The sequence below is a fragment of the Synechococcus sp. BIOS-E4-1 genome (genome assembly GCF_014279995.1).
Lineage (GTDB): Bacteria > Cyanobacteriota > Cyanobacteriia > PCC-6307 > Cyanobiaceae > Synechococcus_C.
This window is the reverse complement of record NZ_CP047935.1, coordinates 2,408,963-2,461,719: the sequence shown is the minus strand read 5'-3', so window position 1 is coordinate 2,461,719 and position 52,757 is coordinate 2,408,963. Positions and strand designations below refer to the sequence as shown.

General features: G+C 59.1%; 64 protein-coding genes and 3 tRNA genes (2 of these 67 running past the window's edge). 32 read left to right on the top strand and 35 right to left on the bottom strand.

All coding sequences use genetic code 11. The features are described from left to right. Positions 1-340: the start of an NAD(P)H-quinone oxidoreductase subunit N gene (locus SynBIOSE41_RS13400; protein ID WP_186541228.1), read on the bottom strand. Its footprint begins 1,232 nt before the window's first position; only the first 340 of its 1,572 coding nucleotides appear in the window; it begins with the start codon at positions 338-340; its stop codon lies beyond the left edge, outside the window. A 127-nt stretch (positions 341-467) separates the two neighbouring features. Between SynBIOSE41_RS13400 and topA the strand changes: the two genes are divergently transcribed. Genes topA through SynBIOSE41_RS13375 form a run of 5 tightly spaced genes read left to right on the top strand, consistent with a single transcriptional unit; the run spans position 468 to position 6,514 of the window. Then, positions 468-3,170: a type I DNA topoisomerase gene (gene topA / locus SynBIOSE41_RS13395; RefSeq protein WP_186538255.1), complete on the top strand. Its 2,703-nt coding sequence runs from the start codon at positions 468-470 to the stop codon at positions 3,168-3,170. A gap of 47 nt (positions 3,171-3,217) precedes the next feature. Then, positions 3,218-3,676, top strand: coding sequence for a hypothetical protein (locus SynBIOSE41_RS13390; protein WP_255476058.1), 459 nt, complete (start codon positions 3,218-3,220; stop codon positions 3,674-3,676). Then, positions 3,676-4,320, top strand: a complete 645-nt coding sequence (locus tag SynBIOSE41_RS13385) for a DUF2232 domain-containing protein (RefSeq protein WP_066905978.1) — start codon at positions 3,676-3,678, stop codon at positions 4,318-4,320. The genes SynBIOSE41_RS13390 and SynBIOSE41_RS13385 overlap by 1 nt, the downstream gene beginning before the upstream one ends. Then, positions 4,292-5,494, top strand: coding sequence for a nicotinate-nucleotide--dimethylbenzimidazole phosphoribosyltransferase (locus SynBIOSE41_RS13380; protein WP_186538253.1), 1,203 nt, complete (start codon positions 4,292-4,294; stop codon positions 5,492-5,494). Before SynBIOSE41_RS13385 ends, SynBIOSE41_RS13380 begins: the two co-directional genes overlap by 29 nt. Positions 5,495-5,503: 9 nt before the next feature. Then, positions 5,504-6,514 carry a twin-arginine translocation signal domain-containing protein gene (locus SynBIOSE41_RS13375; RefSeq protein ID WP_186538252.1) on the top strand — a complete coding sequence of 337 codons (1,011 nt, stop codon included), beginning with the start codon at positions 5,504-5,506 and terminating at the stop codon, positions 6,512-6,514. Here SynBIOSE41_RS13375 and SynBIOSE41_RS13370 read toward each other — a convergent pair. Then, on the bottom strand, positions 6,503-7,636 hold the full coding sequence (locus SynBIOSE41_RS13370) for an aldo/keto reductase (RefSeq protein ID WP_370594240.1): 1,134 nt from the start codon (positions 7,634-7,636) through the stop codon (positions 6,503-6,505). The two genes, SynBIOSE41_RS13375 and SynBIOSE41_RS13370, sit on opposite strands and share 12 nt — an antisense overlap. Positions 7,637-7,656: 20 nt before the next feature. Next, positions 7,657-8,250 (bottom strand): bifunctional nuclease family protein, encoded by a 594-nt coding sequence (locus SynBIOSE41_RS13365; protein ID WP_186541224.1) that lies wholly within the window; start codon positions 8,248-8,250, stop codon positions 7,657-7,659. 56 nt (positions 8,251-8,306) lie between these two features. Here SynBIOSE41_RS13365 and SynBIOSE41_RS13360 point away from each other — a divergent pair, with 56 nt between their 5' ends. After that, positions 8,307-8,954 (top strand): riboflavin synthase, encoded by a 648-nt coding sequence (locus tag SynBIOSE41_RS13360; RefSeq protein WP_186538251.1) that lies wholly within the window; start codon positions 8,307-8,309, stop codon positions 8,952-8,954. 73 nt (positions 8,955-9,027) lie between these two features. Then, the gene (locus SynBIOSE41_RS13355; protein ID WP_066906171.1) at positions 9,028-9,618 is read left to right on the top strand and encodes an HdeD family acid-resistance protein; all 591 of its coding nucleotides are present in this window, start codon (positions 9,028-9,030) and stop codon (positions 9,616-9,618) included. Between the two features lie 92 nt (positions 9,619-9,710). Here the strand turns inward: SynBIOSE41_RS13355 and SynBIOSE41_RS13350 are convergent, their stop codons facing one another. From SynBIOSE41_RS13350 to SynBIOSE41_RS13335, 4 genes are all read right to left on the bottom strand, one after another. Next, entirely contained in the window at positions 9,711-10,067 is a 357-nt protein-coding gene (locus tag SynBIOSE41_RS13350; protein WP_067325866.1) for an AbrB family transcriptional regulator, read from the bottom strand. Positions 10,068-10,162: 95 nt separating this feature from the next. Beyond that, positions 10,163-10,777 carry a cytochrome c oxidase subunit 3 gene (locus tag SynBIOSE41_RS13345; protein ID WP_186538250.1) on the bottom strand — a complete coding sequence of 205 codons (615 nt, stop codon included), beginning with the start codon at positions 10,775-10,777 and terminating at the stop codon, positions 10,163-10,165. Continuing rightward, positions 10,774-12,444: a cytochrome c oxidase subunit I gene (gene ctaD, locus SynBIOSE41_RS13340; RefSeq protein ID WP_186538249.1), complete on the bottom strand. Its 1,671-nt coding sequence runs from the start codon at positions 12,442-12,444 to the stop codon at positions 10,774-10,776. The genes SynBIOSE41_RS13345 and ctaD overlap by 4 nt, the downstream gene beginning before the upstream one ends. Next, positions 12,441-13,265 carry a cytochrome c oxidase subunit II gene (locus SynBIOSE41_RS13335; protein ID WP_066905960.1) on the bottom strand — a complete coding sequence of 275 codons (825 nt, stop codon included), beginning with the start codon at positions 13,263-13,265 and terminating at the stop codon, positions 12,441-12,443. Before SynBIOSE41_RS13335 ends, ctaD begins: the two co-directional genes overlap by 4 nt. 231 nt (positions 13,266-13,496) lie before the next feature. On the opposite strand from SynBIOSE41_RS13335, the gene SynBIOSE41_RS13330 reads away from it, so the two are divergent. Genes SynBIOSE41_RS13330 through SynBIOSE41_RS13300 form a run of 7 tightly spaced genes read left to right on the top strand, consistent with a single transcriptional unit; the run spans position 13,497 to position 18,772 of the window. After that, a complete protein-coding gene (locus SynBIOSE41_RS13330) occupies positions 13,497-14,426 on the top strand; it encodes a heme A synthase (RefSeq protein WP_186538248.1) in 930 nt (309 codons plus the stop codon). Next, a complete protein-coding gene (locus SynBIOSE41_RS13325; protein ID WP_186538247.1) occupies positions 14,419-15,426 on the top strand; it encodes a heme o synthase in 1,008 nt (335 codons plus the stop codon). Before SynBIOSE41_RS13330 ends, SynBIOSE41_RS13325 begins: the two co-directional genes overlap by 8 nt. Before the next feature lie 28 nt (positions 15,427-15,454). Beyond that, a complete protein-coding gene (locus tag SynBIOSE41_RS13320; protein ID WP_186538246.1) occupies positions 15,455-16,468 on the top strand; it encodes an ATP-binding cassette domain-containing protein in 1,014 nt (337 codons plus the stop codon). A gap of 37 nt (positions 16,469-16,505) precedes the next feature. Next, positions 16,506-17,363 carry an ABC transporter permease gene (locus SynBIOSE41_RS13315; protein WP_186538245.1) on the top strand — a complete coding sequence of 286 codons (858 nt, stop codon included), beginning with the start codon at positions 16,506-16,508 and terminating at the stop codon, positions 17,361-17,363. Positions 17,364-17,367: 4 nt separating this feature from the next. Then, on the top strand, positions 17,368-17,847 hold the full coding sequence (locus SynBIOSE41_RS13310) for a hypothetical protein (RefSeq protein ID WP_186538244.1): 480 nt from the start codon (positions 17,368-17,370) through the stop codon (positions 17,845-17,847). A gap of 30 nt (positions 17,848-17,877) precedes the next feature. Next, entirely contained in the window at positions 17,878-18,570 is a 693-nt protein-coding gene (locus SynBIOSE41_RS13305; protein ID WP_370594128.1) for an N-acetylmannosamine-6-phosphate 2-epimerase, read from the top strand. Positions 18,571-18,589: 19 nt separating this feature from the next. Beyond that, on the top strand, positions 18,590-18,772 hold the full coding sequence (locus tag SynBIOSE41_RS13300; RefSeq protein ID WP_066905948.1) for a hypothetical protein: 183 nt from the start codon (positions 18,590-18,592) through the stop codon (positions 18,770-18,772). Positions 18,773-18,797: 25 nt separating this feature from the next. Here the strand turns inward: SynBIOSE41_RS13300 and groL are convergent, their stop codons facing one another. Beyond that, the gene (groL, locus tag SynBIOSE41_RS13295; RefSeq protein ID WP_186538242.1) at positions 18,798-20,468 is read right to left on the bottom strand and encodes a chaperonin GroEL; all 1,671 of its coding nucleotides are present in this window, start codon (positions 20,466-20,468) and stop codon (positions 18,798-18,800) included. A gap of 129 nt (positions 20,469-20,597) precedes the next feature. On the opposite strand from groL, the gene SynBIOSE41_RS13290 reads away from it, so the two are divergent. Beyond that, entirely contained in the window at positions 20,598-20,774 is a 177-nt protein-coding gene (locus tag SynBIOSE41_RS13290; RefSeq protein ID WP_170953727.1) for a hypothetical protein, read from the top strand. Positions 20,775-20,799: 25 nt separating this feature from the next. Here the strand turns inward: SynBIOSE41_RS13290 and fabG are convergent, their stop codons facing one another. Genes fabG through SynBIOSE41_RS13275 form a run of 3 tightly spaced genes read right to left on the bottom strand, consistent with a single transcriptional unit; the run spans position 20,800 to position 23,530 of the window. Continuing rightward, positions 20,800-21,552 carry a 3-oxoacyl-[acyl-carrier-protein] reductase gene (gene fabG, locus SynBIOSE41_RS13285; protein ID WP_186538241.1) on the bottom strand — a complete coding sequence of 251 codons (753 nt, stop codon included), beginning with the start codon at positions 21,550-21,552 and terminating at the stop codon, positions 20,800-20,802. Between the two features lie 47 nt (positions 21,553-21,599). Further along, complete coding sequence (locus tag SynBIOSE41_RS13280) at positions 21,600-22,700, bottom strand: TrkA family potassium uptake protein (protein ID WP_186538240.1); 1,101 nt, start codon at positions 22,698-22,700, stop codon at positions 21,600-21,602. Next, positions 22,700-23,530, bottom strand: coding sequence for a glycosyltransferase family 9 protein (locus SynBIOSE41_RS13275; protein WP_066905942.1), 831 nt, complete (start codon positions 23,528-23,530; stop codon positions 22,700-22,702). The genes SynBIOSE41_RS13280 and SynBIOSE41_RS13275 overlap by 1 nt, the downstream gene beginning before the upstream one ends. Positions 23,531-23,602: 72 nt before the next feature. On the opposite strand from SynBIOSE41_RS13275, the gene ispD reads away from it, so the two are divergent. Next, positions 23,603-24,274, top strand: a complete 672-nt coding sequence (gene ispD / locus SynBIOSE41_RS13270) for a 2-C-methyl-D-erythritol 4-phosphate cytidylyltransferase (RefSeq protein ID WP_066906167.1) — start codon at positions 23,603-23,605, stop codon at positions 24,272-24,274. On the opposite strand, the gene SynBIOSE41_RS13265 is transcribed toward ispD, so the two are convergent. Together SynBIOSE41_RS13265 and SynBIOSE41_RS13260 are read right to left on the bottom strand one after the other, a co-directional pair. Next, positions 24,265-25,182: an LD-carboxypeptidase gene (locus SynBIOSE41_RS13265; RefSeq protein WP_186538239.1), complete on the bottom strand. Its 918-nt coding sequence runs from the start codon at positions 25,180-25,182 to the stop codon at positions 24,265-24,267. The two genes, ispD and SynBIOSE41_RS13265, sit on opposite strands and share 10 nt — an antisense overlap. Beyond that, entirely contained in the window at positions 25,182-26,075 is an 894-nt protein-coding gene (locus SynBIOSE41_RS13260) for a 4-hydroxybenzoate polyprenyltransferase (RefSeq protein ID WP_186538238.1), read from the bottom strand. Before SynBIOSE41_RS13260 ends, SynBIOSE41_RS13265 begins: the two co-directional genes overlap by 1 nt. A gap of 101 nt (positions 26,076-26,176) precedes the next feature. Between SynBIOSE41_RS13260 and SynBIOSE41_RS13255 the strand changes: the two genes are divergently transcribed. Beyond that, positions 26,177-27,838: a Ppx/GppA phosphatase family protein gene (locus SynBIOSE41_RS13255; protein ID WP_186538237.1), complete on the top strand. Its 1,662-nt coding sequence runs from the start codon at positions 26,177-26,179 to the stop codon at positions 27,836-27,838. Here the strand turns inward: SynBIOSE41_RS13255 and SynBIOSE41_RS13250 are convergent. Continuing rightward, positions 27,822-28,628 (bottom strand): helix-turn-helix domain-containing protein, encoded by an 807-nt coding sequence (locus SynBIOSE41_RS13250; protein WP_255475767.1) that lies wholly within the window; start codon positions 28,626-28,628, stop codon positions 27,822-27,824. The genes SynBIOSE41_RS13255 and SynBIOSE41_RS13250 overlap by 17 nt on opposite strands. A gap of 203 nt (positions 28,629-28,831) precedes the next feature. Here SynBIOSE41_RS13250 and SynBIOSE41_RS13245 point away from each other — a divergent pair, with 203 nt between their 5' ends. Then, positions 28,832-29,206, top strand: coding sequence for a hypothetical protein (locus tag SynBIOSE41_RS13245; protein ID WP_186538236.1), 375 nt, complete (start codon positions 28,832-28,834; stop codon positions 29,204-29,206). Positions 29,207-29,341: 135 nt separating this feature from the next. Here the strand turns inward: SynBIOSE41_RS13245 and SynBIOSE41_RS13240 are convergent, their stop codons facing one another. From SynBIOSE41_RS13240 to petC, 7 genes are all read right to left on the bottom strand, one after another. Then, complete coding sequence (locus SynBIOSE41_RS13240; protein WP_066906165.1) at positions 29,342-29,533, bottom strand: hypothetical protein; 192 nt, start codon at positions 29,531-29,533, stop codon at positions 29,342-29,344. A gap of 220 nt (positions 29,534-29,753) precedes the next feature. Continuing rightward, complete coding sequence (locus SynBIOSE41_RS13235) at positions 29,754-30,047, bottom strand: DUF1330 domain-containing protein (RefSeq protein ID WP_186538235.1); 294 nt, start codon at positions 30,045-30,047, stop codon at positions 29,754-29,756. Positions 30,048-30,351: 304 nt separating this feature from the next. Then, positions 30,352-30,423 (bottom strand) — tRNA-Val (locus tag SynBIOSE41_RS13230). Between the two features lie 37 nt (positions 30,424-30,460). Next, positions 30,461-31,216: a precorrin-4 C(11)-methyltransferase gene (gene cobM / locus SynBIOSE41_RS13225; protein ID WP_186538234.1), complete on the bottom strand. Its 756-nt coding sequence runs from the start codon at positions 31,214-31,216 to the stop codon at positions 30,461-30,463. Then, on the bottom strand, positions 31,213-32,064 hold the full coding sequence (gene lgt, locus SynBIOSE41_RS13220; protein WP_186541222.1) for a prolipoprotein diacylglyceryl transferase: 852 nt from the start codon (positions 32,062-32,064) through the stop codon (positions 31,213-31,215). Before lgt ends, cobM begins: the two co-directional genes overlap by 4 nt. 20 nt (positions 32,065-32,084) lie before the next feature. Next, positions 32,085-33,017 carry a cytochrome f gene (petA, locus tag SynBIOSE41_RS13215; RefSeq protein ID WP_186538233.1) on the bottom strand — a complete coding sequence of 311 codons (933 nt, stop codon included), beginning with the start codon at positions 33,015-33,017 and terminating at the stop codon, positions 32,085-32,087. A 41-nt stretch (positions 33,018-33,058) separates the two neighbouring features. After that, complete coding sequence (petC, locus tag SynBIOSE41_RS13210) at positions 33,059-33,595, bottom strand: cytochrome b6-f complex iron-sulfur subunit (protein ID WP_066905926.1); 537 nt, start codon at positions 33,593-33,595, stop codon at positions 33,059-33,061. Between the two features lie 104 nt (positions 33,596-33,699). On the opposite strand from petC, the gene SynBIOSE41_RS13205 reads away from it, so the two are divergent. Continuing rightward, complete coding sequence (locus tag SynBIOSE41_RS13205) at positions 33,700-34,047, top strand: DUF3067 family protein (RefSeq protein WP_066905923.1); 348 nt, start codon at positions 33,700-33,702, stop codon at positions 34,045-34,047. On the opposite strand, the gene tatC is transcribed toward SynBIOSE41_RS13205, so the two are convergent. Together tatC and SynBIOSE41_RS13195 are read right to left on the bottom strand one after the other, a co-directional pair. Continuing rightward, positions 33,998-34,732, bottom strand: a complete 735-nt coding sequence (gene tatC, locus SynBIOSE41_RS13200) for a twin-arginine translocase subunit TatC (protein WP_066906159.1) — start codon at positions 34,730-34,732, stop codon at positions 33,998-34,000. The genes SynBIOSE41_RS13205 and tatC overlap by 50 nt on opposite strands. Positions 34,733-34,849: 117 nt before the next feature. Beyond that, positions 34,850-36,568: an NFACT family protein gene (locus SynBIOSE41_RS13195; RefSeq protein WP_186538232.1), complete on the bottom strand. Its 1,719-nt coding sequence runs from the start codon at positions 36,566-36,568 to the stop codon at positions 34,850-34,852. 63 nt (positions 36,569-36,631) lie between these two features. Here SynBIOSE41_RS13195 and gmk point away from each other — a divergent pair, with 63 nt between their 5' ends. Then, positions 36,632-37,204 (top strand): guanylate kinase, encoded by a 573-nt coding sequence (gmk, locus tag SynBIOSE41_RS13190; RefSeq protein WP_186538231.1) that lies wholly within the window; start codon positions 36,632-36,634, stop codon positions 37,202-37,204. Positions 37,205-37,208: 4 nt separating this feature from the next. Here gmk and psaJ read toward each other — a convergent pair whose 3' ends face one another. Both psaJ and SynBIOSE41_RS13180 read right to left on the bottom strand, forming a co-directional pair. Next, positions 37,209-37,325, bottom strand: a complete 117-nt coding sequence (psaJ, locus tag SynBIOSE41_RS13185; protein WP_066905917.1) for a photosystem I reaction center subunit IX — start codon at positions 37,323-37,325, stop codon at positions 37,209-37,211. 32 nt (positions 37,326-37,357) lie between these two features. Then, positions 37,358-37,837 carry a Photosystem I reaction center subunit III gene (locus SynBIOSE41_RS13180; RefSeq protein ID WP_067092821.1) on the bottom strand — a complete coding sequence of 160 codons (480 nt, stop codon included), beginning with the start codon at positions 37,835-37,837 and terminating at the stop codon, positions 37,358-37,360. A 76-nt stretch (positions 37,838-37,913) separates the two neighbouring features. Between SynBIOSE41_RS13180 and tsaD the strand changes: the two genes are divergently transcribed. Beyond that, positions 37,914-38,984 (top strand): tRNA (adenosine(37)-N6)-threonylcarbamoyltransferase complex transferase subunit TsaD, encoded by a 1,071-nt coding sequence (tsaD, locus tag SynBIOSE41_RS13175; RefSeq protein ID WP_186538230.1) that lies wholly within the window; start codon positions 37,914-37,916, stop codon positions 38,982-38,984. Between the two features lie 38 nt (positions 38,985-39,022). Next, positions 39,023-39,217 carry a hypothetical protein gene (locus tag SynBIOSE41_RS13170; RefSeq protein ID WP_066906153.1) on the top strand — a complete coding sequence of 65 codons (195 nt, stop codon included), beginning with the start codon at positions 39,023-39,025 and terminating at the stop codon, positions 39,215-39,217. Positions 39,218-39,234: 17 nt separating this feature from the next. Here SynBIOSE41_RS13170 and SynBIOSE41_RS13165 read toward each other — a convergent pair whose 3' ends face one another. Next, positions 39,235-40,395 (bottom strand): type IV pilus twitching motility protein PilT, encoded by a 1,161-nt coding sequence (locus tag SynBIOSE41_RS13165; protein WP_186538229.1) that lies wholly within the window; start codon positions 40,393-40,395, stop codon positions 39,235-39,237. Between the two features lie 112 nt (positions 40,396-40,507). Between SynBIOSE41_RS13165 and wecB the strand changes: the two genes are divergently transcribed. From wecB to SynBIOSE41_RS13150, 4 genes are read left to right on the top strand one after another with little or no spacing between them, the layout of a single operon-like run. Further along, on the top strand, positions 40,508-41,620 hold the full coding sequence (wecB, locus tag SynBIOSE41_RS13160) for a non-hydrolyzing UDP-N-acetylglucosamine 2-epimerase (protein WP_186538228.1): 1,113 nt from the start codon (positions 40,508-40,510) through the stop codon (positions 41,618-41,620). After that, entirely contained in the window at positions 41,601-42,146 is a 546-nt protein-coding gene (locus SynBIOSE41_RS13155; RefSeq protein WP_255475766.1) for a DUF1643 domain-containing protein, read from the top strand. The genes wecB and SynBIOSE41_RS13155 overlap by 20 nt, the downstream gene beginning before the upstream one ends. Then, positions 42,146-42,391 (top strand): hypothetical protein, encoded by a 246-nt coding sequence (locus SynBIOSE41_RS18160; RefSeq protein ID WP_066905907.1) that lies wholly within the window; start codon positions 42,146-42,148, stop codon positions 42,389-42,391. The genes SynBIOSE41_RS13155 and SynBIOSE41_RS18160 overlap by 1 nt, the downstream gene beginning before the upstream one ends. Continuing rightward, positions 42,381-43,640: a sodium:proton antiporter gene (locus SynBIOSE41_RS13150; protein ID WP_186538227.1), complete on the top strand. Its 1,260-nt coding sequence runs from the start codon at positions 42,381-42,383 to the stop codon at positions 43,638-43,640. Before SynBIOSE41_RS18160 ends, SynBIOSE41_RS13150 begins: the two co-directional genes overlap by 11 nt. Here the strand turns inward: SynBIOSE41_RS13150 and gltX are convergent. The 6 genes from gltX to SynBIOSE41_RS13120 form a co-directional block, all read right to left on the bottom strand. Then, complete coding sequence (gene gltX / locus SynBIOSE41_RS13145) at positions 43,584-45,017, bottom strand: glutamate--tRNA ligase (protein WP_186538226.1); 1,434 nt, start codon at positions 45,015-45,017, stop codon at positions 43,584-43,586. The two genes, SynBIOSE41_RS13150 and gltX, sit on opposite strands and share 57 nt — an antisense overlap. A gap of 21 nt (positions 45,018-45,038) precedes the next feature. After that, positions 45,039-45,112: transfer RNA gene (locus SynBIOSE41_RS13140), tRNA-Asp, on the bottom strand. Between the two features lie 426 nt (positions 45,113-45,538). Further along, entirely contained in the window at positions 45,539-45,727 is a 189-nt protein-coding gene (locus SynBIOSE41_RS13135; RefSeq protein WP_006043540.1) for a hyperconserved protein Hcp, read from the bottom strand. Between the two features lie 36 nt (positions 45,728-45,763). Then, positions 45,764-45,836 (bottom strand) — tRNA-Trp (locus tag SynBIOSE41_RS13130). 62 nt (positions 45,837-45,898) lie between these two features. Beyond that, complete coding sequence (rplS, locus tag SynBIOSE41_RS13125) at positions 45,899-46,360, bottom strand: 50S ribosomal protein L19 (RefSeq protein ID WP_186538225.1); 462 nt, start codon at positions 46,358-46,360, stop codon at positions 45,899-45,901. A gap of 33 nt (positions 46,361-46,393) precedes the next feature. Continuing rightward, positions 46,394-46,717: a PepSY domain-containing protein gene (locus SynBIOSE41_RS13120; protein WP_186538224.1), complete on the bottom strand. Its 324-nt coding sequence runs from the start codon at positions 46,715-46,717 to the stop codon at positions 46,394-46,396. Between the two features lie 60 nt (positions 46,718-46,777). Here SynBIOSE41_RS13120 and map point away from each other — a divergent pair, with 60 nt between their 5' ends. Then, complete coding sequence (map, locus tag SynBIOSE41_RS13115; protein WP_186538223.1) at positions 46,778-47,617, top strand: type I methionyl aminopeptidase; 840 nt, start codon at positions 46,778-46,780, stop codon at positions 47,615-47,617. Here map and SynBIOSE41_RS13110 read toward each other — a convergent pair. Further along, the gene (locus SynBIOSE41_RS13110) at positions 47,598-48,386 is read right to left on the bottom strand and encodes an SDR family oxidoreductase (protein WP_186538222.1); all 789 of its coding nucleotides are present in this window, start codon (positions 48,384-48,386) and stop codon (positions 47,598-47,600) included. The genes map and SynBIOSE41_RS13110 overlap by 20 nt on opposite strands. Before the next feature lie 2 nt (positions 48,387-48,388). Here SynBIOSE41_RS13110 and ebsA point away from each other — a divergent pair, with 2 nt between their 5' ends. From ebsA to SynBIOSE41_RS13095, 3 genes are all read left to right on the top strand, one after another. After that, complete coding sequence (gene ebsA, locus SynBIOSE41_RS13105) at positions 48,389-48,784, top strand: type IV pilus biogenesis protein EbsA (RefSeq protein ID WP_255475764.1); 396 nt, start codon at positions 48,389-48,391, stop codon at positions 48,782-48,784. A 29-nt stretch (positions 48,785-48,813) separates the two neighbouring features. After that, positions 48,814-49,923, top strand: coding sequence for a phosphotransacetylase family protein (locus tag SynBIOSE41_RS13100; RefSeq protein WP_186538221.1), 1,110 nt, complete (start codon positions 48,814-48,816; stop codon positions 49,921-49,923). A gap of 81 nt (positions 49,924-50,004) precedes the next feature. Then, positions 50,005-50,490 (top strand): DNA-protecting protein DprA, encoded by a 486-nt coding sequence (locus tag SynBIOSE41_RS13095; protein WP_231884138.1) that lies wholly within the window; start codon positions 50,005-50,007, stop codon positions 50,488-50,490. 3 nt (positions 50,491-50,493) lie between these two features. Here SynBIOSE41_RS13095 and SynBIOSE41_RS13090 read toward each other — a convergent pair whose 3' ends face one another. After that, positions 50,494-50,937, bottom strand: a complete 444-nt coding sequence (locus SynBIOSE41_RS13090) for an NfeD family protein (protein WP_186538220.1) — start codon at positions 50,935-50,937, stop codon at positions 50,494-50,496. 59 nt (positions 50,938-50,996) lie between these two features. On the opposite strand from SynBIOSE41_RS13090, the gene SynBIOSE41_RS13085 reads away from it, so the two are divergent. Beyond that, the gene (locus SynBIOSE41_RS13085; protein ID WP_186538219.1) at positions 50,997-51,911 is read left to right on the top strand and encodes an SPFH domain-containing protein; all 915 of its coding nucleotides are present in this window, start codon (positions 50,997-50,999) and stop codon (positions 51,909-51,911) included. Here the strand turns inward: SynBIOSE41_RS13085 and SynBIOSE41_RS13080 are convergent. Further along, positions 51,908-52,360, bottom strand: a complete 453-nt coding sequence (locus SynBIOSE41_RS13080; protein ID WP_186538218.1) for an MAPEG family protein — start codon at positions 52,358-52,360, stop codon at positions 51,908-51,910. The genes SynBIOSE41_RS13085 and SynBIOSE41_RS13080 overlap by 4 nt on opposite strands. Positions 52,361-52,591: 231 nt before the next feature. Between SynBIOSE41_RS13080 and SynBIOSE41_RS13075 the strand changes: the two genes are divergently transcribed. Further along, positions 52,592-52,757 carry the start of a YajQ family cyclic di-GMP-binding protein gene (locus tag SynBIOSE41_RS13075; protein ID WP_067325844.1) on the top strand. The gene runs 329 nt beyond the window's last position, so 166 of the gene's 495 nt are visible here — the first part of the coding sequence; it begins with the start codon at positions 52,592-52,594; its stop codon lies beyond the right edge, outside the window.

The following is a 52,757-nucleotide window of genomic DNA, read 5'->3' as shown; positions in this document are numbered from 1 at the left end:
AGCTAATCAGCAAAGACAGCAGCGTTGAGCAAGCCACAACGGCCCGGAAGGCAATTGCCAGGTGATCAGAGAGGAATGCGCCAAGGAAGGAGGGCTCAAGCGGGGCGTTCCACTGCAGTGCAAGCAGCACCAGAGCCGTACCCAGACCTGCGTAGCAAATGGGTGGAACCCAGCGCACGGATACTTTTTCGCCGGCCAGATCCACCAGCAGGGTGGCCAGCATCGCCAGCAGGACTGCACCTTCCGGGGCAATAGCACCGGCGTTCAGCGCAAGGTTGAGCAAATCACCCGGCGCTGCCAATGGCTGGGTATCGAGAAGCAAGGCACCCATCTCGGGCATGGCGCGCGCAGGGCAAAGCGGTTCGGGCGATTGTAGCTGCGCTTCCGTTCTTCCTTGAGGCATCACGTGTATTCGCTGCAACTGGAGCGGCGGTGCGATAAAGAAGGGAACGGTTATCTGCCCTCCTTTGGCGCACACCCTGGTCATCGTTGAGAGCCCCACCAAGGCCCGCACCATCCGTGGATTCCTCCCCAAGGACTTCCGGGTGGAAGCCTCCATGGGGCATGTACGCGATCTCCCGAACAACGCCAGTGAGATTCCAGCGGCTCAGAAGGGCCAGAAGTGGGCCAATCTCGGCGTCAACACCGAGTCCGATTTCGAGCCCCTTTATGTGGTGCCGAAGGACAAGAAAAAAACGGTCAAGGAGCTAAAGGACGCCCTCAAAGGTGCTGATCAGCTTTTGCTGGCGACGGATGAAGACCGGGAAGGCGAAAGCATCAGCTGGCATCTGTTGCAGCTGCTTGCGCCGAAGGTTCCGGTGAAACGAATGGTGTTTCACGAGATCACCAAGGAGGCGATTGGGCGGGCTCTTGACCAGACCCGTGAGCTGGACATGGAGCTGGTGCATGCCCAGGAAACCAGACGAATTCTTGACCGTCTGGTGGGATACACGCTGTCGCCGCTGTTGTGGAAGAAGGTGGCTTGGGGTCTGTCCGCGGGACGCGTGCAGTCCGTTGCTGTGCGTCTGCTGGTGCAACGGGAACGCGCACGTCGGGCATTCCGCAGCGGCAGCTACTGGGACCTCAAGGCCGGTCTCGAGCAGACCGGCAGTCGTTTTGACGCCAAACTCACCCACCTCGAGGGGCAGCGCATTGCCACCGGCAATGATTTTGATGAAAACACCGGTGAGCTCAAGGCCGGGAGCAAGGTCCGCCTTCTCAGTGAAAGCGATGCCCTGACCCTCTCCGAAACGGTGAAGTCGGTGGCATGGAGCGTCACGTCCGTGGAGGAAAAACCCACGGTGCGACGCCCCGTTCCACCGTTCACGACCAGCACCTTGCAGCAGGAGTCGAACCGCAAGCTCCGGCTTTCTGCCAGGGAAACCATGCGTTGCGCTCAGGGTCTCTATGAGCGTGGTTTCATCACTTACATGCGCACCGATTCGGTGCATCTCTCTGATCAGGCGATCAGCGCTGCCCGCAGCTGTGTTGAATCGCGGTATGGCAACGACTATCTGAGCAAGGGGCCCAGGCAGTTCAGCACCAAGGCCCGCAACGCACAGGAGGCCCACGAAGCGATTCGCCCTGCTGGCGAGAGTTTTCGTGCTCCACAGGAGACAGGTCTAGATGGCAGGGACCTAGCCCTCTATGAACTGATCTGGAAGCGCACCGTTGCCAGCCAGATGGCTGAGGCCCGCCTCACCATGCTGTCTGTTGATCTGAGTGCCGCTGATGCTGTGTTCCGAGCCAGCGGCAAGCGCATTGATTTCCCTGGTTTCTTCCGTGCCTATGTGGAGGGCAGTGATGACCCCGACGCTGCCCTGGAAGGCCAGGAAGTGTTGCTGCCAGCGCTCAAGCAGGGGGATTCTCCCAACCTCAAAGACGTTGAGGCGCTTGGCCACCAGACCCAGCCTCCGGCCCGTTTCTCGGAAGCTTCCCTGGTCAAGATGCTCGAGAAGGAAGGGATCGGCAGGCCCTCCACCTATGCCTCGATCATCGGAACGATCGTGGATCGGGGCTACGCCGCGCTTCAGAACAATTCACTCACGCCCAGCTTCACAGCCTTTGCGGTGACGGCGCTGCTCGAGGAGCACTTCCCCGACCTGGTTGACACCTCCTTCACCGCCAGGATGGAGAACACCCTCGATGAGATCTCTCATGGAAAGGTGCAGTGGCTTCCATACTTGGAAAGCTTCTACAAGGGCAATGAAGGGCTGGAGTCCCAGGTTCACCTGCGGGAGGGCGATATCGACCCCGGTGCCTCGCGCACGATCGACCTCGAGGGACTCCCCTGTGTGGTCAGGATCGGTCGCTTTGGGGCCTATCTCGAAGCCAAACGTGTCGGTGACGACGGAGAGGAGGAGCTGATCAAGGCCACCCTGCCTCATGAGATCACCCCCGCCGATCTCGATCACGATCAGGCCGAACTGATCCTCAAGCAGAAAGCCGATGGGCCTGAGGCCTTGGGGGAAGATCCGGAAACCGGAGATTTTATCTATCTGCTGTTCGGTCAATACGGGCCCTACGTGCAGCGCGGGCAGGTCAGTGATGAGAACCCCAAGCCCAAGCGTGCCTCGCTGCCCAAGGGAGTGAAGCCCGAAGACCTCAGCCTCGATGATGCTCTGGGACTGCTGCGACTGCCCAGGCTGCTGGGAGAGCACCCTGATGGTGGCAGGGTTCAGGCCGGACTTGGTCGTTTTGGCCCCTATGTGGTCTGGGACAAGGGCAAAAGTGAGAAGGACTACCGCTCCTTGAAGGGCGACGACGATGTGCTCGCCGTGGGACTCACCCGTGCTCTTGAACTGTTGGCGATGCCCAAACGTGGTCGAGGCGGCCGAACCGCGCTCAAGGATCTCGGTAAGCCCGAGGGCAGTGATGAGTCGGTGCAGGTGTATGACGGCCCCTACGGTCTCTATGTGAAGCAGGGCAAGGTCAATGCTTCTCTTCCGGAAGGGAAGGGGGCTGATGACATCACTCTTGAGCAGGCGGTGGAGCTGCTGGAGGCGAAGGCCGCCAGTAAGAAGGGAGGCCGAAAGGCTTCCACCAACAAGAAACCTGCAGCTAAAAAAGCTGCAGCCAAGAAGCCAGCAGCCAAGAAGCCTCCTGCCACGACGAAGTCAGGTCGTCTGCGTGCCAGTGCCGTGCGCGTGATTCGCCCCGCCGACTCCTGATGGGCATCAGGATCAGACTGTTTGCTCGGTCGTTGCTGCCCTTGCTCATGCTGCTGCAGGCCTGTGATGGCACACCATTCGGCCAGCGGCTGTCAGAAAGCTTCGACTCTCAGGCAGGCGAAGTCAGTCCAGAAGTCACCCAGGCGGATCCAGTCGACAACGATCCAGACGACAACATCGTAGATTCCCGCGTTGTTACTGACAAGAACGAAGATCAGGCCAAGGTCAACGACAACGACAACGACAACGACAACAAACAGCCCAAAGCCAGAGTCAGCGAAGCTGAGGACTCGACTGAAAAACCCGAGGCGAAACCCACTCCGGAGCGAACCCTGCCGTATCGCATCATGATCCGCCTCTCAGCAGCGGATCCAGCGGCTCCCGCGGAGGGGGTCACCGAGGCTCTCAGGCGTGCTGGCATTGGCTTCGAGGTGGAGACCATCGAAAAGGTGCCCGTCAGCGATCTGAATCAGCCTTCCCAGCTTCAGCCGAAGCCTGCTTCCTGATGCGACCAGTTCTCAGCCATCGCCAGGCTCTGCGAATGATGGAATCCTCCTATCTGGCGGCCGCGGCTGCCTTGATCTGGCTGGCTCTCTACTACCTCCCGGTCGGCGGAGCTCTGTTCCGTCTTGCCCTGCCTCTGCCACTCGCCTTGCTGGCTGTGCGTCGGGGTGGCCGTGCCGGGGTCGAAGGCCTGGCGGTGGCGATTCTTCTGCTGATCGCCTTGATGGGGCCTGTCCGCGGACCCTTGATGCTGTTCCCCTATGGCTTGTTGTCTGTATGGCTCGGCTGGTGCTGGTTGCATCGCTGCAGCTGGTGGCTGAGCTGGGGGATCGGCCTGCTGATCGGTGCTGCTGGTTTTCTCGTCCGCGTTGTTGCTCTTTCGCTGTTGGTGGGTGAAAACCTCTGGGTGATCATCACCCGTGCCGGTGCAGGCCTGCTGGACAGGTTGCTGGAACTGCTGCAGTTGCCACTCGCGCCTGATCTGCTGCTGGTTCAGCTGATGGCGCTTGCTCTTGTGCTCATCCAGCAGCTGGTTTACGTGCTTGCTCTCCACGCACTGGCTTACTGGATTTTCCCCCGATTGCAGGCCCCCGTCCCGGACCCTCCCCCGCTGCTTCATGGACTGGTCGCCCTCGACCCCCTCTGATCCTCCATTCGGGGTTTGTCGACTGACCGGTTCGCCGGCCACGGCAGATGCAACACGCTTTGCAGGCATCTGGTCTGATCCTGTCCAACCACTTCCGGATCTGTTGCTGGTGCTCGCCTCCACAAGGACCGCTGAACAGCAGGGAATCTCTGCGGCGGGCTGTACACCAGCTGCACGCCGCACCACGGCTCTTGCTGATGCGGAACTGCTGCTCAAGGGGCCATCCGTTCCTCCGCTCTGGTCCCTGCCACCTTTGCCGGCGGGGGTTTCACCAGCCTTGATCAGCTGGGTTGTGTGCGATCAACTCGGCCTCGACCCGCAGGTTGCCGCTCTCGGCTTGACGGTGCCACCGCACTTTCCCCATCTCCGCTTTGAGGACCCACGCTGCGGGCCGGGGCAATGCGTCTCCAGCGGCGCTGCAATGTCCCCCGACAGGGTGCTCCAGTTGCTGCAGCGCGGTCGGCGTCTTGGGCGACAACTGCGTCGGCCGCTGGTGCTGGCGGAATGTGTTCCCGGTGGCACCACAACAGCCTTGGCAGTGCTGACGGGGCTGGGATTGCCTGTGCAGGCACTGGTGAGTGGCAGTGCTCTGCATCCCCCCATGGCGCTCAAGCAGCAGCTGGTCAGCGAAGGGCTGTCTCACTTGCCTGGCCACTCAAAAATCGATGCTCAGGCCTTGCTGGCGGCCGTGGGTGATCCTTTTCAGGCCCTTGCCACAGGGCTGTTGATCGGGGTGCTTGATACGGATCAGTCCATACTGCTCGCCGGTGGCAGTCAGATGGCTGCGGTGCTTGCCCTTGCACTGCACGCGGTTTCAGCAGACCGTCGTCAGCAGCTCTGCGATCGGGTTGTGATCGGAACCACCGCTTGGCTGGCCGCGGAGCGTCTGCAGGCTGCAACGCCTGCGTCTTCCCTGGTGACGCTGCTCAGCAACCTCGAGCAGCACTATGCCGTTTCACTGCAGGCCTATGCCTCTGGTCTGCGTTTCTCGGCAAGCCGCCACTCCCGCCTCCGCGATTTCGAGCTGGGCCATGTAAAAGAAGGAGTCGGTGCTGGTGGCCTGGCCCTTCTGGCTCAGTGGAGAGGTGTTTCCACTGACACTCTGCTGCAGTGCTGCGATCGGGCGGTCGATCAGCTGCTCGCGGCAGGCCATGCGAACACTGTCGCCCCGTAGGTTCGGACCATGAAGCCTGTTGCCGTTCCGGCGCTATTATTGAACCGTCGTCGGTTTCTCCAGTTCGCCGCTGTGACAGCGGCGGCGGGGCTCAGCGGCTGCGGTCGTGTAGGAGCGGTTCCCACCCTGCGTGCAACCCCGGACTGTCTGCCCTCTCTCTGGCGTCGTGATCTGCCAGCACCCTGGCGTTTCGATGCTTTGTCAGGGGCGACACCGCTCGAGAGTCCCTGGCCGCTGCCAACCGACCTTCTTGCTCTCACTGACGGCTGGTTGTCGGTGATCAGCCCCGAGCGTCTGCAGGCGATAGCTGCTGATGCTCTTCTTTCGAGGATGGGGCCTTCTGGACAACGCTTCCTCAGCGAGGCTCCCCTCGCTTGGAGGGGCCTGATGTTGCCGGTGGCTTTTAGTCCATGGGTGATGGTGATCCGGCGGGATGGGACCAATGCACCTGCGCCGGATGCTGGCTGGAACGCTCTGCTCGACCCGGCAGCCAAGGGCAAGCTGCTGCTGCCATCCAGTCCGAGGCTGCTGATCTCACTCGCAGAGAGAATGCAAGAGGGCGATGCCCTGCGTCGTCTGCGTGCGGCGACCCTCAGTTTTGATGACCGTTTCGGCATGAACTGGCTGCTGCAGGGTGATGCCAGGGTTGCCGTGCTGCCTCTGCAGCGCTGCATGGCTGCCCTCCAGCGTGATCCCAGACTCACCGCTGTGTTGCCTGAGCAGGGCGCACCACTCCACTGGACGCTGCTGGTTCGGCCTTCCCAGACGGCTGAACCCATTCCGCAGGACTGGGTGCTGAAAGCCTGGAACCAACCTTTGCTGTCTCGATTGTTGGCTCAGGGTTGGATCCCGCCGTTGCCCAGAGATGAGCTTTTCGAGGCGGAGGCTCGGATTCCGCTCAGACTGCGTCCTCTCGTGCTTCCTCAGGAATCGGTCTGGACACAGAGCTGGATGTTGTTGCCACCCGATGCTGCAGAAGCGCAACGTTTGCAGCAGCTCTGGGAAGCATCAGCCCCATAACCGCCGCCGCGGTGCCGCTGCCAGCAGTCGATGGGTCTCCGCCAGTAAGTCGGGGATCGGCAGCTGGTGCGGGCAGCGCGGCAGGCAGTCTCCGCAGCTGTCGCATTGGCTCGCATCGACCGTTTCCCACCAGTGCCCGGCCCGGCCGATCAGGTTGTAGCGCTCCCCGGCGAATTCCATCAGGTCATGGCCGTGGGCAAGATTGCGCAACCTCAGCAGCTCGGGGATCGGGACGTCGTTGGGGCATGGAAGGCAGGCACGGCACTGGCCGCAAAGCTCATGCCCCAGTCGACTCTCACGCTGTTGCTCAAGGTGAGTAAGAGCTCGCTGCTCCTCCAGATCCAATGGGCCCTCGCTAGCTGCGAGCGATCGAGCCAGTTTGAGGTCTGCGGCGCTCCGGGCTCCCACGGTCAGTGTGCTGATGCCGGCCGCCAGCAGAAAGCGATAAGCCAGCTGCAAGGGCTGGAAGGGGCTGCAGTCAACTTTCAGCTGTTCACTTGGTGCCTGAAGGCGACCACCCTTGTCAGCCGGTGAAATCGCAAGAACGCCCATGGATCGCTCTAAAGCCTGCTGTGCCAGCGGCATGCGCGTGGGGTCCAGCAGATGCAGATGCAGGCAACAGAACCTGAAGCGGTCACTGGCGATGGCACGCTCGATCAGGGCATTGGACCCGTGGCTGCTGAAACCCACCTGTCGGACCTTGCCGCTCGCCAGGGCCCAGTCGATCAGCCGGGCTCCCTCGCCGGAGAGCACCCATTCGAGATGGCTGTCCAGGTTCAGGCCATGAATGGCCAGATTGTCCAGTCTGTTGATCCCCAGTCTGCTGAGGCTGGACTCCAGAGCCTCACGCCCAGAGAGAAAACTCTGCCCTGGAAGCAGTTTGCTGGTGATCACCCAGCCACCGTCGGCCGGGGCGACGCCCTCCTTGCTCAGCTGAGCAAGCGCCTTGCCAAGAAAGGCTTCAGCTGGTCCATAGGCCGGTGCGGTCTCAAGATGGTTGATGCCAGCCTCAAGAGCGGCGCGTAACACCTGCAGCATCTGCTCCGGAGACTGGAGAGCGCGCATGGTGCCAAGAGTGAACAGGCTCACGTCGGCCCCGTCACCGAATGAGCGGCGCAGCACAGCCCGGGGGAGTGTGCTGCTCAAGGGTCCTGGGTGTCGCCCTGGGTATCTCTAGGATCCCTAGACTGGCGGGATTTCAGGTGTCGTCCCAGGGCAGCGGGACTGATCCCATCGAGGAAGCGACGGAATTCATCACGATCCTCCGCATCCGCTTCGGCATCGACGGCAATCGAGGCTTCCGCAACCACCTCTTCAAGCATCCAGATGCTGCTGCCGGTGCGGATGGCCAGTGCGATCGCATCACTGGGGCGTGCATCGATCTCAAGCAGGTTGTCGTCCTCATCGACAGCCGCCTCAAGCTCACTCTCTCCGGAAGCCACGGAGTCGTGGTCGCTCCCGCCTAGGCGCAATACGGCTCTGAAGGTGCTGTCTTCGATCGCATGAATGATCACGCGCTCCAGCTGCAATCCCCCTGCCTCCAGCAATGCCGCCATCAGGTCATGGCTGAGGGGCCTGGGCTGAGGCGTATCACTGAGGCCGGCCATGATGTTATGCGCCTGAGCCTGATCAATCCAGATCGGCACCTGACGGCTTCGGGATGGGTCCCGCAGCAGCACGATCGGACTGCGGCTGCTGGCATCCAGGGCGATTCCCGCCACGCTCATCTCGATCAAGTACGGCTCCGCCGCTCTCTCGATTATGACCAGTGCAGAGGAGATGGAGATGGGCAATGTTCACCGGGTTGGTCCAGGCGGTGGGTCAGGTCGAACGACGTGGCCGCGCTCTGCTCGTCGAAGGCTGCAGTGCTTTCGCTCCACTGCAGCTTGGTGACAGCGTCGCTGTGGACGGTGTCTGCCTCACGGTCGCTTCACTGGTGGGTGATGGCTTTCTGGCGGATGTGAGTGAAGAGACGCTTCAGCGCACCACTCTCGGGGCGAAGGCTGCAGGGGGAGGGTCTGTGAACCTCGAGCCCGCTCTTCGTCTGTCAGACCGTTTGGGAGGCCATCTTGTGAGCGGACATGTGGACGGCATCGGTGAGGTGGTCGCCGTGGAGTCTTTGCCCCAGTCATGGCATCTAGAACTGCGCTGGCGGGATGCGGACTTCGGTCGCTACATCTGCGATAAGGCCAGTGTTGCGGTGAATGGCATCAGCCTCACCGTGGCGGGTTGTGCTGATGCCGGGTCAAGGTTCTGGTTGGCGGTGATTCCGCACACCTGGTCGGTTACAGCCCTTCGTGATCTGCAGGTGGGTGATGAGGTGAACCTCGAGATTGATCTGCTGGCTCGCTATACGGAACGGCTCATCAGTGCCAGTGGCTCTCAGGAAGAAACTCCCCCGATCAGCGCCGCCTGGCTTGCAGAGCATGGCTGGGGCTGACCGCTAACCACAAACCATGGCGGGATTTGTGAGGTCTCAATACCTTTCGGATGTTATTCATTCTGAACTGTTCATGAATTCCGAGGACCGCTCCGAATCCCTGGGCACCTTCAAAGCCTTCTCGATTGCAGAGGGCATTCTTCTCATCGTTCTGGGCGTCCTGGCCCTGATCTTCCCAGTCATTGCTTCGTTCTGGACCACAGGCGTGATTGCTGTGCTGTTTCTGGTCGGCGGTGTGGTCGGCTGGATCAGCAACCTTGCCCGTTCCGGCAGGATGGGCCGCTGGATCTGCTTCTGGCGTTTGGTGGTGTCCACCCTGTTCATCGTTGCCGGTGGCTCGATGATCAGTAACTTTCGGGATCCCGGTGAAGCCGCAGAGCAGGTTGCTGCGTTCGCCTTGGCCATCGGCATCGTCTTTCTTGTGGAGGGCGTCGTGGCCTTCTTCAATGGACTGGCCAACAGCGGTCAACCCGGCGCTGGATGGGCCATCGCCAATGGCGTGATCACCTTCATCCTGGGTCTGTTGATTGTCACTCTCAAGTTCTGGGGTCTGCTGTGGGTGCTCGGAACGCTGGTGGGCATCAGCTTCCTGTTCAGTGGAATCGAGCTAATCGCGTTCAGCTCCAGCATCGATGACAATCAGGATCCTCCTGCCATCGCCTAAGACGACATCCTGAACACAACTAACCCAAGGAGCAGCACACAGTTGTCTCCTTGGGCGAACACGAGTAATAATCCGTGCTCTGAAGTGTTGATTCAGGTGGATTCAGCGAGCGGCAGCAGCGTGATCGTGCCGGAATCCTTGTTCAGTTCAATCTTGAATTCCTGGCCTGGAACAAGATCAAGGCGTTTGGTATAGGCATGGCCGATCAGAAGATTGCCATTGCCATGAACGCGTGTGCGGAATTCGGCCTGACGTCCTCTGCTGCCTCCGCCTGAACCACCGTTGCTGGAAGGAAGTTTGTACCCCTTGGCTTCCACCAGGGCTCTGTAAAAACTTTTGCGCATCAGACGGCCACTGGGACCGACGTAACCGCAGCCCCGGGCGATTTCATCTTCAGGACGGTTGCTGAGAGCTCGCGCCTTGTTCAGTAATTCCTCTCCAACCAGCATGTCTATCGGAAAAGACACATCAATTCTGACCCCAGACTGCAACCCGGGCAAGGAGTTCGTCGAAGTTCTGTCAATTGAACCGATCTCGATGCTCGTTAGATCAGGTAGAGAATCACAAACAGAATGACCCAGATTCCGTCCACGAAATGCCAGTAGAGCTCGGCTGCCTCGAGCGGAAAATGATTGCTGGCACTGATACGACCTGAAGGTGTGCGGCATTGCCACCACACAATCAGGATCATCAGTGTCCCGAGAGTCACGTGCAGCCCGTGGAACCCCGTGAGGGCATAAAAGGTGCTGGCGTAGAGATTGTCGGCGAGGCCGAAGGGCAGGGTGAAGTACTCCACCATCTGGCTGGCGAGAAAGCCCAGACCGAGAATGGCGGTCAGCATCAGCCATTTGCGGCAGCGTTCGTTGTGCTGTCTGCGCAGGTTCACGCCAGCGCGGTGAAAGGTTGCGCTGCTCACCAACAGCAGAATGGTGTTGAGCGTTGGCAGTGGCAGTTCAAGCTCATAAATCGCACCTGGCATTAACGGATTGACTGCCTTGAAGGTGAGATAAGCAGCGAAGAACCCGGCGAATGTCATGGCGTCAGCCACCAGGAAGGTGGCCAGGCCAAACATGCGGTGATCCGGATGTTCAGCCCCGTGTTCAGCCCCGTGATCATCCATGTGATCAAGCTGAGCGTTTTGAGGAGTGAGGGATGTCATTGACCGCTTCTCCAAAGATCACTGCCGCTGGCAGAGTTCAGGTCGATCTCGTCGGCCGGGGTGCCATAGCCGTATGGATGGGTCACCAGCGGTGGATCTCCTTTCCAGTTCTCAACCGGTGGTGGCGATGACGTCAGCCATTCAGGAGTGAGTGCTCTCCATGGGTTGTCGCCTGCGATGGCACCGTGAAATGCGCTGGCAATCACATTCCAGAGAAAGGGGAGGGTGCTGATGGCCATCAGCAGCGCTCCTGCACTGCTGATCTGATTGACCAGCTGAAACTGGGGGTCGTATTCGGCAACCCGGCGTGGCATGCCGTTGAGGCCAAGCCAGTGCTGCGGAGCAAAGCAGAGGTTGAAGCCAACGAAGGTCAGCAGGAAATGCAAGCGTCCGAGATGTTCATCGAGCATGCGTCCGGTGATCTTGGGGTACCAGTGATAGATCGAAGCGAAAATCACAAACACCGACCCCCCGTAGACGATGTAGTGGAAGTGGGCAACAACGAAGTAGGTGTCGTGAACATGAACATCAAACGGAACCTGGGCGAGGGCGACACCAGTGATTCCTCCGAGCACGAAGTTCACAATGAAGCCACAGGAAAACAACACGGCACTGTTCAGACTGATTCGACCTCCCCAGAGCGTTGCCAGCCAATTGAAGAATTTAATTCCGGTAGGAACCGCAATGAAGGCTGTCGCAATGGTGAAGAACAGACGCATCCAGGGCGGAGTTCCACTGGTGAACATATGGTGAGCCCAAACCACGAGTCCAAGAACAACGATGGCCATAATTGAATACACCATGGTTGTGTATCCGAAAAGAGGTTTGCGGCAATGAACCGGAAGAATTTCGCTGACTAAGCCAAAGGCGGGCAGCACCATGATGTAAACCGCTGGATGAGAATAGAACCAGAAAAGATGTTGGTAAACAACAACATTTCCACCCATTCCAGGGTTGAAAAAACCCGTGTGAGCAACAATATCAAAGCTCAGCATAATCAGCGTTCCAGCAAGAACTGGAGTGGATAGAACCACGAGAATGCTGGTGCCAAGCATTGCCCAGCAGTACATCGGAAGCTGCATCAACTTCAGGCCAGGGCGGCGGAGCTTGAGAATCGTCGCGATGAAATTAATGCCGCCGAAGATTGAACTTCCGCCCAGAAGAAGAACACTCAGAATCCAGATGATCTGACCGGTTGCGGGTGTTGTGATGCTGAGTGGTGGATAAGCTGTCCAGCCGGATTGTGCAGCTCCAGTAATGAAATAACTGCTGATAAGCATCAGCCCTGCTGGAGGAATGAGCCAAAAAGCAACCGCATTCAGTCTTGGATAGGCCATGTCCCTGGCGCCCACATAGAAGGGGATCAGGTAATTGCCGAAGGCCCCATTGACCACTGGAACGATCCAGAGAAAGATCATCACTGTCCCGTGCAGTGTGAGGATCTGGTTGTAAACATCCCTGGCCATGAAGTCTGAAACCGGACTCAGCAGTTCGGTTCGGATCGCGCCCGCCATGGCTCCTCCGATCAGATAGAAGGCAAATCCGCAAACGAGATACTGAATGCCGATCACCTTGTGGTCGACGCTGAAGCTCAGATAGCGAAGCCATCCCGTCGGCTGCAGTGATGGTGAAGCTGGCGCTGTTTTTGGGGGAGCTGTAATCGTCATGCTTCAGCAGCGGTTGGCTTTCGGTTGGACTGGAGCCAGGTGTCGAAGTCATCGGCGCTGTCGACCACGACGCTCGAGCGCATGCCTCCGTGATAAGGACCGCAGAGCTCTGCGCACACGATCGAGTAATTGCCCGTGCGGGTTGGGGTGAAGTCGAGAACCGTTGGCTGCCCGGGGATCACGTCCTGCTTCAGCCGGAATTCAGGAATCCAGAATGCATGGATGACGTCTTTGGCTTCCATTCGCAGTGAAACCGGTCGGTCGACGGGCACATGCATTTCTCCGGAAATGATGTCTCCGTCGGGGTAATGGAACAGGAATGCGAACTGCATAGCTGTCACCTCGATGGGCAATGGAGGGATCCCCGCCGTTGTGGCTGTCTGGGAATCCTGCGTCGAGCCGATGCCTCCCCAGATGCGCTGATCAACCATCGTCTCCGAGCCATGGTTGCCATGGCCGAGTGGCACCATCCCGCCCATGCGTTCGTAGATGTCGTAGCTGTAGAGCCCAACGAAGAGAACAACGATTGCAGGAACAGCAGTCCAGAACACTTCGAGTGGAAGATTTCCTTCAAGAGCCAATCCATCACCGAGCTGTCCGGGACGGCGACGAAAACGCACAAGGCTGAAAAGAATTAAACCGACTATTCCTACGAAAAGGATTGTGCCAATGCTGAACAAAACACGAAACAACTCGTCGTAAATCGGGGCATTGGCGCTGGCATCAACTGGAAGAAGGTTGATGTTCTGGCCAATCCATAGCCCCCCGAGCACGAGGAGCATTCCTAAGACCAGCGTCAGAATTGCTGAGGGGATGGGCACCCCGGACCTCAATCTATTTCTACTCAGGTTATGGAGGTTGGTTACTAATCACCACGCGTTGATTGTTAAGCAAGCCTGAAAATCCTTCGGCTTTTCTGAGCTCAAGAGCACTCTTGTCAGCAAAGTCGCATCAAGTCTGAGATTGCAGATGTTGCACTTGGCTACACATCGTGCCGTTTTGATTCAGATGGCTACGTTCCGTGGATAACCATCTCCATTAAGGAGTTTGCGTTGACTGCATCGTCTCTCAATCCGATTCGTCTCCGCCTGGCTCAGTTGGCTGCCCATCTCGTGGTGGCCCTTGTGGCTCTGGTGGTGATCGGAGGAGCGACGAGGGTCATGGAGGCAGGCCTGGCCTGTCCTGATTGGCCTCTTTGCTACGGAAGCCTGCTGCCTGGTCGACAGATGAACGTCCAGGTCTTCCTCGAGTGGTTTCACCGTCTCGACGCCTTTGTCGTCGGCGTCGCTCTTCTGGTGCAGATGGTGGTCGTTTGGTGGTATCGCCGTGATCTGCCTGGATGGTTGCTACCACTCAGCGCCCTTCTGGTGCTGATGGTTGCTCTGCAGGGAGGCCTTGGAGCACTCACGGTGCTGAAGCTATTGCCTTCTGGGGTGGTCACGGCTCATCTGGCCCTGGCTCTCACGCTGGTGATCACTGTCAGTGGTCTTACCCAGACTCTTCTGGCAGACCCCAAGTCCGTTTCGCCTCCTCGCTGGTGGACCGTTTTCGGCTCATTGAGTGTGCTGGCGGTTTCTGCCCAGTGCCTCCTGGGTGCTGGCATGGCCACGTCCTGGGCCTCTCAGCGCTGTCTTGAGGCAGGTCAGTCCTGTCAATGGCTGCACTGGCATCGTGCCGCGGCCACGCCGGCAGCTTCCTGTGTGCTGCTCTTTGTTCTGGTGGCCCTGCTCAGTGGGCGCTGGGGCCGAGAGCAGTGGCCGCTTCTGTTGATGGCTCCTTTGCTGGTGGGCACACAGATCGGCCTTGGTGTCACGACTCTGCGTCTTGGCCTTTCACAGCCCGCAGTGACCGTGGCTCATCAGCTCGTGGCGTGTCTTCTGGTCGCGGTCCTCGCAGGACTGACCTGCAGGCGTCAACCACCTTCATCAGATCCACTGTCCGTCGTTCTCGACTCTTCCGCCCTGGAGGCCTGTCATGGCTAGTTCCGCCACAGCTGCATCCTCGGCTCCGCTCACGCGCGAACAGGTTGTTCCTTCGCGCAAGCGAATCAAACTTCCTGCCTGGCTTGAGGTAGCCAAGCCGCGACTGATTCCTCTGCTGCTGGCTACGACACTTGGAGGGATGGCCTTGACCGAGGGCTGGCCACTCTCCTCTCCGAGACTGGTCTGCACGCTTGGTGGTGGAGCTCTTGCCGCCGCCGCTGCAGGAGTCCTCAATTGCCTGTGGGAGCAGGAACTTGATGGCCGCATGCAGCGTACAAGCGGCCGTGCTCTGCCCTCGGGTCGACTGTCACCAACAGCTGCTTTCGCCGGTGCTGTCTCCTGCACTCTGGCGGCGGCAATGCTGCTCGTCAGTGGTGTGAATTGTCTCGCCGCAGGCCTTTCGCTGCTTGGGCTCTGCAGTTACGTCCTGCTTTACACGGCACTGCTCAAGCCAAGGACACCCCAGAACATCGTGGTTGGAGGTGTCGCTGGCGCCATCCCTCCTCTGGTAGGCGCAGCCGCAGCCACCGGTCATGTGGGGCTGAGTGGCTGGTGGCTGTTCGCGCTGGTGATGGTGTGGACGCCGGCGCACTTCTGGGCTCTGGCTCTGCTTCTGCGCGATGACTACCGCGCGGTCGGCATACCCATGCTGCCGGTCGTGAAGGGGTCTGTCGTCACAGCTCGCGCCATTCGCCGTTATGGCTGGGCCACGGTCCTGATCAGCATGCTCGGGATCTGGGCACTGCCGGAGGGTGGGCTTTTCTATGGCCTGCTCGTGCTTCCCTTCAATGGACGCCTGCTTCAGATGATCGGCAAGCTTGCCGAAGACCCTGACAGCATTGATCGCGCCAAGGGATTGTTCCGCTGGTCGATTCTTTATCTCTTCGGGATCTGTCTGTTGCTGATCATCAGCCGTCTCTCGGCGGCGTCCCTGTTTGATCTTCAGCTCAGGGGATGGCTGATGACGCTGACTGCAGGGTTCACAGGAATTGCTTCCTAGATTTCAAACGATTGTTTCCGTGGGCGGGATGTCATTGCTTGAGCTCGATCAACTGGAAAAGTCCTATGGGACCGTTTCGGCTCTGAGCGGACTCAGTCTGTCGGTTCCTTCAGGCTGCCTCTACGGATTGCTTGGACCGAATGGAGCGGGAAAGACCACTGCGCTGCGCATTCTGGCCACACTGCTTGCCCCTGATCAGGGACGCGTCGTTGTTGCAGGGATCGACGCGCTTCAGGAGCCCCGTACGGTGCGTCAACTGATGGGCTATGTGGCTCAAGAGGTGGCGATCGACAAGATCCTCACCGGCCGCGAGCTTCTGGCACTCCAGGGAGATCTTTACCATCTTCCGCGGCACGACCGGAACAACCGAATTGATCAGCTGGTGGATCGGATGTCGATGGCTGATTGGATCGATCGTCGCTGCGGCACCTATTCCGGCGGGATGCGACGGCGTCTGGATCTCGCTTCCGGTTTGCTGCACCAACCACAACTGCTTGTTCTGGATGAGCCGACAGTCGGTCTCGATATCGAAAGTCGCGCTGTGATCTGGGAGGTGCTTCGAGACCTCCGCGATCAGGGAACCACGATCCTGTTGAGCAGTCATTACCTCGAGGAAGTGGAGGCTCTCGCTGATCGGATGGCGATCATCGATGCTGGTCGCGTGATTGCAGAGGGTGCGCCTGAAGCCTTGAAACAACAGCTCGGCGGTGATCGGGTGACCTTGAGAGTGCGCGAATTCAGTGACCAGCCCGAAGCGGAACGGGTTTGTCAACTTCTGGAGGTGGTGGATGGTGTGAGACGGATCGTGATTAACCGCGCTCAGGGTTATTCACTCAATCTCGTTGTCGACGGTGAGCATGTGCTTGCAACGCTGAAGCAACGGTTGGCGGGCGAGGCTCTTGAAGTGTTCTCCCTGTCACAGAGCCGTCCCAGTCTCGATGATGTGTATCTGCAGGCCACCGGTCGCACTCTGATGGATGCCGAGCTTGCCGTGGCAGGTCAGCGAGATCCCAAGCAAGAGAGACGCCAGTCGATGCGTTGATCCCTCACCTGATCATCTTTCAGTTTCCGTCTTGTCCATGACCAGTCCTGCCCTCGATTCAAGCTCCTCCAACTCCGACAACGGTTCGGCGATCGCCGAGCTTCTGCAGGAAACATTCGCTCTGACGAGACGTCTGTTCCTTCAGCTTCAACGACGTCCGTCCACCTTGGTGGCCGGTGTACTTCAGCCCTTGATCTGGCTGGTTCTGTTCGGTGCTCTCTTCTCACGCGCACCGGAAGGGCTGCTGCCCGGTGGCATGAGCTACGGCCGTTTTCTCGGAGCTGGGGTGATTGTCTTCACTGCCTTCAGTGCGGCGCTCAATGCAGGGCTTCCAGTGATGTTCGACCGTGAATTCGGCTTTCTGAACCGCCTGCTGGTGGCACCGTTGCGCAGTCGCAGTTCGATTGTTCTGGCCTCTGTGATCTACATCACGACGTTGAGTCTTGTGCAGAGCCTGGCGATCATGCTCACCGCATCTTTGCTCGGCTATGGATGGCCAGGCGCTGCAGGTCTTCTGCTGGTGATGGTCACCTTGCTGCTGCTGGTGTTCGCAGTCACAGCGTTGAGCCTTGGACTGGCGTTTGCCCTGCCGGGTCACATCGAACTGATTGCAGTGATCTTTGTGGCCAACCTGCCTCTGCTTTTCGCAAGCACGGCGCTTGCCCCTCTGAGCTTCATGCCCCCCTGGCTGGGCTGGCTTGCATCGCTAAATCCCCTTACCTTCGCGATTGAACCCATTCGTGCCGCCTATGCCGGCCCGCTTGATCTGTCATCGGTTCTGCTCGAAGCTCCCTATGGCTCCGTTACCGGCACCACCTGCCTTCTGGTGTTGACGCTGCTGACGGCCGCTTTGTTTCTGCTGATCCGCCCTTTGCTCAACCGCAAGCTTGCCTGATTCCGTGAACCATTCTCCTTATCAGCATCAGGATCCTCGCCAAATCAACCTTCAGCAACTGATTGAACTGGCTCAGCAACAGGACGATCAACCGTTGTTGACACGGCTCGAACTGCAGTGGGTTCACCGATTCGGTGTCGCCTCCCTGCCGCAGGGTTTGCTGGCATCTGAAGAATGTTCGCAATCGTCCACGGCACAGCCTGTGGCTGAGGTTGCTCCGATTGCTGCGCCTGAATCGAATGCATCGCCTGCTGCCAAAGCCGAAGCAGCTTCGGATGTGGAATCTGAGCTGCCGTCCCCTGGGATCAATCGTTTCAGCTCCTTGTTGAAAACCTGTCTGGATGATGTCGGTCGCGTTGTTGATCCTGAGATCAGTCACGACACTCCGGCCCCCAGTCTTCGACCGGTTCCTGCCGCAGGTCCACAACGATTGCGGCGCTGGCTGACACCCGTCAGCCAACAGGATCTGCCCAAGGCGTCCTGAAAGGGCATGGTCGTCTTGTCGGTGAATCACTTGTCCCGGGACCATCTCCAGGGTGGCTTGATCGTTTCGGTTCAGGCCCCAGAGGGGTCTCCCATGCGTCATCCCGATGTGATCGCCGCTATGGCCGAAGCCAGTCTTCGCAACGGCGCCATCGGGGTCAGGCTGGAGAGTCCTGAGCACATCGGAGCTGTTCGGGAGCGTTGTCCGGAGGCCCTGATCGTGGGGCTGTGGAAACGCTCTTTCCCGGACAGTTCGGTCTACATCACGCCTCGATGGGAGGACATCAGAGCGGTCTGGGCGGCTGGTGCCGACGTGATCGCTTTGGATGCAACGGCACGCAAGCGACCCTCTGGCCAAGAGCTTGAGTCGCTGATCCAACGAGCGAGAACGGAGCTTGGTGCAGCTCTGATGGCGGATGTCGACAGTGTTGAGAATGGCCTCAAGGCTGCGGCTCTGGGATGTGACTGGGTGGGAACGACGCTTTTTGGCTACACGGAAGACACCGCTCAGTTCTCTCCACCAGCCATGGAGCTGTTGCATCCGTTGAGACAACAGCTTCCTGCCTCCACGCCGCTGGTGTGCGAAGGAGGCATCGCTTCTGCTGTCACCGCAGCTGATGCCATCGAGGGCGGGGCTGATGCGGTCGTTGTCGGAACAGCCATCACCGGCGTGGATCTCCAGGTCGCGGCCTATTGCAGTCACCTGAAAAGGCAGACTGGCTGAGTCCCGCGAGACTCATGCCATGTTGCGCCTGATTTCACTCCCGGCGATGGTCGGAGGACTTGTTCTGGCTTTGCCGGTAGCAGGCCTGCCGATGGGTGAGCTCCAGGCTCTGAACAGGGAGCTTGGACATCTCTGCAGCAAGCCCCCGCGCGAAGCACTGGCGGTCTGTCGGATTCATGCGCGCCTTGTTCAGGCTCTCTGAGTTAAACCAGGCGCGCATGGTTGGATCACATCATCCCGGGCATTCCCATTCCGCCCATTCCGCCCATGCCACCCATTCCGCCCATGCCACCCATTGGATCGCCACCGGGTGCTGCCGGAGCAGGGGGCTCAGGTTTGTCGGCTACAACTACTTCAGTGGTGATCAGCAGAGATGCGATCGAAACAGCATCCTGTAGTCCAAGGCGAACCACCTTGGCGGCATCAAGAATGCCTGCCTGCAGCAGATCCTCGTAATTGCCGGTCACGGCGTTGAAGCCCTGCCCGGAGCGCTGCACCTGCTCCACAACGATGTCCCCGTTGGCACCAGCGTTGATGGCGATCTGCTTGAGGGGTGCGCTCAGGGCGCGCTGAACAATCTCCACGCCCGTTCGCTGATCTCCCTCCAGCTCCGCAGCAACGGAATCAAGAGTTCCTGCCAGTTGCAGCAATGTGGAACCACCCCCAGCAACAATGCCTTCTTCAACGGCGGCACGGGTTGCATTTAGGGCATCCTCGATGCGCAGCTTGCGGTTTTTGAGCTCAGTTTCGGTAGGTGCACCCACCTTGATCACGGCAACGCCACCAGCAAGTTTGGCAATGCGTTCGCTGAGCTTCTCCCGGTCGTATTCCGATTCGGTGTTGTCGAGTTCACGCCGAATGGAGGCCACCCGCTCAGCCACTGCGTCACGGCTTTCCTCGCCGGCAACGATCGTCGTGCTCTCCTTGCTGATCGTGATTCGGCGGGCGCGGCCGAGATCGGCGAGTGTGACCTTCTCGAGCGTCATCGCTCTGTCTTCGCTGATCACCGTGCCGCCGGTGAGGATGGCGATGTCAGCCAGAGCCGCTTTGCGGCGCTCACCAAATGATGGAGCGCGAACAGCGGCGACCTGGAGAACGCCGCGGTTCTTGTTCACCACCAGGGTGGCCAGGGCTTCCCCATCCACCTCTTCGGCCAGAACCACAAGCGGAGAGCCGGACTGCTGCACGGCTTCCAGCACAGGCACCAGGTCGGCCACCGCGCTCACCTTGCGGTCAGTCAGCAACAGCAGTGCGTTATCGAACTCGCAGATCTGACGGTCGCCGTCGGTCACGAAATAAGGGGAGCTGTAGCCCCGGTCGAAGGCCATGCCTTCGGTGACATCGAGCTCAGTGGCCAGCGATTTGGATTCCTCAACGGTGATCACTCCGTCGACGCTGACCTTGTCCATGGCTTCTTTCACCATCTGGCCCACCTCTTCATCGCCGCCGGCGCTGACCGTGGCCACCTGACGGATGGCATCTCCACTGACGGCCTGGCTTCGCTCCGACAGGCCTTTGACCACGTGTTCAACAGCAGCTTCCATGCCGCGGCGCAGTTCGATCGGGCTGGCTCCGGATGCTGTGTTGCGCAGACCTTCCTCAACCATGGCCTGAGCCAGCACGGTTGCTGTGGTGGTGCCGTCTCCGGCCTTGTCCTTGGTCTTGGACGCCACCTGCTGGATCAGTTTGGCGCCGATGTTCTCGAAGGGATCCTCGAGCTCGATCTCCTTCGCGATCGTGTCGCCGTCATTGATGATGTCGGGTGCTCCGAATGACTTCTCAAGCACCACATTGCGACCGCGCGGGCCGATGGTGACCCGCACGGCATCGGCGAGAGCGTTCATACCCCGCTCCAGCGAAGCGCGGGATTCATCCGAAAAACTGAGAAGCTTGGCCATGGTCGACAAGTACCCGTTCGTCAATGTCCCACAACGACTGGACGTCTGACTTGCTGCAGGAAGTGGGGAAAGCCGAATCATCGTGCGCTGATGTCTGCTGAAGGCCGCTGCGCTCGTTAGCGTTGACCCATGGCCAATTCAGGGGCACTGTTCTTTGTTCTGCTGACCGGTCTGGCCGGGATCATGGCGTTGGTCTACGTGCCGTTACGCATCTTTCTCACTGCAACAGAGCGCAGTCGCAGATTCAGATTGCTTCAGCGGATCCGCAAACTCAGGGATGAACTGGGGCAACCGCTTGAGCCTTGATGCACGAGGCCGCCGCTGACTCTCGTCAGCCCATCACCATGCCTCCGTCAACCTGCAGAACCTGACCGGTGATGTAGGCCGCAGCAGGGTCAGCTGCCAGAAACCGCACAGCTCCGGCAACCTGATCCGGAGTTCCGAACTGACCCAGGGGGATGGCCGCGAGGATTCCCTCCGCATCAAGCTCCTTGGTCATATCGGTGGCGATGAAACCGGGAGCCACTGCATTCACGGTGATTCCACGGCTGGCCATCTCCTTGGCGGTGCTTCTGGTGAATCCCACGACGCCTGCCTTGGCTGCGGCGTAATTGGACTGACCGGCGTTGCCCATCAGGCCCACAACAGAGGTGATGTTGATGATCCGTCCGCTTTTCTGCTTGAGCATCGGGCGGGTCACGGCCCTGGTGCAGAGGAAGACTCCACTCAGATTCAGATTGATGACCGCCTGCCAGTCTTCGGTCTTCATCCGCATCAGCAGCCCATCGCGGGTGATGCCGGCGTTGTTAACCAGAATGTCGATCCTTCCACTGCGCTCGATCACGGCCTTGATCAGACCGTTCACAGCCTCCTCGTCGGCCACATTCGCTTGAAGGGCATAGGCCTGACCTCCAGATTCCCGGATCTCACTGACCACCGTATCGGCCGCATCAGGTGAGCTGGAGTAGTTCACGACCACCTCAGCACCGGCCTCAGCCAGGGCGAGGGCGACGGCTCGACCGATTCCACGGCTGGCTCCTGTCACCAGAGCGATCTGGCCATCGAGGGTGCGGATGCTGCTCATGCAAGGACCTGTGACCGGCTGATCGTACGGACCTGCAGAACCAGCTTTCATTCAGTGGCCTGCATGCCTCGCATGGTTTCCACTGCGTCAATGGCGTCACCAAGAATCTGACGCAGGTCCTCCAGTTGCTGCTTGCTACCCATCACCACAAGCATCTGGCCCGGGGCCAGGGTCACCTCCCCATTGGGGTTGGCCAGCAGGGTGCTGTTGTCACGAATGGCGAGCACCATGGCGCCGGTGCGCCTTGCCAGGTCCAGTTCCTGCAGGCTGCGGTGAGCAATCTGACGCATCAGCAGAGGATCTTCACTGAGGCGGAATTCCTCGATTTCGCAGTCGGATCCCGCCAAAAGATCCGTGAAGTCGACGGCCAGTGGTCGCAGGGCCGTCGTCGCCATCAGCCGACCGCCTGCCACGTAGGGGCTCACCACCACACTGGCACCAGCCAGTTCAAGCTTGGCCGCTGCTTCCTCGCTGTCAGCTCGGGCGATGAGGCGACATCGCTTCTCAAGTCCCCGGGCGCTCAGGATCACGTAGAGATTGGCTGCATTGCTGGGCAATGCGGTCACCAGACTTCGGCAACGATCGAGGCCGGCCTCCATCAGTGTTTCATCCAGAGTGGCGTCGGCCTGGAGCACCTTCAGTCCGCGTTCTTCAGCCGCTTTTTTGCGCAACGGGTCGAGTTCGACCACGAGTACCGGTGCCTTTTCGAGCAGCAGCTGTTCGCCGATTTCACGACCGATCCTGCCGTAGCCGCAGAGAATGACGTGGTCCTGCATGCGCCGCAGCATCCGGCGAAACCTCAGCTCCCGTACCTGACGGAAGTATCCGGATTCTGACAACCCCAGCACACGCTGAATCGAAAGCTGAACAACCAGCAGTCCTCCGGCGATGATCAAAACCGTGACCAATCGCCCTGGCTGGGAGAGAGGCTCCACTTCCCCATAGCCAATGGTGCTGATCGTGATCAGCACCATCCACAGGCAATCCCCCCAATCCCATCCTTCGGTGATTCGGTAACCGATGGCTCCTGCGAGGACTAACGCGGTCAATGCCAGTCCCGGCAGCATCCAGGGACGTGCGAGGAGTTTCAGTTGATGTGGACGGCCACGGAGCAGACCTTGTCGTCTGCCACGCCGGGGGCGCATCATCAGAAGCCGAGAGCCTGCATCACATCCGGGACCGACAGAGAACTCAGATCATCCGTGTCGAGCCTGCGAATCATGTCCCTTTGGGGAAGCTGGTCTGTCTTGGCACCCAGTGCAACCAGCGGCAGCCCGCAGTAGGTGGCAATCAGCTGGGTCAGGGAACAACTGCTGAGCACCACATCAGCGCAGGCAACGGCAGCGGCACGCTCGGCGACGGGCATGTCAGTCGGTAGAACAAGGCTGCGCAACTGGGGCAGCTTGCTGCGGATGGTCTCCGGGAGTGACGTCCAGCGTTCCTGAGGCCAGTCACCAGGGAATGCCCCGGGGGCAAGCAGCAGCAGAGGACCATCTCCTGCGGGCTGAGCACTGCGGGCTTTCTCCATGGCATCCGCAGGCAGGCTGAGGCGGAAGGCATCGGCATTCAGAGAAACGCCCATCGGGGACAGAAACGCTTCAAGTTTCTGCGGCGTCCAGCCTGCTTCAACCGTGGCTGAGGCCGTACTGGCAAAGCCTTCCGTGGCCACCCGCATCGGGATATGGCTCATCGACAGCATCAAATTCACCTGCCTCCCTGTGGCGAAATTGAGGCAGGCCTGGAAGTCAGGTTCCCTGACCAGCCCGAGAAGGTTGGCCCAATCCGAGAGGTTCGGAGTCGCTTCGAACGGGAAGGGAATCACTTTCTTCACCGCGGGCAGCATGGTCCAGAGCGCGCGATGGGATGGATCGCAGGCCACCTGGAGGCTGGCCTCAAGCTGATCAGCGGCAGCAGCGAGAGCCGGCAGGCGCTCGAGCTGCTGTTGAAGGCTTCCGGGGCTGAGAGCGAGAACGCGCATGAACCAGCAGCACAGGTGGTGCGAGCTGATTGTATGGAGGCCGTTTCAGACTGCTGGCAGCAGGAGTCGCTTGTGCATCTGTTGATTGCCGCAGCGGGCAGCGGCCGGCGTATGGGGGCTGATCGCAATAAACTCCTGCTCAAGCTTCGGGGCAGGCCTTTGCTGGCCTGGACGCTGGAGTCGGCTTTCGCGGCTGAGGAGATCGGTTGGATCGGGGTGATCGGTCAGCCTGGCGATCAGCACGAGATTGCCCCCCTCCTGCAGGCTGCGCCCAAGCCTGTTGCCTGGATCGAAGGTGGCAGCACACGCCAGGAATCGGTGGAGCGAGGCTTGGTGGCACTCCCGGGGGACGCGGAGCATGTGCTGATTCATGACGGTGCCCGCTGTCTTGTCGATCCAGGATTGTTCGATCGCTGCGCTGCTTCGGTTTTGGGCGGTGATGCTGTGATCGCTGCGACGCCTGTAACCGACACGATCAAGCGTGTGAACGGTGGGGGACTCATTGCTGAAACACCGGATCGAGCAGAGCTCTGGGCAGCGCAGACACCCCAGGGTTTTGCTGTTGCTGCTCTGCGTGAAGGCCATGCAAAGGCCAGGGCCCTCGGTTGGTCGGTCACCGACGATGCCTCCCTGTTTGAACGCCTGGGATGGCCAGTCCGGGTGCTGGATGCCGGCCCCGCCAACATCAAGGTCACCACGCCGTTCGATCTCATCGTGGCTGAGGCTGTGCTTGCTCAGCGTTGAGTCGACAGCTCCAGGCTCAGGGTGCCGCTGTTGCCATCCAGTTGAGCGGGCACGCCCATCGGCAGGGCTGCATTGCCTCCATTTCCGTGACCCACGGGCAAATCCGCGACCACAGGACAACCCAGGTCCTGAGTGCGTTCACGCAGCACCTGCTCCAAGCTGAACGTGTGTGTGGGATCGCTCTGCTCAGCGTCGTCGCAACCGCTGAATCGCCCGAAACCAATGCCTGCTAGCCCCTGAAGTTCCCCCACAAGCCGCCAATGGGTGAGCATTCGATCAAGGCGGTACGGAGCTTCACCCACGTCTTCGATCACCAGGATTGCTCCACGCAGATCGGGTAGGTGACGGCTGCCGAGCAGGTGGGATGCCACCGTGAGATTCACCGTGATCAATGGGCCGGATTCGATGCCTTCAGCCCAGCTCGTCCCCTGAAGGGGGGCAACCGAATGCCCAAACAGCAGATCATGAAGACGCTGTTGGCTCCAGACAGGTTCGCCAGCCAGCGTTGTGACCAGCGGTCCATGGATGCCGCCTCCAAAGCCGCTCGCCATGCGGCTGCAGAGCAAGGCTGTGACATCGGAGAAGCCAAGAAACCACCCTTCCTTCCAGGCAACGGCATGTTCCAGGAGACGGGCGGCGCCCCAGCCGCCTCGGGCACAGGCCAGCAGTGCGCTCCCCGCTTGAGCAGACAGATCGCTGGATCGTGCGCTGTCGCGCCCTGCCAGATAGCCCCAGTGCCGACCCAGGCAGGTCGGGGTGTTCACTGTCAGCCCCCATGACTCGAGCACGGCGATCCCTGCATGCAGGCTGGCTTCATCGCAGATCGCCGAGCTTGGAGCCGCAATGGTGACGTTGTCGCCCAACTGCAAAGGAGCGGGCATTGGCCAGAGAGGTTCGGATGGCTGCATCAGCTCAGACGAGAAAGCACAAGGCCGACGAGCAGCAAGGCTCCGATCTGGACCTGACGCCCGAAATGGCGGGCATAGACCGTTGCTGGCTGTTGTTCACTGGCTCGCAGGGTTTGTGTGGAGCGCCAGAGACCAATGGTGGCGATGACCCAGAAGGGCCAGAAGAACACCCCAACATCGGCGGCTGCGGCCGCTACGGCCAGGGATGCCGATGTGAGCCCATATCCAGCTCGAACGGTCCGGATGGCGTTGCGTCCGAGGGTCAATGCGCTGCTGCGCAGGCCGAGCCGCGCGTCATCCGGACGGTCGGCCATGGCGTAGACCGTGTCGAAGCTGAAGGTCCAGCACAGGGTGGAGAACCAGCAGCTGATAAGGGGGATCGATGGGGTGATGCTTCCTGTGAATGCCGCCCAGGGGATCAACACCGCGAAGCCCCAGCAGATCGCCAGCAGTGCCTGAGGGAATGGGAACCAGCGTTTCGCGGATGGGTAGATCAGGATCGGAGGAAGGGCCAGGACTGCCAGTTGCAGGCAGAGCAGCATCTGGGACGACAGGCTGAGAACAATCCCAAGGGATAGAGCCAGGAGCAGCACGAGCCCAGCAGTCGCCTGGCTCCGGTTCAGTGCACCGCTGGCGAGGGGACGTTGGCGTGTGCGTTCGACCTCTCTGTCAATCCTCTGGTCCCAGAGATCATTGGCGATGCAGCCGGCCCCGCTCACGGCCAATCCGCCGATCAGGATCTGCATCACCAGTAGCGCCGGCGGAGGAGAGTCCGGAGCGAGCCAGAGACTCCACCCGGCGGGGACGAGAAGAATCAGGCGTCCGCTTGGTTTGTTCCATCGCAGCAGAGCCACCCAGGGCGACATGACGCGAGAAAAGGTCGTGCCAGTCACAGTGCGCAGAACCCGAAGCGTGGTTTTTTGGAACCTTAATCAGCGGCGACTCGGCCCGGAGCGCCGATGGCAGAGTGGGCTCGTCTCCATCACGGTGCGCCATGCCAGGTGCCGAGTCTTCCCCAGCACCCGCGGTGGACCCCAGCAATCAATCGGCCAAGCAGTCAGCGAACGGTGATCTGAGTGGATCGCGAAAAGTCAGGACTGTGGCCGCCATTGACGTGGGCACCAATTCCACCCACATGCTCGTGGCTTCGGTGGATGTGGCCCTGGGGACTTTCAGCATCGATCTGGCCGAGAAGTCGAATACCCGTCTCGGAGAGAGAGATCCCGAGACAGGCGAGCTGACACCCGAAGCGATGGCCAGAGGGATGGAGAGCCTTCGCCGTTTTCGTGAGCTGGCCGTGAGCCATCAGGTGGAGCAGGTCGTTGTTGCCGCGACCAGCGCTGTACGGGAGGCTCCAAACGGCAGGGACTTTCTGCAGACAATCAAGGATGAACTCGACCTGGATGTGGATCTGGTCAGTGGCCCGGAGGAGGCACGGCTGATCTACCTGGGCGTGCTGTCGGGTATGCCCTTCGGTGATCGTCCCCATCTGGTGCTGGATATCGGCGGAGGCTCCACGGAACTGATCCTTGCGGATGGTCGGGATGCCCGTGCTCTCACCAGCACACGCGTCGGCGCGGTCAGGCTGCAGCGGGATTTCGTCAAGGACGACCCGATCCCTCCCCAGCGCCGCTCATTTCTGCAGGCGTTCATCCAGGGTTCGCTTGAACCTGCTGTGGACAAGGTGCATCGACGTATCAAGCCTGGAGAGACACCAGTGCTTGTGGCGACCAGCGGCACTGCAATGGCCATCGGTGCTTTGGCGGCCAGCGAAGACGACCGGCCACCTCTGAAGCTCCATGGTTACAAGGTTTCAAGGCAGCGTCTGAACCGTGTCGTGGACCGTCTGGCCGTCATGACACCTGAGCAGCGACGTGGTCTAGCGGCCATCAACGATCGGCGTGCGGAAATCATCGTGCCTGGTTCGCTCATCCTGCAAACAACAATGCAGATGCTGGGAGTTGATGAACTGGTTCTGAGCGAGCGGGCGCTGCGCGAGGGGCTGATCGTGGATTGGATGTTGCGTCATGGCCTCCTGGAAGACCGCTTCAGTTTTCAAAGCAGCATCCGCCAGCGCACCGTGATCCATCAGGTGCAACGTTTTGCGGTCAATCAGGCCCGTGCAGAGCGGGTTGCCAGCCACGCACTCAATCTTTACGACAGCACCCACAAGACCTTGCATCGTGATGACGGATCCGGCCGGGATCTCCTCTGGGCTGCGGCCATGCTCCATGCCTGTGGTCAGCACATCAATCTCAGTGCTTATCACAAGCATTCCTGGTATCTCATCCGCCACGGCGAGCTACTGGGTTATTCCGAATCCGAACATCTGATGATTGCGGCCATCGCCCGTTATCACCGTCGCAGTCTTCCGAAGAAGCGTCATGAGTCCTGGCAGGCTCTTCAGACCCGGGATAATCGCAGAACAGTGTCAGAGATGGCTCTGTTACTTCGCCTGGCCGCAGCTCTGGATCGACGTCCCGATCCCGTTGTTCAGACGTTGAAAGCCGATGTGAAAGGCAATGATCTGATCCTGGAGCTGGTGCCGGAGCGTCTGAATCAGAACCTCAGCCTTGAACAGTGGAGTCTTGAAAGCTGTTCAGCACTGGTGAGGGAAGTCACCGGTCTGCACCTCAAAGTCAGAGTTCAGGATTGAGTTTGTACCAGCGCACCTGATCGATGGGCCCGAGGGGCCTGGGTGCTCCGTCTCCATTGCTGATCAGGACCAGATCAGGCCGTCCGGCGTAGATCTCCAGATTCGATTCTGCAGGCAGGGATTTGCTGTCAGAGAGGGTTCCTTCATAAACAACCTCGCCTTCGCCATTGCGGATTGAGAGCCAGCTGGGTTCCTTGCTGCTGATGGAGATCGAGCCTGCGGACTTCTCCTGAGGTGCAGCTGGTTGAGGTGTGGGCGCAGTGGGTTGTTTCAACATCGTTGCCGCCTTGATCGAGGCTGGCTCAATGGATCGACGCTGACTGGCCACCACCATTGCTCCACCGGTGACAGCACCGATCGCCAGAGCAGCCAAAGCCAGGCGCTGCCATGGCATGAAAACGCTGTCGGTGCTTTGCGAACGGTTTGACGCTCCTGCCTTTGCGACACCGCCGTTGGCAGCACCACTTCCGGGCAGGGAACTCGAGAAGTTGTTGGCAGCCTTGGGAGCAGGCAGAACGTCTTGAAGTCTGGTGATCAGGGGGTCGCTATCGAGTCCGAGCTTGGAGGCGACCCTGCGGGTCATCGCCTTGATGAAAACCGGTTCAGGAAGTCTCTGCAGATCACCATTTTCAAGAGCCTGCAACTGTTCGCTGCCCATTTTCAGGGACTGAGCCAGTTGCTCGCAGCTCAGACCCTGTTCGAGCCGAGCCTGACGGAGCAGTTCACCGATCTCCTGCAGGGTTGAGACGGTTGTTCCATCCTTTGCCTGCTCGGAATCCGATAACCACATCCGACCCTCACTGAAACAATTGCCGTGAAATTAAGCTTGATTTGCTGTTCTGTCAGTGCCACGAGGCACACAGAGACAGTTGCCACATCGGAATTGAGCCTTCCCTGATTGCGGTCAGGCTTGGCTGAGCCTTGTTTCCCGCATGGCATCACGATTTGCGGTGATTGTGAGGGAGTGAGCACAGCTTGATGAAATCAACCCGGATGACTCAGCTGCTTCTGGCGGCTCTGGTTGTGACTCAGGTTCCCAACCTCGTCAGTTTCATTGAGGCCCTCGGACGTTATGACTCGTCGGAGTCAGCCTTGCGGGCATGCAGTCGGTGGGCTGAATCTGCTGGTCGTTACAGCGTTCGCAGAGCAGGGTTATGGACCAGCTATTCGCAACATCAGGTGCGTTCTTGCAAACAAGAAGGTGATCAATTTGTGGGCTATGAGTTGCCGATGCAAGGGGCTGTTGAAGTCAGCGACAATCCTGGAGATCCGAAGGGGTTCAATGCAGGTGAAGTCCCAGAAGTGGAGGGCTCGGGCAAGCGATGGCGATACAGACGCAAGCGCTGGTCGCTTGTGATTCCCTTCTGAACGATGGACCCCGAAGTTCGTAATCTGGTGATCGCTCAGCTGCTTGTGATCGTGATTCCAGTCGGAACACTGTTTGCAATCTGGCTTTGGATGCTCACGCTCCGTCAGCGTTGATCGCTGTTGCCTAATGCAATTTCAGGCAATACCGATCATCGGTGCCAGCCATTCAGCATGCATGGCTGAGAGAGCCGTCATGTTGAAAGCATGCACTGCTGGATTGGTCTTGTCAGCAACCCAGAGAAGCGCAAAGGGGGCATTGAGGGCGATCTGCATGCGCCATCTCCAGGTGAGGACCGCCCAAATTTTTTGAAGAATCGGGTTCTTCATTCGAAGCATCGCCTGATCCAAAATCGTTGCGATCTTGGCGCATTTGCTCACAGAACTGCGGATGGGCTGTGGTCGTCATGTCCAGCAGCGTGGATCAGCCAAGAAAAAAAGGAGGGTCCCACCCCTCCTTGGTTCGACGCATCTCCGGTGTTGACCCGAAGACGTGATGATCTTGCACGAAAACCTTCAAAACATCCGTAGTGATCAACACCCTGAGGAATTAGGCAACCAACTCTTCCGAGATCGACAGGGTGAGATCAGAGTGGGGTGTTCGCAGCTCAATCAGGGACTGATAGTCCTTTGACTCATAGGCAGAAACCGCTGAGACCAGAGATGGGAACTCGATAATCACATTCAGGGAACCAGGGGATCCTTCACGAACATCACACTGGACATCACGCACAAGAAATTTTGCTCCGACGGTCGGTAGCCATTCAGTGAGTCGGCTGATGTAAGGGACCATGGCCAACGAGGTGTGAATCATGCCAGTGCTGATCCAGTAGCCCTTTGCCATGACAAATGAAATCTGTTGAACCGAATGTAGTTGGAACCGGTCTGCCAGACCCCCTTGATGCAGAAGGCTATTGATGGATGAAGCGCTATCAAGACTCAATTACAAAGATGACTCAGGAGGCTTGTCAGGGCTGCATCATCGAAATGAATCGCGGATTGAGTTTTCAAGATCAAAAGCTCGATAGTCAAATCCGCTAATTGGTCTTTGGCTTGTGGTTTTTGTTGCTTTAAATAATGTTGTTTTTGAAAGGCATCTGAACTTGGGAATCAGATGAAACCCCTGCAAAACAAGGGCTTGAAATCCATGGGCGATACTGGATTCGAACCAGTGACCCCTTCCGTGTGAAGGAAGTGCGCTACCACTGTGCTAATCGCCCGATGGTGCAATCTTAAAACACCACCTGTCCCCAGTTTTCAGTGCCTGGGCCGGAATAAATGGTCATGATCAGGCGAATACAGTTTCGATCGCTGATTGGTTGAACGAAAGGCTGGACTAATCACATACAGCGTGGTGCGAATCAGATTGCGATCGTGCGTGATCTTCGCCATCTGATCGAGAGGGACCAGGTCCAGTGATTCATCAGGCCAGCTGACCCGATAGCCGATTGCGACCGGAGTGTCTGCTGGGTAGTGCTGAAGCAGCGTGGATTGAACCTCATCCACATGGCGGGCGCTGAGGTAGAGACAAAGCGAAGCCTGAAGGCTTGCCAGGTTCCTCAGATCTTCTCGTTGAGGAACGCCTGTTCGGCCTCCGCTGCGACTCAGCACGATCGTCTGAACCAGGCCTGGGATCGTCAGTTCCGCCTTCAGGGCAGAAGCGGTTGCCTGATAGGCGCTGATGCCAGGAACAACCTCCACCTCGATTCCTGCATCGGCAAGTCCGCAGACCTGTTCACTCAGAGCTCCGTAGAGACAGGGGTCGCCATCATGAAGGCGCACCACTTTCTTCCCGCTGGTGGCACGTTCGATCATCAGGGGCAGAACCTGTTCCAGAGTGAGAGTGCTGGTCCGGACCCGTTCACATCCGGCGGGGGCAAGATCGGCGATCTGAGGTGAGACCAGCGAGTCGGTCCAGATCAGAACATCAGCGTTGAAAATGCGGTCTTCGGCTCGGCGAGTCAGCAGATCAGGTGCTCCCGGGCCAGCACCCACGATCGAGATCATGGTCATGAAGGGTCTGCCTGCTTCAGACCCGGATCCGGAAGAGCCGTCTTGCGTCCATACAGCCAGAACAAACCGAAGCCTGCAATGGCCATCAAGCCGAGGCTCATCAGCTGAGCGATGCGCAGGCCCCCGTCACAGAAGGGTGGTTGTCCGCCGAGGCAGAGCGGGTCGATCCTCAAGCCTTCGATCCAGATGCGACCAAGGCTATAGCTGAGCAGATAGATGCAGCTGAGAGCTCCTGACGGCAGCGAGATCTTTCTCTCGCGTCCGAGTCGGAAAAGAACCATTAACAACACAAAAATTCCGATGTTCCAGAGGGATTCGTAGAGAAATGTGGGGTGGAAGAATTCAGACGTTTTGAAAACACCTGGCCGGTTTCCTTCGGGAATAAACAGTTTCCAAGGCAGATCGGTCGGGACCCCAAACGCTTCCGAATTGAAGAAGTTCCCCCAGCGCCCGATGGCCTGTCCCAGTACCACTGAGGGCACCAACACGTCCAAAACATCCCAGAAGGGAACCCTTCGCCAACGGCAGAACAGAATCACCGCCAGTGAGCCCCCCAGGAGTGCTCCATGGATAGCAATACCTCCTTTCCAGATTGCGAACACATCCCACCATGAGCGTTGGTAGGAACCCCACTCGAAGGCGACGTAATAAGTTCTCGCACCGACGACTGCTGCAAGCACGAGGATCGGCAGCAGATCACTGATCAGATTGGCGTCAAGGCCGCGCTGTCGCGCCAGCCAGCTGGAGAGATTCAGTCCGATCAGGACGGCAACAGCAATCAGCAGTCCATACCAACGCAGTACGAAAGGCCCGAGCTGAAACAGCTCGGGCCCGGGGGACGTGAAAATTGCAGGGACCAACACTGATCTCAGACACCCTCAGCGGCTTGCACCTTCTCAATCTGCTTCTTCTTCAGAACCAACATGATCTGGGCGAGAGAAACAGCTGCGAAGAACGCCAACAGACCATAGATGCGAACGGGGTTCTGAAGCACAACTTCAGCATCAACCTGGCCGAAGCCACCCACATTCGGGTCATCGGTCAGGGGAGCACCGGCTTCAATGGCATCACCGACTCCAACCAGCAGCGCAGGCCCCACGGGAATGGTTTCCGTGCTGCTCTCGCCGTCAGCGGTGTCGATGGTGATGACCTTGGCTCCATTGTCGCCATCCTCAATGGCTGAGACGGTGCCGCTGGCGGGAGAGGTGTAAACGGTGTTGTTGCTCTTCTCTCCGGTGGGATAGACCTGACCGCGGCCTCGGTTACCCCCCACGAAAATCTGGTATTTGCCGAAGTGGATGTTGCTGTCGGTGGCAGGATCCGGTGAAAGGACAGGGAAAACGATTTCCTGGTGCTGATCACCTGGAATCGGACCTACAAGAAGAATGTTGGGTTGATCATCGCTGTACTGCGTGAAATAAACACCTTCCGTTTCCTCCTTGATCTCATCAGTCCAGCGGTCCTGGGGGGCCAGGGTGAAGCCGTCAGGGAGTTGGATCACAGCTCCGACCTGTAAACCCACATCACTGCCGTCTGCACCGATTTCCTGGAGGCCTTGCTCGTAAGGGATTTTCACTGCCGCCTTGAACACCGTGTCTGGAAGAACGGATTGAGGAACCTCTGCCTGGGTGATTTTCTTGGCCAGGTGGCAGTTTGCGCAGACGATCTTGCCTGTGGCTTCTCTTGGGGATGCATAGTTCTGCTGAGCCCAGAAGGGGTAAGCCCAGCTGCTTGAGGGAGCCGCGAACACGGCAAAGCCCATGATCAGGGCTGCGAAAAGTGTGGAGAGAATTCGGCGCATCGGAGGCTTGTTTGAGAGAGCGGTGGGAAAAAGGTTGTTGATCAGCCCCACCAGGGCTTCTCACCTGTTCGGAAGTCGGTTTCGGTCCACTGGCTCACGAAAACGTTGTCGTCCTCAACGCTCACGTTGGCGAGGGCCAGAGAGAGGGGCGCAGGGCCCCTCACCACCTTGCCGGTGGCGTCGTATTGGCTGCCGTGGCAAGGGCACATGAACTTGTTGGCACCACTGTTCCAGGGGACAACACAGCCCAGATGAGTGCAGATGGCATTGATGCCGTAACTGCCGATGGCGTCCTCACCTTCAACGATTAAATAAGTGGGATCTCCCTTAAGCCCCTGGACAAGACTGCGATCACCTGTGGGGTGGTCACTCAGCCAGCCCGTCAGCGTCACGGGATTGCCGAGTTCATCCTTGGCACTTGTGCCTCCACCGCTTCCTGCAGCACGTGGAGGAATGAAGTAGTTCACCACCGGATAGAGCGCTCCGAGGGCGACGCCAGTCACGGACCCAAAGGTCAGAAGATTCATGAACTGCCTGCGGCCCATTCCGGGCACATCAGCGGCTGGCATCTGAGTCATGTCTGACGTTCGTTGGGCACTGGATGGGACCCATTATGGGCGCTATAGGGGCGTGTCACACTTTGCCGAGACTGGATTTTCATTGATGTTTAAGGTCTTCATCAGTGCTCGCTGATCCCTCCTCCGAGAGGCAGTCGCGCCCTCTGTCGGTCGATGAAGTCATCGACCTGCTGCGCTCTCGCTGGCAAGCCAGTTATGACCTTCAGCTCGTCACCAGGCGCAGGCGGATGTACATCCAGGTGATGTGGGCTTACCTCGAGCAACAGTCCTTCCCTCTGGATGAGCCCGATTACCGGGCTCATCTCGCGGAAGTCCTGGAAATCGTCAACAGACTGGGGGAAGCGGAGACTGTGCGTGACTGGTTGCTCACGACCCGGGACAAGCCGCGACTCGGAAAGGCGCTCAGTCTGCAGCTGCAGGGGGAGGGGACTCTGGAGGAGTTTCTGCTCTGAACCGTTGAACCGCTGCGACGAGAAGCACTCCGATCAGGTAGAGAGCGGTGATTGCCCCAGCCAGCAACAACATGGTGACCGGGTCCGTGGACGGCGTCAGGACAGCACCGGCCAGGGCTGAAATCAGCACGACCCAGCGCCATGCGGAGAGCATGCGTTGCCAGTTGACCAGGCCGAAGACTCCCAGAAGAAGCTGCAGAACTGGAAGCTGAAAAGCCAGCCCGGTCGACAGCATGAGCAGCAGAACGAAGTCGAGATAGCGCTCAATCGACCAGAGGGGCTCAACGACATCGGCGCCATAACTGACGAGAAAATTCAGCGCAGCAGGCACCAGTGCCCACCATGCAAAGCCCAGCCCAGCCATGAACAGAACAGCTGATCCCGCCACCGACGGCGCAATCAGTCGACGCTCTCCACGGGTCAGGCCTGGCAGAACAAAGGCAAGCCCCTGATACAGCACGTAGGGAAGTGCCAGCGTGAGTCCCGCATAGCCGGCCACTTTGAAGGAGACGAACAGAAACTCCCCAGGAGCCAGTTGCAGGAAACGGATCGAACCGGCGGGCTCTTCAAGAATTCTGACCAGAGGCCGCACCGCCAGAAGGCAGGCCAAGGCACAGACAACCACTGCGACAAGACTGCGCAGCACTCTCTGACGCAGTTCCTCCAGATGATCAACCAGAGGCATCTCCACGTCGTTGGGAGGACTGTCCTGAACTCCGATCCGAATCGGCGGCGGCGGTGACAGCTTCGGGGACTCTTCAGGCGTGATCGGCGTCAGAGGTGATTGGGCAGGTGGCTTGGGTCAGGCTAGGGGGTTCCAAGCCTCAAGGGTTTTTTGCGCACGGTCCGGTTCCGCCCAGACCAGCTCGGCCTGGCGATGTCTCACGGTCCCTGGTGCAGTGCCAGGAATTCTCTGGAGATGTTCCACGCCCGTCATCACCACCGGCACCCTTCGATTTCCCTTCGCCCTGCTGAACCAGGCTGCAAGGTCTGCCGCAAGCTGCAGGTCCAGCTCTGAAGCAGCCGCTGCCGAGGCCTTGAGCACGACATGGCTTCCCGGACACTCCTGTGCATGAAACCAGAGATCACCTGCGCGAGCCTGACGCAGACTGATCCACTCGTTCTGGCGGTGATTGCGCCCCACCTGAATCACCAGTCCATGCTTGGAGCGGATCTCCAGTGGCTGAGGTTGTCCCGGTGGAGGACCGCTGCGGCGACGGCGACGGCGAGGAGTCAGCAAATCCTCCAGTTCTGCCTTCAGCTCGCGCAATTGTCGGTTGCGATCGTCAGCATCGTCCCAGTCCGCCTGCATCAGATCTGCCAGGAAGCTTGCGCTGCCTTCAATCAGCGCAAGACGTTGATCGTGATGGGCCAGTCGTTCTTCGATCAGAGGAATGGAGCGTCGCAGCCGTCTGGCGCGCTGGTAAAGCTTCTGGGCCTGGTCGATGCTGTCTCTGTCAGGAGCGGCCTGACAGAAAATGGCATCCGCCTTGTGTTGAAGATCATCGGCTCCAGCAGTGGCATGCAGTCGCTCAACCTGCTCGAGACGCTGGGCCTGTTCCCGTTGTCGGCTCTGTTCCAAAAGCTGTTGCAGCTCCTGGCTTTCCCTCAGCAGTTGTCGCTGGTTGAGATGGCTCCGGTAATAAAGCCCTAAACGAAGGCTGAGTGATTCACCTTCACCTGCTGAGTCTGCCGGATCATTCCAGACGCGATAGCCACCTGACTCATCGAGGTAAAGGGTGAATTCGCCACGATTGAGGTGATTCAGCCATTGCGTCCAGCGTTGATGCAGCAGCAGCCACTGGTTGTCGCTGATCTCTGTTACAGGCGTGCTGGCTGAGAGCTGCAACGGCAGCTCATCCTCTGGGAGAGAGCTGATGAGTTGCCTTGTCAGAGCGGGGCTGATGCCCTGATAGGTGTCGCGCAGCGCTTTGCCCAGATCGACAGGGACCAGAGTCAGTCTGCGCTTCCACTGCTCGAACGGCTCCTCGAGGCTTGGTGGCAGGCTCTGCAGCGATGGTGGCGGGAGATAAGCATCTCCACTGCTCAAGGGCCGTACCCGTGACTGGTGCTGTCTGACCTGTCTGGCAATCGCGGTGATCCGCTTCTGGTCATCCAGCAGCAGCACATTGCTGTGGCGACCCATCAGCTCGAGAACCAAAGTGCGCACGCTTTCCTCGCCTGGGCGTGGGGCGAAATGCAACAGCACAACCCGCTCAAAGTCACGCTGCTCCAGTTCCACCAGGGCCAGCTGCTTCAGGCCGTGCTGAACCTGCTGAGCCAGCGTGCTGCCACTTCCAGTCCTGCTGGGAGGGGGAATCTGAACAAGTCTGGCGGCCTCTGCCTGCCAGCTGAGTTCCAGCCAGACCATCCCGGTCAGGGTTCGGAAGCCCAGCTGCAGGCTCTGCTGATTCGGTTGTTGTGCTTTTTCAAAGCGACTTGGAATGATCTGTGTTCGCAGATCCCCCAGCACCGCCCGAAGGCTGGTGAGGTCCATCACCTGAAGCGTGCTGTTCGCCATCGCTATCCGGTGGCCTTTCGACTGGAATGCCTTCCTACCCTGCTGCCTGACCTCACACAAGCCATGGCAACGACTGATCTCCGCGCCAGGCTCACTTTGCTGACAGGCCCCAGCGGCGTTGGCAAAGGGACTCTGGTGACACGCTTACTTGAGCGTCATCCGCAGCTCTGGCTTTCCGTTTCGGCCACCACCCGGGCTCCTCGCGAGGGTGAAAAGGATGGCATTCATTACTTCTTCCACTCGCGTGAATCATTTGACCAACTGGTCAGCGAGGGAGGGTTGCTGGAGTGGGCTGAATTCGCCGGGAACTGCTACGGAACCCCCAAGCAACCTGTCTTGGAGAGGCTTGAGTCGGGTACTCCTGTTTTGCTGGAAATCGAACTTGAGGGTGCTCGTCAGGTGCGCGGCAGCTTTCCTCAAGCCCTGCAGATCTTTCTTGCACCGCCAAGTTTTGCAGAGCTCGAACAAAGGATCCGTGGCCGCGGCACGGAAGAGGAAGCCGCGATTGCCAGACGTCTGGATCGTGCGAAGACTGAACTCAAAGCCCAGCAGGAATTTGACGCTGTTGTCATCAACGATGACCTCCAAACCGCTCTTGACGAGCTTGAGCGGTTAATGGGGCTGGCCGCAGCTTGAGCAATCAGAGCGGGTGGAACAGCAGGTCGGGGAAGAATCTGTTCCACTCGATCAGGATGCCTGCCGTCAACGTGAACCAGATGGCGGCAACCACAGGTGCAGTGGAGAGAAATTTTTTCATCCTTGGAGAGTTAGGTAAAGGAGCTTTTGTAATCAGCGGGGTGAAACTGTGATTTTCGAATCACTTTCAGTCAGCTTGCCACTGTTGAACTCTGCAATGGCAGCAACAGGCCATGTGGCTGCTTTGACAACGGAGTTCAACGCAAGTTTCATGTCCAGCTGGATCTCAAGCATGTTCTGATCCTTGCGACCGCGAATGGCCTTGAGATAGTCACGTCCGGCCCAGCCAATGGTTCCGGTGATGTAAAGGAACATCAGTCCTGGGAGTACGAAATCACCAGCATGGTTCCAACGACCGTCAACGATCAGATGGGGAAGACCATCCTCACCACAGGAGGCTTTGCTGTACATCTTGAAGCGGGCGACGGCCTGTGGCGTTGAGGCTGCACTGGCACGTTGCTGGAAACGTGCACTTTCAGAACAGGGAGTCAGCCCTGCTACATCAGCTCTGGCGACCGGTGCGAAACCGAACACCAGCAGGGCCGAAAGCGCGAGAGCGAAGAAACGACGCATCGGAACGGTGCCTGTTGAACCTGCCCTTGGGAGGCAGGATGTATCAAATGGAGAGTAGTGGAGCCTGTTGACCTGCATGGCCAAGGTGCTAGCCCTCGAAACAAGTTGTGACGAGTCTGCCGCGGCTGTTGTGGAACAGAGCGGAGGTCGCCTGCAGGTGCTGTCGCATCGGATTGCATCCCAGATTGAGGAACATGCCCAGTGGGGCGGAGTGGTGCCGGAGATCGCCTCACGCAGGCACGTGGAAGCACTGCCTCATTTGATCGGTCAGGCGCTCAATGACGCAGAACTGCCGATCAGCGATCTGGATGCCGTTGCTGCCACTGTGACCCCAGGCCTTGTTGGGGCCCTGATGGTGGGTTCCTTGACGGGCCGCACTCTGGCGGCGCTTCACAACCGACCTTTCATTGCCATTCACCATCTTGAAGCCCATCTGGCCTCGGTTCGGCTGGCGTTGTCCCCGCCAGCCCCGCCTTATCTCGTTCTGCTGGTGAGCGGTGGGCACACGGAACTGATACGTGTCGAGGCAACAGGAGCGCTGGAGCGGCTCGGTCGCAGCCATGACGACGCCGCTGGTGAGGCCTTCGACAAGGTTGCTCGTCTACTGGGGCTGGAGTACCCAGGAGGGCCGGCAATTCAGGCTGCTGCCGTTGAGGGTGATGTCAGACGCTTCAACCTTCCGAAAGGTCGCGTCTCAAAACCTGGAGGGGGCTATTACCCCTACGACTTTTCTTTTAGTGGCCTCAAAACGGCCATGCTTCGCCAGGTTGAGGCTTGTCGGACTTGGGATCAGCCACTGCCCCTGGCCGATCTGGCCGCCAGCTTCCAGCAGGTTGTTGTGGATGTACTGGTCGATCGCAGCCTCCGATGCTGTTGCGATCTTCATCTGTCAACACTGGTGATGGTGGGCGGCGTGGCCGCCAATCAACGGTTGCGTGAATGCATGCATGCCAGAGGTGCTGAACAGGGAGTTGAGGTGCACCTGGCACCACTCAGCTATTGCACCGATAACGCAGCGATGGTGGGTGCAGCTGCGCTTGGACGTTTGAACTCCGCAGCCATCTCCAGTTCATTGGCTCTGGGCGTTTCAGCACGCTGGGCTCTCGAAAACTGCGCTCCTATGTATCAATCGAATCCGCCTTTCTGAGCTGCAGTGCATAGGGTGTCGCGACTTGCAACAGGGTGATGTCGATCAAGGCCGAGACGCGCCAGCAGAACAACGTTGAACAGGTTGATTCCGGTGAATTGAATGCTTGGCGCAGAGGTTTTACGCCCCAGGCAGAAATCTGGAATGGACGCCTGGCCATGCTGGGTTTGTCTGTGTCGCTCGGAATTCTGTTCGTGATCAGGGTTTCCGCTTCCAGCGCCCCAGCCGCCTGACGATCAAACCCCCACGCCTAACCCCTTCCCCTCAAGGCCTGAGCCAGTTCATTCGGTTTCAGGCTCTGAGCCACAGCCTGGTCAGCTTCGACTCTCTCCTGCTCCACAAGACTCTGCAGGCATTGATTGGTGGTAACCATTCCGTCGAAACCACTTCGCTGCATGATTTCTTCAACTTCATCCAGGGCTCCACGCTGGATGTAGTCCTTACAGGCTTCCGTGTTGATGAGGATGTCGTGGAAAGCGGCCCGCTTGCCATCTGTGGTTCGGATGAGGCCCTGAGAAATCACACCGAGTAGTGACTCCGACAGAGATCGACGCACGCTCTCCTGGTCCTCGGGCGGGAACATGCCAAGCACTCTCTCCACGGTCTTGACGGCTGAATTTGTGTGGAGTGTTCCAAACACCAGGTGCCCGGTTTGAGAGGCTTCCAGGGCTGTGCTCAGGGTTTCCTGGTCGCGAATCTCACCCACGAGAATGACGTCGGGATCTTCCCGTAGTGCCGCTTTCAGAGCGTTGTGAAATTTCAGGGTGTGCAGTCCGACCTCCCGATGTCGAATCAGTGAGCTTTGGCTTGTGTGGACGAACTCGACCGGGTCCTCAATGGTGAGGATGTGGCGATTCTGGTTTCGATTGATCCAGTCGATCATCGCCGCCAGTGTTGTGCTTTTCCCGGATCCGGTTGGGCCGGTGATCAGGACGAGCCCCTTGGGTCGTGAGGACAGATCACGCAGAACATCGGGCAGGTTCAGCTGCTCAAGGGTCAGGATCGTCTGGGGAATCAGCCGCAGAACCATGGCAGGCCCCCGCAGGGAGTCCAGAAGGTTGATGCGCACGCGCACAAAGGAAAACGCGTGGGCACCATCGAATTCCTTGATCTGATGGAAATCATCGATCTGCTGCGGCGTCAGGATTTCCCTCAGCCAGCGCTGGAAGGTTTGCTGAGTTGTGCAGGGCCACTCCGTCGTCAGCATCTCGCCACGGGCCCGGTATCGAGGGATTTCACCGACCCCGAGATGAACGTCTGAATGTCCCTTTTCATGGGCGATGCGTACGATCTGCTCCAGGCTGGGCGCTCCATCCTTCCCGTCGCTGATCGCTGTGGCGGCTGGTGATGGATGCCCTGGCGGGGAGACGGCGCCAGTGGGAAAGCCCGGTGGAAAGATCGGCTGGCTCACACAATTCCTCGACGTCTTTGCTCAGCTTCGCCACAGCTGTCCTGTTGGCAAGTGAATGCTTCAGAAGAGCTGCGTGAAACGCGCTTAGGATCTCGCCATCAACACTCTGTTTATGGCTGCCAGGCCCCGTGTGACGATCGTACTTGGCACCAGACCGGAAGCCATCAAGCTTGCTCCGGTGATTCAGGAATTCCGGGGCTGTTCAGCGCTGGATACTCGCGTTGTCCTCACGGGACAGCATCGCGAGATGGTGACGCAGGTCATGGATCTCTTCCGAATCAAGGCGGATCAGGATCTTGGCCTGATGGCTCCGCGTCAGACGCTGACGCACGTCACCTGCTCAGCTCTTCAGGGACTGCGCGATGACTTCCAGGCTTTTCCGCCTGGACTGGTTCTGGTTCAGGGAGACACCACAACAGCCTTTGCCGCTGCTCTGGCAGCGTTTTACGAGCAGATCCCCGTGGGCCATGTGGAGGCCGGTCTGCGCACGGACAATCTCCTTGATCCATTCCCTGAAGAGGCGAATCGCCGGCTGATCTCCCAGGTGTCCCAGTTGCATTTCGCTCCCACCGAGCGCTCAGAAGCCAACCTGAAGGCTTCCGGCGTGGTCGGTCGGGTCATGGTCACGGGCAATACGGTCATCGATGCCCTCCTGCGCATGGCTGAGCAGGCCCCTGTCCTTTCTGATCTGCCCATCGACTGGGCCAATCAGCGCGTGATTTTGGCCACGGTCCATCGCCGGGAGAACTGGGGAGAGCGATTGCACAGCATCGCTGCGGGCATGCTTGAGGTTCTTGAAGGCCATCCTGACGTCGTCCTGCTGCTGCCTCTGCATCGCAATCCAACAGTTCGGGAGCCTCTGCGAACTTTGCTCGGCGACCATCCCCGTGTGGTTCTGAGCGAGCCCCTCGACTACGACCGGTTGGTTGCCGCAATGAAAGGGTGCACCCTGCTGCTCACCGATTCCGGAGGTCTTCAGGAGGAGGCTCCCGCGCTGGGAAAGCCGGTCCTGGTGCTGCGTCGCACGACTGAGCGTCCCGAGGCCGTTGATGCCGGTACCGCAAGACTTGTCGGAACGGACACTGACTCAATCAACCGTGAGGCGTCACTCCTCCTCGATGATCCGAAGGCCTATGAGCAGATGGCCAGGGCTGTGAACCCCTTCGGAGATGGTCAAGCCAGCGGCAGGATTCTTGAAGCTGCACTTGCCTTGCTCAACGGCTGATGCCGCCTTCAGCCCCTGCGGGCGTTATCGCTGGATGCTGCGTCGTCCAATTCTCAGGCCGTCACCGGATGATCCCTTCAAGGTTCTCCTGTTTGTCGGCCTCAATCCTTCCCTGGCCGATGCTGTTCGTGACGACCGCACGCTGAGACGTCTGCAGGGTTTCGCACGGGCCTGGGGCTATCACCAGCTTGTGGTGCTCAATTTGTTTGGGAGGATCTCTCCATCCCCAGCGGCCTTGCAACGTTGCATCGATCCTGTGGGGCCGGACTGCGACCGAGTGCTGAACAGCTGGTTCGAGACATGGTCCCGCTCACCTGGCTGCGACCTGTGGTTGGGCTGGGGTGCGTCGGGCTCCCTGCATCTGCGTGACCAGAAGGTGGTCAAGATGCTCGCCAGGGCCCTTGCTGTGCGTGGGCAGGGGGCTCCTCCACTGGTGATCGGCACCACCCGCAGCGGTCAACCTCGTCACCCGCTCTATGTGGCTGCTGGGAGCCCGCTTTCCCCCTGGGCCTGTACGGTTCGCTGATGACACGCACCCCACGCCGCTACAAGATTTCGCTTCACCTCTCTGGAGGTCAAACAGAGGTCGTGCATTTCCCCACTCTCGAGTCCTTTCAGGAGTGGTACCAGGCACTGGCCAGCGGCGCGAGTGGTCAGGCTTTTGTGAATGTTCCCCTTGGGGATCTCGAAGGGGAGTATCTGGTGATTCGCCCTGAAGCGGTCATCGGTGTGCGTGTGGAACCGCAATTCGCATCCATCGATGACGCCTGAGAGGCTCGGACTGCTCTGGGGCATCACGGTGTTCGCCGGAGCCGGGGCGCGATTGCTTGCCGCCCTGTCAGGCCTTCCAGGGGTGGTGCTGTTGCTGTTGTCAGGACTGCTGATCGGACGATCCGGTCTTGGACTCGTAGAGCCTCTGGACCTGGGCGAGGGCCTTGAGACCACCGTTGGCCTGCTTGTGAGTCTCGTTCTGTTTGATGGTGGGCTGAATCTGCGCTTGCCCGGAGACACCATCAAAGCGACCGTGCTGCGGATTTCCGTGCTGCGTTTGCTGTTGTCGCTGGGAGCGGGAATTTTGGCAGCGCACTGGCTGGCCGGATTGGGATGGTCCGTGGCTGCGGTCTACAGCGCCATTGTGTTGGGAACAGGCCCCACGGTGGTCACGCCGATCGTGCAACAGATCCGCCTGGCTCCTCCCCTCGGGGATGTCCTCGAAGCGGAGGGATTGGTGCTCGAGCCCGTGGGAGCGGTGCTGGCACTGTTGCTGCTTGAGCTGCTGCTGGGCGACCTCTACGGTTGGAGAGGTCTGGCGATTGGCCTGCTGTTCCGCCTGGGAGGTGGGGTGCTGATCGGAGTCGCTGTTGGATGGCTGCTTGCCGAGCTGTTGAGACGTTTGCCTTCAGAGCATGCCGTCGGCTTGCGGCTGCAGTTAACTCTTGGCGTTCTGTTTCTCATGTTTGCCATCTGCGAGTGGCTGCTTCCCGAATCCGGTCTGCCGGCATCGGTCGCTGCTGGTGTTGTGGTGGGCCGTCGTCCATCCACGCAGGCCGCTCAGCTGGATGAGCTGATTCGCGAACTGGCCAGATTGGCGATCACGATGCTTTTTCCGCTGCTGGCGGCTGATGTGTCGTGGGCTGAACTCAGTCCGCTCGGCTGGGGTGGTGTCAGTTGTGTGCTGATGCTGATGCTGCTTGTGCGTCCTGCAGCAGTGGGCGTTGCCACGATCGGATTGCCACTTGACTGGCGTCAACGCCTTTTCATGGGTTGGCTCGCGCCAAGAGGAATTGTGACGGCCGCCGTGGCATCACTGTTTTCGATTCGCCTTGAACAGGCCGGGATTCTCGGGGCAGGCCGACTTCAGGGTCTGGTTTTTCTCACGATTCTGATGACTGTGGGATTCCAGGGACTGACGGCCCAGCCCTTGGCACGTGTTTTAGGCCTGATTCAGTCTGATCCCGAGGAGTCAGGTGAGGCAGCGCTTCAGACGGGGCAGGTCCTGCCCGACCCTGGCCAGCAATGACCAGGTTGTGATCAGATCCGGTCCCTGGAGACGGCCCAGCAGAGCAGCACGCAACGATTTCATCAGAACACCCTTTTTGACTCCGGCTTTGCTTGCGGCATTGGTCAGCAGTTCCTGTGCCTGTGCGGTGCCATTGCCGTCCCATGGATCACTCTCGAGCGACTCCACAAGTTGAACGATCGCCCTCCTGGCTCCATCGGCTTCAAGTTGTTTGAGCCCATCGTCCTCAAGCTCAGGACAGACAAAAAATGGTTGTGCCTGGTCAATGCCATCCTTCAGCAGGGTGAGAGAGGGGCCGAGCAATTCGCACAAAGCGAGGCTCCAGCTCACGTCCTCAGGGAGGTTCCATCCCTGCTCGCGCCAGAGCGGCGAGATGTCCTCCAGCAGTTGCTGCGGTGTGAGGCCATGCAGCACCTGTGCATTGAGCCAGTTGAGCTTGTCCCAGTCGAAACGCGCACCGGCTTTGTTCACTCGATCGAAGCTGAACACTTCGGCTGCCTGCGAGAGAGTGAAGCGTTCCTCCATCCCTTCGGGAACAGACCAGCCCAGCAGGGTCATGTAGTTGGCGATCGCCTCCGCCGTGTAACCCATCGCCTGGAAATCATTGATCGAGGTGACGCCGTCACGCTTGGACAGTTTGCGCCCCTCCGCATTGAGGATCAGGGGGGTATGGGCGAAGATCGGGGCGGGCAGCTCAAGAGCCTGGTAGAGCAACAGCTGCTTGGCGGTGTTGGCGATGTGGTCCTCACCCCTGATGACATGCGTGATCGCCATGGCCGCGTCATCGACCACAACCACAAGGTTGTAGAGAGGGTCACCGATCTGGTCCGCGGGAGCGCGACGGGCAATAACCATGTCACCGCCTAGATCTGATCCACGCCAATGCATCGGTCCACGGACAAGATCACGCCAGTGGATCTCCTCACTGTCATCGATCCGGAAGCGGATCACCGCTTCACGGCCTTCAGCCTGAAACGAAGCTTGCTGCTCCGCTGTGAGGTGTCTGTGTCGGTTGTCGTAGCGAGGTGCCCTGTTCTCAGCTTTCTGGACCTCTCGCATGGCTGCGAGCTCCTCTTCGCTGGCGTAACAGCGGTAGGCAAGGCCTCGGTCAAGCAGCTTCTGAATGGCGGCACGATGCTCGTTGACCCGCTCGCTCTGAATCGTGGGATCTTCATCCCAGTCAATACCAAGCCATGAGAGGCCAGCAAGAATGTTGGCGGTGAACTCGGGCTTGGAGCGCTCCTTGTCAGTGTCCTCAATCCTCAGCAGAAACTGACCTTTCTGGTTTCGTGCGAACAACCAGTTAAAAACTGCTGTTCTTGCCGTACCAATGTGGAGAGTGCCCGTTGGACTTGGGGCCAGACGAACACGCACCATGGTGTGGCTCGGGATGAAGAACGGGACCGACGGGATTCGAACCCGCAACTTCCGCCGTGACAGGGCGGTGCTCTAACCGGTTGAACTACGGTCCCAGATCGGATTCAGATCGACGGTGCTCGTCCGTTGGAATCTGATCTGCGTCACTTGCGCGACTTCGAAAGTATCGACTGTTGCCCTGCCCTCCGTCAATACGCGCGTGGGTCGGGTCCAGAACAATTTGGCTTCAGAACCCACCATTTCTGAATTGGTATCAGTCATGGCGACAGGTTCGCTTTTCAGATGTCGGTTGAGGGCCCCCTTGGAAAGCTTGTTCCAGTGGAGATGAATGGACCCGAGCACACCTCAATTTCAAGCAGAACATGGGTTCCGCCTCAAGACTGCTCATCTGTTCACCAGAGGTGAAAACCCTGTTCAGACACTAAGAATGTTCTCCCTGAAAGCACTCTCGGAAGACACAAAAAACCGGTGGGCACAGCCACCGGCCTCCGTGATCCCTTGCAGGGATGGATACGTTTTGGTCAGGGACGGAAACCTGCAGGCTCAATCAGACGGACCTGATTGCCACGCGCAGTGAACTCACGGCCCTGGTCGCTTTGAACGACCACACGCCCTCCGGATTTGACGCGAATGACACGGGCACGAACCCAGCCGAGGGCGGCTGATTCGAGGACCTTGACCACATCACCAGGTTGAAGATCCAACTCCATGCTCGAAACTAGGAAACTGCAGAAGGGGCCATCGGACGCGCCGTGGAGGACTTGAACCCCCGACATCAGGTTTTGGAGACCTGCGTTCTACCAACTGAACTAACGGCGCAAGGCGATGAACCCCTCGACCATCACAAACGCGATGGCATTGGATTGAACGAGGCCTAAACCTCAGCGATCGAAGCGCTGCTTCACGCGGGTGGCCTTGCCCACCCGTTCCCGCAGATAGAAAAGCTTCGCCCGACGTACCTTACCTCGGCGCTCCACCTTGATGGAGGCCACTTGAGGACTATGCAGCATAAAAACTCTCTCAACGCCAATGCCCTGAAAAATCCGACGAACCGTGATGGTTTGATTCACCCCGCCGTGACGCTTGGCGATCACCACCCCCTCGTAGGGCTGGACGCGTTCCTTGTTTCCTTCGCTGATGCGAACGCCGACTCGCACGGTATCGCCCACATAAATGTCAGGAAGATCGGTTTTCTGCTGCGACTGCTCAAACTGTCTGATCAACTCAGCAGGATTGAGGCGTTCAGCCGTGGCAGCTGGAGCAGCAGTCTTCGGGGACTCGTTCTCAGTACTTGCGCTGTCTGCGTTGTCTTGTGCAGATGTGTCTTTCTGGTCCGCTGCCATCCCAGCTCCGGGTAATCACGCCAAACAACCAGCTTACCCTGCCGGCCCGCCGTCCACTGAGCGTTTCTTCCAGGCGTTTCTCCAAGACTGCAGCATCATTCCTCCGCCGGTGATCAACATCCACAGCACGCCCAGTGCATTGAGGACAACCACCACCGGCTCAAGCTGCGGCCCAAGCCATTCCCCTTCATGCAGGCTCATCAGCCAGTGGGCGCTGTCGCGGCTCACTCCGAACCAATCACGTGCCACTCGATAGCTCAGGCCCGTGATGACTGTGGTCATCAACGGCAGAAGAACCAAAGGCGCCACTTTGCTGTGCCAGCGCCGCAGTCGTGCCATCCAGAGAGCCACCGGCATTAGCTCGTCACCATTGATAGCGTGACAGCAGGACGTCGGGACTGCCCGAAGGAATCACCGATGAACTTGTTCGCTGACCTGCTTTCCTCAACCAAAACCGGAAGCGTGACGGCCACAGGCCCGCGCATTCAGCAACGTCGGGGCGTGGAGATCAAATCGGCGAGAGAGCTGAAAATCATGGCCAAGGCCAGTCGCATCGTGGCAACTGTGCTTCGCGAGATCATGGAAATGGTCGAGCCTGGTCAGACCACCGCTGATCTGGATGCCCATGCCGAGCGGCGCATTCGAGAAATGGGTGCAACGCCTAGCTTCAAGGGGTACCACGGGTTCCCCGCAAGCATTTGTTCGAGCATCAATGACGAGGTGGTGCACGGCATCCCCAATAACAAAAAGGTGATTCATGCCGGCGATCTGCTCAAGGTGGATACGGGAGCATTCTTCGAGGGCTATCACGGCGACAGTTGCGTCACCATCTGCGTTGGTGAGGTGAGTGAGCAGGCAGCCACCCTCAGTAGGGTGGCTCAGGAGTCACTGATGGCAGGACTGGCGCAGATCCGCTCAGGCAACACGCTGCTCGACATCGCTGGAGCCGTTGAGGACCGCGTCCATGAAGGGGGATTCAGTGTGGTGGAGGACTACACGGGGCACGGTGTGGGCCGCAATCTTCACGAAGAACCCTCCGTCTTCAACTTCCGAACGGACGTTATGCCGAACGTCAAACTGCGACCTGGCATGACCCTGGCGGTGGAACCAATCCTCAATGCCGGCAGCAAAGCCTGTCGCACGCTCAGGGACCGCTGGACTGTGGTCACGCGTGATGGCAGCCTGTCTGCCCAGTGGGAGCACACAATCGTCGTGACCTCCGACGGATGCGAAATTCTCACGGATCGTGGCGATTAAGCCACAGGATCCTGTTGTAGGCCAATCGCCCCAGCTCGATCAGAGGCATCGTCAGCAAGGTGATTGGATTGGGGGTGACGATGATCAGTGGCAGGCCCAGGTCGGCCTGCCAGAGGATCTGGCCTGCGACGAAATCAGCTGACATCACTCCGATCGGATTAAGGTTCGAACGAAATGGGCCGAGCACCAGTTTGCGCAGTTTCGGCAGCCTGGTCCTCTCCTGACGAGGAGCGCTCCAGCGCAGGCTCACGAGCTGGCCGATCAGGCGCTTGCTGAGCTCGTAAGCAGGGCTGAGTGCCGGTTGTATCTCCGCTTCCGATGTGTTCACCCATAGCTCCGGTGGATGCGCCGGTGGCTGGAGGCCCCTCTCAAGCTGCTCAAAGCGCTGCAAAAGCCTCCATTGGCTGAGGGCATTGACTTCAAGGGCCCTGTTCAGGCTCTCAGGGCTTTGATCGCCTCCGGGATTGATGCCGTGGTTGAGAACGAGCACATCCAGATCCAGCAAGGTGGAATCAAGTTCCTCCTCCTTTCCGCAGCTCCAGCAGACCCACTCCTGAGGTCCGGTCAAGCTGTTCAGTTCGGTCGGTTTGGGGCGGTGACTCAGAGCGATGACCCAGGCGCCCTTCTGTCTGAGACGTCGAGTCAGTGCACGACCCAGTTCACCTCCTGCTCCTGTGATTCCCACCCTGCGACCTGCCCAGGTTTCTGCAATGGAGCTCGAATCAGATGTCCTTGGCACAGGCTGGGCCATGGCGGTGAACTGGTGCATGCTTGGAACAGCTCGACGGTATGACGTTGTCCAGTCCGTCCGGAGACGCTCAACTGGCGCTGTTCGCTCCTTACTGCGGTGGGCTTCGCAGAGAGCAGGCCCTGCGACGTGCACTTGAACGATTGCCGTTGGGACAGTTCGAAGGCGCGCGTGCCCGCAGTGATGCACAGCCCCATCGGTACGTGCTGAGCTGGAGTGCTGCCAATGCCCCGCTGCAGGCGTGTCGCTGTGAGTTGCGCTTTCAGGACCGGGCTGATCAGCGTTATCCGTTTGAATGCCCCGCGCATCAACTGCTGGATTGGCTGATGCAAGCTGATGAAGGTGGCCGTCAGGATTTGCCGGACAGCTTCTGGCAGTGGTTGTTGCTTGAGCAGATTGCTGATAGTGGTTCCCCTTAAATTAAGGGCATCAACCTCAGACTTCCCTGATGGGCTCAACGCTGCTGATTGGATCCTGTGAACCCTTCAGTGGCAAGTCCGCCCTAGTGCTCGGGATTGCAAGGCATCTGCGCTCGGTTGGCATTCGGGTCCTTTTCGGTAAACCGCTTGCCACAAGCATGGACTGGGAATCCGATCAAGGTGTGCTGCCCTCATCGTTGATCGATGACGACGTCCGTTTTGTCGGAGAGACCCTCGGGTTGCCCCCTCAGGACCTGATCCCTTCCCTGCATCTGCTCTCCCCTGATACCGCACAGCAACGGCTTGCGAACGGAACCTTGGAGGCCGGTGAGGGGCTGGAAGAATTACGCAACAGTCTTCAGCAGTCAGAGAATGGTGTCACCCTGCTCGAAGCCGCCGGCAATCTCCATGAAGGCCTGCTTTACGGACTGAGCCTGGTGCAACTGGCCAGCGATCTCGATGCACCGGTGGTGCTCGTGCATCTCTGGGAAGACAGTCGCAGCGTCGATGCGTTGCTGGCCGCCAGTCAGCAGCTCGGTGACCGACTGCGCGGGGTGGTGCTGAATGCAGTCATTCCGGATGATGTGGAAAGCCTGGAACGTGATGTGGTGCCGTCTCTTCAGGCACTTGGCATCAAGGTGTTCGGTGTGATGCCCCGATCGCCTCTGCTGCGCAGCGTCACGGTGGGCGAACTCGTGCGTCGGCTGGATGCGCGGGTGATCTGCTGCAGAGAGAAACTCGACCTCTTGGTCGAGACGCTCAGTATCGGGGCGATGAATGTGAACTCAGCGATGGAGTTCTTCCGCAGACGCCGCAACATGGCTGTGGTCACTGGAGCAGATCGCACCGATATCCAGCTGGCAGCCCTGGAGGCATCCACGCAATGTCTGATTCTGACGGGTGCCGGAGATCCGCTTCCCCAGCTGATCAGTCGAGCGGACGAACTGGAGGTGCCACTGCTCAAAGTCGAGCAGGACACACTCGGGACCGTTGAAGTGATCGAACAGGCGTTCGGTCATGTGCGTCTACACGAGGCGGTGAAAGCGACTTACGCCTTCCGTCTCGTGGAAGAACACTGCCGCCTTGCGGACCTGCTCAGCGCCGTGGGACTGGAGCACCTTGCAATCGGCTCAAAGTGATGGTCCCGACAGGGTTCATCGCTGCTAGCTTCTAGGAACGCTCGCAGGTAGTCATTGAGCCGATCCCTTGATCTTCCTGCAATGGACAGGGTGGACACCCTCGCGCAGGAATTGGCCTTGCTCCAGGACAAGGGAGCGCGGAGGATTGCCATCCTCGGCAGCCGCCATGTTCCTGTGGTTGCCATCCATCTAATCGAGTTGATCGCCAGATCGCTTGCTCAGGAAGGCCACTCTCTGGTCACCTCAGGTGCGCAGGGGGTCAATGCAGCGGTGATCCGGGGCGTTCTCGCTGTGGATGCCTCCAAGCTCACGGTTCTTCTGCCTCAGAGTCTCAGTCGTCAGGGGCCTGAGATCCGTGATCAGTTGGAGAATGTTCTGCATCTGATCGAAAAGCCTGAGCATGACGATCTGCCTTTGCCGATGGCCAGCAGCCTCTGTAACCAGGACATCATCAGCCGTTGTGATCAACTGATTTGCCTGGCTTTTCATGACAGCGAGACACTTCTCGCCAGTTGTCGCAATGCCGAGGACATGGGGAAGGTTGTCAGCCTGCTGTTTTTCGATTGAAGCTCAGGGCGTAGGCGGGGTCGGCAGAACCCTGAGCCTGGTGCCCTCCCTGCTGATCACAAGCACGCGATCTCCGGCCAGGAGGGGAGTCTCCACATCCAGTGAACTGGCCGCCCAGCTCTGACCATGCCAGCGAACCCTCCCTTCTCCTCCGGGCTCAATCGTTGCCAGCACCTCTGCCGTGTCGTCTTTCAACCGTCGACGTCCAGGCCTTGGATTGCGCTGGGCTGACCAGCGGCTCAGCCAAAGCGTTCCCAGCAAGGTGATGAGACTGAACAGGATGATCTGAATCCAGACCTGCAGCGGCAGCAAGGCCGTCAGCACAGACACGACAAGCCCGCCCATGACGGCGAACATCAGCCCGTCGAAACTGGGTTGCACGAGCTCCACGATCAGCAGCACGCCTGCCACCAGCAACCAGATCAAAGGAGTCCAGAGAGGTGGCATGACAGGTGGCTTGTTCGCCTCACTTTGGGGACTAGCGTCGCCTAAGACATCCAATCGTCATGGAAGCGCTGCTGAGCCTGCCTGCACTGATCCTGATCGCACTTCTCGGCAGTGGCAGTGTCAAGGTGACCAGCGGTGGTCGCTCCCGTCTTGTTGAGCGGCTCGGCAAGTACGACCGTGAGCTGCAGCCAGGGCTCTCCGTCGTGATTCCCGTGGTCGAACGCGTGGTCAGTCACGAGTCACTCAAAGAACGGGTGCTGGATATTCCTCCCCAGCTCTGCATCACCCGAGACAATGTCTCCATCGAGGTCGATGCGGTGGTGTATTGGCAGTTGCTTGAGCATTCCCAGGCGTATTACGCCGTTGACAATCTGCAGGCAGCGATGGTGAACCTGGTGTTGACCCAGATTCGTGCCGAGATGGGCAAGCTGGATCTGGATCAGACCTTCACCACCCGCAGTGAAGTGAATGAGGTTCTGCTCAAGGAGCTTGATGAGGCAACCGATCCCTGGGGAGTGAAAGTGACTCGCGTTGAAATGCGCGATATCAACCCCTCTCCGGGAGTCAAGCAGGCCATGGAGGCTCAGATGACTGCCGAACGGGAAAAGCGTGCTGCGATTCTGCGTTCCGAGGGGGAAAAGGAAGCCCAGTTGAATGAAGCTCGTGGCCGTGCAGAGGCGCTCGTTCTTGATGCCCGTGCCCAGAAGGAGGCGATCCTGCTTGAGGCCGAAGCTCAGGCCAAGCAGCAAGGTGTGATGGCTGAAGCGAAGTCGGAAGCGGCGCGCGTGATGGCAAGGGCTCTGGCTGAGAGCCCTGAGGCTGAAGAAGCTGTTCGGCTGATGCTTGCGGAGACCTGGATGGCCATGGGGCAACGAATGGCCGACTCGCCAGCCGGCAGCGTGCTGATGGTGGATCCCCAGTCGCCTGCGTCACTGCTGGCGGCCCTGAAGCAATTCCAGCAGGGCAAGAGTTAAACGATCAGCAGAGCTTTGACTCCCTCGATGTAGAGGATGCCGGTGCAAACCAGGGCGCCGGCCCAGCACAGTCCTCTCAGGGGAGGGATGTTGGCCACATAGGCCGGCAGATAAATCAGACGCAGAAGCGGCTGGAGCAAAGCTGCGGGAATGGCAAGCCCTTGAAGTGGTCCGATCTGAAGCACGGCGATCAGGGCCAGAAGTGCTGCTGGAGCATGCAGGCTGAACGCTTCAAAGCTGTTCTGATGCGCCCAGCTGGCCCGTTTTCCCCACTCGGGAAGACGGGCGAACATGGCCCTGGGAGCCTGCATGTCGTCGAGGGTGAAATCAGCCTGTGATCGGGCGGCACCCAGGGGAAGGATGCTTGCAATCACGACAGCTCCCGAGAACACGAGTGACAAGGCATAGGGCGCTGCGGGCGTCCTGGTGAGAAGGTCCGTAATGAACACAAACAAGCCAATCGCGGTTGAAAGGATAGTGATCGACTGTCGATCGATGCGATCACACCGTCTGCTTCGCCAAGTCGTCTGTATCCGTCTTTGTCATGCCCTTTCTGAAGCGGTTTTGGAATGGAGTTGCTGATTGAAGATGAACATCTTTCACTATCCACCCCTTGTCAGATGTCCTATTAGGAGCGGTTTCATGAGCATTGCTAGCCTCCAACCACTGACGCTTGATCAATGGCTTCGTATTCATTTGATGTGGTCTCTGACTTTGACCGTCAGGAGTTGGTGAATACGCTTGATCAGGTTCGTAGGGACGTTTCCCAGCGCTATGACCTCAAGGATTCCGGCACGGAGATCGATCTCGAAGACGCCGCTGTTGTGATCACCACCGCCAGTGATA

Bases quoted from the DNA above. Each gene is read 5' to 3' on its own strand.
- SynBIOSE41_RS13390 (WP_255476058.1), top strand. From the start codon at position 3,218: ATGCTGCTGCAGGCCTGTGATGGCACACCATTCGGCCAGCGGCTGTCA.
- SynBIOSE41_RS13385 (WP_066905978.1), top strand. From the start codon at position 3,676: ATGCGACCAGTTCTCAGCCATCGCCAGGCTCTGCGAATGATGGAATCC.
- SynBIOSE41_RS13380 (WP_186538253.1), top strand. From the start codon at position 4,292: ATGGACTGGTCGCCCTCGACCCCCTCTGATCCTCCATTCGGGGTTTGT.
- SynBIOSE41_RS13375 (WP_186538252.1), top strand. From the start codon at position 5,504: ATGAAGCCTGTTGCCGTTCCGGCGCTATTATTGAACCGTCGTCGGTTT.
- SynBIOSE41_RS13360 (WP_186538251.1), top strand. From the start codon at position 8,307: ATGTTCACCGGGTTGGTCCAGGCGGTGGGTCAGGTCGAACGACGTGGC.
- SynBIOSE41_RS13355 (WP_066906171.1), top strand. From the start codon at position 9,028: ATGAATTCCGAGGACCGCTCCGAATCCCTGGGCACCTTCAAAGCCTTC.
- SynBIOSE41_RS13350 (WP_067325866.1), bottom strand. From the start codon at position 10,067: ATGCTGGTTGGAGAGGAATTACTGAACAAGGCGCGAGCTCTCAGCAAC.
- SynBIOSE41_RS13345 (WP_186538250.1), bottom strand. From the start codon at position 10,777: ATGACATCCCTCACTCCTCAAAACGCTCAGCTTGATCACATGGATGAT.
- ctaD (WP_186538249.1), bottom strand. From the start codon at position 12,444: ATGACGATTACAGCTCCCCCAAAAACAGCGCCAGCTTCACCATCACTG.
- SynBIOSE41_RS13325 (WP_186538247.1), top strand. From the start codon at position 14,419: ATGGCTAGTTCCGCCACAGCTGCATCCTCGGCTCCGCTCACGCGCGAA.
- SynBIOSE41_RS13320 (WP_186538246.1), top strand. From the start codon at position 15,455: ATGTCATTGCTTGAGCTCGATCAACTGGAAAAGTCCTATGGGACCGTT.
- SynBIOSE41_RS13315 (WP_186538245.1), top strand. From the start codon at position 16,506: ATGACCAGTCCTGCCCTCGATTCAAGCTCCTCCAACTCCGACAACGGT.
- SynBIOSE41_RS13300 (WP_066905948.1), top strand. From the start codon at position 18,590: ATGTTGCGCCTGATTTCACTCCCGGCGATGGTCGGAGGACTTGTTCTG.
- groL (WP_186538242.1), bottom strand. From the start codon at position 20,468: ATGGCCAAGCTTCTCAGTTTTTCGGATGAATCCCGCGCTTCGCTGGAG.
- SynBIOSE41_RS13290 (WP_170953727.1), top strand. From the start codon at position 20,598: ATGGCCAATTCAGGGGCACTGTTCTTTGTTCTGCTGACCGGTCTGGCC.
- fabG (WP_186538241.1), bottom strand. From the start codon at position 21,552: ATGAGCAGCATCCGCACCCTCGATGGCCAGATCGCTCTGGTGACAGGA.
- SynBIOSE41_RS13280 (WP_186538240.1), bottom strand. From the start codon at position 22,700: ATGATGCGCCCCCGGCGTGGCAGACGACAAGGTCTGCTCCGTGGCCGT.
- SynBIOSE41_RS13275 (WP_066905942.1), bottom strand. From the start codon at position 23,530: ATGCGCGTTCTCGCTCTCAGCCCCGGAAGCCTTCAACAGCAGCTCGAG.
- SynBIOSE41_RS13265 (WP_186538239.1), bottom strand. From the start codon at position 25,182: ATGCAGCCATCCGAACCTCTCTGGCCAATGCCCGCTCCTTTGCAGTTG.
- SynBIOSE41_RS13255 (WP_186538237.1), top strand. From the start codon at position 26,177: ATGCCAGGTGCCGAGTCTTCCCCAGCACCCGCGGTGGACCCCAGCAAT.
- SynBIOSE41_RS13250 (WP_255475767.1), bottom strand. From the start codon at position 28,628: ATGTGGTTATCGGATTCCGAGCAGGCAAAGGATGGAACAACCGTCTCA.
- SynBIOSE41_RS13245 (WP_186538236.1), top strand. From the start codon at position 28,832: ATGACTCAGCTGCTTCTGGCGGCTCTGGTTGTGACTCAGGTTCCCAAC.
- SynBIOSE41_RS13240 (WP_066906165.1), bottom strand. From the start codon at position 29,533: ATGAAGAACCCGATTCTTCAAAAAATTTGGGCGGTCCTCACCTGGAGA.
- SynBIOSE41_RS13235 (WP_186538235.1), bottom strand. From the start codon at position 30,047: ATGGCAAAGGGCTACTGGATCAGCACTGGCATGATTCACACCTCGTTG.
- cobM (WP_186538234.1), bottom strand. From the start codon at position 31,216: ATGACCATGATCTCGATCGTGGGTGCTGGCCCGGGAGCACCTGATCTG.
- petA (WP_186538233.1), bottom strand. From the start codon at position 33,017: ATGCGCCGAATTCTCTCCACACTTTTCGCAGCCCTGATCATGGGCTTT.
- petC (WP_066905926.1), bottom strand. From the start codon at position 33,595: ATGACTCAGATGCCAGCCGCTGATGTGCCCGGAATGGGCCGCAGGCAG.
- tatC (WP_066906159.1), bottom strand. From the start codon at position 34,732: ATGCCTCTGGTTGATCATCTGGAGGAACTGCGTCAGAGAGTGCTGCGC.
- SynBIOSE41_RS13195 (WP_186538232.1), bottom strand. From the start codon at position 36,568: ATGGCGAACAGCACGCTTCAGGTGATGGACCTCACCAGCCTTCGGGCG.
- gmk (WP_186538231.1), top strand. From the start codon at position 36,632: ATGGCAACGACTGATCTCCGCGCCAGGCTCACTTTGCTGACAGGCCCC.
- psaJ (WP_066905917.1), bottom strand. From the start codon at position 37,325: ATGAAAAAATTTCTCTCCACTGCACCTGTGGTTGCCGCCATCTGGTTC.
- SynBIOSE41_RS13180 (WP_067092821.1), bottom strand. From the start codon at position 37,837: ATGCGTCGTTTCTTCGCTCTCGCGCTTTCGGCCCTGCTGGTGTTCGGT.
- tsaD (WP_186538230.1), top strand. From the start codon at position 37,914: ATGGCCAAGGTGCTAGCCCTCGAAACAAGTTGTGACGAGTCTGCCGCG.
- SynBIOSE41_RS13170 (WP_066906153.1), top strand. From the start codon at position 39,023: ATGTCGATCAAGGCCGAGACGCGCCAGCAGAACAACGTTGAACAGGTT.
- wecB (WP_186538228.1), top strand. From the start codon at position 40,508: ATGGCTGCCAGGCCCCGTGTGACGATCGTACTTGGCACCAGACCGGAA.
- SynBIOSE41_RS18160 (WP_066905907.1), top strand. From the start codon at position 42,146: ATGACACGCACCCCACGCCGCTACAAGATTTCGCTTCACCTCTCTGGA.
- SynBIOSE41_RS13150 (WP_186538227.1), top strand. From the start codon at position 42,381: ATGACGCCTGAGAGGCTCGGACTGCTCTGGGGCATCACGGTGTTCGCC.
- gltX (WP_186538226.1), bottom strand. From the start codon at position 45,017: ATGGTGCGTGTTCGTCTGGCCCCAAGTCCAACGGGCACTCTCCACATT.
- SynBIOSE41_RS13135 (WP_006043540.1), bottom strand. From the start codon at position 45,727: ATGGAGTTGGATCTTCAACCTGGTGATGTGGTCAAGGTCCTCGAATCA.
- rplS (WP_186538225.1), bottom strand. From the start codon at position 46,360: ATGGCAGCGGACCAGAAAGACACATCTGCACAAGACAACGCAGACAGC.
- SynBIOSE41_RS13120 (WP_186538224.1), bottom strand. From the start codon at position 46,717: ATGCCGGTGGCTCTCTGGATGGCACGACTGCGGCGCTGGCACAGCAAA.
- map (WP_186538223.1), top strand. From the start codon at position 46,778: ATGAACTTGTTCGCTGACCTGCTTTCCTCAACCAAAACCGGAAGCGTG.
- SynBIOSE41_RS13110 (WP_186538222.1), bottom strand. From the start codon at position 48,386: ATGCACCAGTTCACCGCCATGGCCCAGCCTGTGCCAAGGACATCTGAT.
- SynBIOSE41_RS13100 (WP_186538221.1), top strand. From the start codon at position 48,814: ATGGGCTCAACGCTGCTGATTGGATCCTGTGAACCCTTCAGTGGCAAG.
- SynBIOSE41_RS13095 (WP_231884138.1), top strand. From the start codon at position 50,005: ATGGACAGGGTGGACACCCTCGCGCAGGAATTGGCCTTGCTCCAGGAC.
- SynBIOSE41_RS13090 (WP_186538220.1), bottom strand. From the start codon at position 50,937: ATGCCACCTCTCTGGACTCCTTTGATCTGGTTGCTGGTGGCAGGCGTG.
- SynBIOSE41_RS13085 (WP_186538219.1), top strand. From the start codon at position 50,997: ATGGAAGCGCTGCTGAGCCTGCCTGCACTGATCCTGATCGCACTTCTC.